The sequence below is a fragment of the Nitrosomonas aestuarii genome (assembly GCF_003046585.1).
GTDB classification, from domain to species: Bacteria; Pseudomonadota; Gammaproteobacteria; order Burkholderiales; family Nitrosomonadaceae; genus Nitrosomonas; species Nitrosomonas aestuarii.
In genome coordinates, this window is the sequence record NZ_QAAE01000021.1 from 1 (window position 1) to 50,256 (window position 50,256).

Consider the following 50,256-nt stretch of genomic DNA (forward strand, 5'->3'; position numbering starts at 1 on the left):
TTCTGCCTTCAACAATTTTAGCAATTATATCAACGGTGAGTTGAGCTTTAGAATCCATCACAATCATCCTCAACATGCCTCCAGTATTCAAAAAAAGAACACTAACAAACATGTAAAAAAGAGACCGACAGTTTCCCTTGGTAATTAGCGATTACGACAGAATCGCCTGGTAATTAAGATACGACAAAGTCGCTTGGTGTTAACAGTTTTGTTTTCGTAAGTTTTAAAAACGCTGCGCAAGAATAAAATCGTGACATTTTTCAGTTACATTTTTTTCAAATACCTAACACCGCCGATTTTTTTCATTATGAAAGCCAATGACAGTTGACCGGAAAGACGCAAACCGTTAAGATTCACACCTTCACCAAATCCCTGATAGCTCAGTTGGTAGAGCGACGGACTGTTAATCCGCAGGTCCCAGGTTCGAGCCCTGGTCAGGGAGCCAAAATATTCAAAGACTTATTCGACTCGCCCTCATCAACTGCCTGTTTAACGTGACAAATACGTGACAACGGAATGACCTTGCTGTCACGGGTCGATTCGATCCTGGATGCAGCAAACGCCAGATTCTCGGTTGCAAACTTGGCGTAACGATCCACCATATTGCGCGACTTCCAGCCCCCTAAATCCTTCAGTTCATCACAGCTGGTGCCAGCCTGCCGATGCCATGAAGCCCAGGTATGCCGCAAATCATGAAAGCGGAAATCGTCAATCCCTGCTTTTTTAACCGCGTTTCCCCAGGCCGTATTGGTTAAATCCCAAAGGATAGGTTTGCCACGATAGGTAAAACAGTATTGCGCATGTTTGCCGATTTGCGCTTCCAATACAGCGATTGCATCCTTATTCAGCGGAACACCTCGCGGTGTGCCATTCTTGGTTTTATTCAACCATGCTGTGCGCCGATTTAAATCGACGCGGTTCCACTCCAATCCGGTAATCTCACGCGCCCGGCAACCCGTTGCCAAAGCAAAGCGAATCAATGCCGCCAGGTGATCCGGTGCAGCATCAATCAAACGGCCTGCTTCTTCACGGGTCAGCCAGCGATCTCGTTCCACTTCACCCGGCATTAACCGGATTTTAGGAATGCTGTCGATCCATTGCCATTCATCGCGCGCCATTTTCAGCAAATTACGAATCAAGGCCAGATAACGATTCACGGTTGCCGGTGTATTCCCTGTCTTGAGCCGTTCCTGAACAATAAACCAGATCATGTCACCATTAATCTGATTCAATGTCAGTTTGCCCAGATAAGGATCAAGCATGCGGCAAATCCGTTGCACATCGCGATAGCTTTTCAGGCTTGCTTTAACTGTGAGATACCGTACCACGGCTTCCTGCCAGGTGCGTTGCGGCTTAATGCCGAAATGATGTTCCCGGAACGCTTCCAGCCTGATTTTGGCTAGCAGTGCTTCGGCATCCTGACGGCTTTCTGTCCCAGCGCTTTGGCGTATTCTTTTGCCGTTTGGGAGCGTTGTTGCAATCCACCAGAAACGGGAATCTTTTCTCCGGTAGACGCCTTCTTGTGTTTGGGCCATATGTGTTCCTCCTTAGCCCGCCCATGCTCGCGTTGCTTATAATCCTCTATCCAGGCATCTAAATCAACCCTGTCGTATACACAACGGCGGCCCAGTTTAATACAAGGAATATCCAGTTCAGTCAGCAGCGTGACCCCGATACCGAGATAGACAGCGGCTTCTTTCCTGGACAGGCAGCGAATTGCAGGCAGTGGCAGGCTAATTTTTTCCATTGTTAGCTGCCTTCTGACTGTTTCCGGTATTCTCGGGCAAGCTTATCCAGTCTGGCCTGCTCATCGGCTTCGGTTTTGTTCAGGATGGAATTGAACTGACGCGCTTTGATGGCAATTTTTTCCTGCACATAATCATCAAAAGTCAGCCCCAGATAAAAGCTTTTGCGTTCGTGATAGCCGTATAACGCATTCTTAAACGCCTCAACGCCTGCATCAAAATCCTGGACACCTTCACGCGCCATGAATGAAATCAGCGCACTGAATCCATTCCGGCACAGCCAGTCATCACCCGGTATGCGTGCGTTATTGAAACGCGACGATAAAGGCCCGCCGTCGGTATGCCAGTCAACCGATGACAGGTAGCCCCATAAGGGATGAATCGGCCAGCGTGAACGGGTTTGATCATCCGGGTTAGGCAGGGTCAAGCGCAGCCATTCCGTTGTGGCATAGCTCCACAGGCCGTTGAGGTTATCCAGCACTTCGGCAAGCTTACTCAGCCCTTTCTGTGTCAACACTTCCCGTTTTAACTGAAACTCAAGCCGCCAGACTTTATCTTGACCGTTCCAGCCTGTTTTTTTCCACAATTCATGCAGGTAAAACTTTTTCGACTGTTTGTTAATTTCCAGTGTTTTGTCATAAAGGCGGCAACTGATCACGCCACCCGCACCAATCGTCCAGCCGGAGAATTCACGTTCAACCGAATAAGCATTGATTGCAGATGCACGCGTTACCCAGGCATGGCGGTTCCAGCTTTCCATATTCTCGGAACTGACGTAATCAATAAACAGATCAATGCGGCTGACATTGGCTGATTCATGAACAGTGCCCAATTGATCCAGAACGCGGCGCAGGGCTTTTTCTGCTTCCAGTGGCCTTCTATAAGTCAAATACTCGCTGGATAGCTGTACATACGCAAATGGCAGCGAACGGCTGCGGGATAATTGAATATGAAAGGTATTATCTTGCAGGCGATAAAGAAAGAAGCCTTTGCCCTTATCCTTGACCTCAAAGATGTGGTCATCGACTAGATACTGCGCTTTTACCTGTTGATGTGGTTCAGGTGATTGCGCGATTTGCTTCAGTTCTTTTAATTCATCATCCACCTCAGCAGATAATTCACCTGGATAGGATAGATACAGACTATCAACCCCAAACCTTAACAGCTTGAAGTATTCTGTATTATTGCAGTTATTAGGTACTGTGTTACTAGGCGGCGTACCTTGTGGGGATGATTCAGACTGATGCAATGCATCCGTCAAATCCTGTTCCACTTCGCCATCACGCCGCACTGCCTCGCTTGCGCTCGTTGTGCGGTGTGGTGGCTCAGCGGATTGAATATTATCCTGCTTTCTAACGTCAAAAATCTGTGAATTTACTTCATGTGTAAATAATTTAGCGTCTTTCATCGGAACCTCCATAAGTTATTGATGATGGAGGCACTATCGGGCTTAAAAACTCAATTGCCCATTACCGCTGCATGCAGAAGGAATATACTTTTGCACAAAACCCCCACGGTAAAAGAGCACTTCAGGAATCAGGAGTTAATATACGTCTACATGCAGATGTTCGAATCAGGCAGATTTATTTTTCTTCGTGTGTTTGCGAAGCGCACCCAAAAAAGTCCGAGTGGCTGTATCACGGCTATTAAATTGAAGCTGTTCTTTCTCTACCAGGGAATCAAAGAAATGTCTTGCAGCAGCGGCTTTGCTGGAATGTTGAGCGCCTTTTTCTTGATAAAAAGTAATAAATTTATTGTTGATGGCATTTGTTGCGGCATGTTTTGCATTTGCGGCTTTGGTAGCATTGCTGGCTACTGAAACAATAATGGCTTGTTTTATTGGTTCAAAACTCGCTTTTTTTGTACCATCATAAACCAAAAGATATTCATAACGCTCAGTATGTTCTATTTCGTTATCATCCAAATCATAAGGATATCTGTCATTGTCGGGAAACCAGAATTCAGGCAACGGTTCATTATTTTCAATGCACCAGCGGGCCAACCCATTACGCGACAATAACATGCTGTTAAAAAGACGTTTCTCGAACACTTTCTTATCAATGGATTTTTGTAAACTCTCAAGAAAGCATTCTGTGGTGATCTGTTGAATAGGCCGGAGTAGCTTTAATAAGAAAGCTCTATGCTTTTCAGTATATACACTAAATTTCGCACTGTTAATGGATGCTTTGGTAAGTACAAGCAATGTGTCACGTACTTTTAACGGTATGTTGTGAGTTTCACACGATCTTGGATCATAATCATGCCAGTAATGAGCAATTTCCCATAAAGACAAAGTTTTTACATGTACGAGCATTAAAAAATATTTATCCTTAAGAATTCTGAATAAAAAAACAGCTGATATTTATTTTTCGCCACAACATGGGTATTCTTTAGTGAACAAATTAACAAGTAGATTTAAATCCATCGGATTTTTTTACATCGAACTGGCCATAGGCACGTTATAGGAATGTACAGTCCGATTTGCAAACATGATCAAGGTATTATATAAGCGAAGCGATTTAGCTTTTTTATACGCAGGAGTTAATCCATGAGCATTAACGACGAACTGGAACAAGACCCAAGCATTACCGAGATCAACCGCGCCATCGAGTTGTTTACCGATCGCATGCAGGAGCGGCGATTGTTTGCAAGCTACTTGAACGATCCGGCGTGCAAGTCCATCCTGTTTTTTCATGGCGACGGTGGCAATGGTAAATCCTGGCTTTTGCGTATGCTGCAAGAGCGTTATTGCCGGTATTTACCTGCGGATTCCTGGAATTTTGTCAAAACCCAGGCCAGCGATGAAGATTTTGCGTTTAATTTTGAAAACGCCGCTGAAGCAACAGCGGTGCCTTGCGCTTATCTCGACTTTGGAAAAGATAAAGATAAACGCAACGTACAGCCGCGTCTGGCGTTTGATGGTCTGGTCAAGCTGCGCGAGCAACTCGGGCGGCAAGGGTTTCGGTTTCCTCTGTTTGATTATGCGATGGCAGTGTATCAAATCCGCGGACGTGGCATGGCACCCGAAAGCTTGAAGCAATTATTACCGGAAGCAGAAACCGACTTCGTCGATATGCTTATAAACATTTTTACAGAAAACAGGGTTGCCGATCAGGCAAGATCGGTTTTCAATTTTCTGAATAAATATTTAGATAAAGACAAAAGCAAAAATTTCCTTACGCTTTACCTGAAAAAACGCAAAATTGATGAAACTGCCTGGCAGCAACTCGAGCGGCTTGATCCCAATTCGCAGTTATTTGAACAGTTGCCCGACTTGTTCGCTCGCGATTTGAATGCGGCGATGGCAGTGGACGATGCGCCACCGCGTGTGGCATTGTTATTCGACACGCATGAATCGTTCTGGGGCACCGATAAGCACCGTGAATCTGAAGAAAGTTACTTTAGCCGCGATGAATGGCTGCGCCGTTTGTTGCGTGCGCTTGATCTGGACGCCGGTATTGTCGCTGTTGTCGCCGGGCGTGAAGCACCGCGCTGGTCTGATGCGCCGATCCAAACTATTATTCCTGAAGCTTATCTGGATGTCTGGCTTATAGGCCACCTGTCTGCGGAAGACGCCGACGCCTATCTGATCAAAGCTAGCATCAAAGATTCGGTTCTGCGCAATGCGCTGATTGCCATGAGCGAAGTGGCATCCGGACAGATCCACCCCCTTTATATCGGTTTATGTGGCGACATCGCGCTGGCTGCGGCACGTCGTGGCGAGAAACTTAATCCCGCAGATTTAACCGACCCGGAAAAAACCGAAGACAAAACACGCAGCCTGGTAACGCGACTGCTGCGTTATTGCGATACCGATCTATCCTATGCGGTCAAGACACTGGCCGCAGCACGCGGTTTTGACCGCAATCTTTTCTTTGCACTCGGCAATGCAATGCATTATCAAGCGACCGTACCGTTTTTTCAGCAACTGGTGCAGTTTTCCTTTGTCTGGCCGATGCCTGACAGGGATGAAGGCTGGTATCGCGTTCATGATCTGCTGCGCAGAGCTTTGGGCGCACTCAATGAAACTGAAACCATGCAGGCGCACGCTGCTCTGGAAACATACTATCGTGACCAACACAACCAAGGAAACGAATTGGCTATCGTTCACGCGATTTATCATGCGAATCAGCAGGACTGGCAGCGCGGATTTGATGAGTGGAATACCTTGTTTGGATCGGCCATAGAAAAAAGCCAGCATGTCCTTTGCGAGAATCTGCAGGCGCTGCAAAGTGAAATGAAACTGGAAAGTAATTTTAGCCGGGGTACTGCTGCTTATCAAATCGGTAGCTATGCCATTAGTCTGTCGCGGCATAGTCAGGCAATGACTGCCTTGAGTGAAGCCATCCAGTATTACAACGCAGACCTGCAGGCAAAGCCGGATTATGTCTTCGCGCATAATAACCTGGGTAATACCCTAGCAAAACTGGCGGATTTGCAGGCGAATCTTTCACAGCACAACGAAGCGCTGGAAAACTACCAGCAATCGATAGAAAGCTATCGGCAGGCACTCGACCGGGCGCCGGATGATGTCTCCGCGCATAATAATCTGGGTAGTACTCTGCTAAGCCTGGCGAATTTGCAGGCGAATCTTTCACAGCACAACGAAGCGCTGGAAAACTACCAGCAATCGAGAGAAAGCTATCGGCAGGCACTCGACCGGGCGCCGGATTATGTCTTCGCGCATAATAATCTGGGACTTGCCCTGCAAAGCCTGGCGGATTTGCAGGCGAATCTTTCACAGCACAACGAAGCGCTGGAAAACTACCAGCAATCGAGAGAAAGCTATCGGCAGGCACTCAACCGGGCGCCGGATTATGTCTTCGCGCATAATAACCTGGGTAATACTCTGCTAAGCCTGGCGAATTTGCAGGCGAATCTTTCACAGCACAACGAAGCGCTGAAAAACTACCAACAATCGATAGAAAGCTATCGGCAGGCACTCAACCGGGCGCCGAATCATCCCGTTATCCTCAAGAATCATGAAGTAGCGGAGCAGAAACTATCCAATTTTCAGGGGAATAATCCTGATCAAAATTGAAATCAATCTCATGAATGATATTACCAAAGTAACTCTCGCAGAACAAAGATACAGATTTTGCAATGCAGCATAACCCTATGGAACAATGACGCTAAAGGCAAAAGGATGTTTGCCATCACTTCAAAAAAAGATACAACAGCTTCGCTCTTGTATGGGATATAGGACAGATTTGTTACGCCAGACTGTGGCGAGCAACCCAGCTGAGTCAGTTTGCTGTATTCCTTGAAGCTGAACCGACATAATCCAAAAGCAAAATTTGCTTTCAAACATTCTAACTAACAGCAAAAAACAAAACGTGACAAATCTGACGATCATTGGCGTATTTTGGCGAGCATTGGCGGTAATAAAATCAATAAAAACAGTGGTTAATTAGACCTGTTAATCCGCAGGTCCCAGGTTCGAGCCCTGGTCAGGGAGCCATTATTTTCTTGGACTTACTTTTGACGACACTGATCGCCGGACTTAAAGGTTTTGGGTCTGTGGGATGCTGAGCCACCATTTTGGCTGCAATCGAATAACTACAGCAGTTCAAATTCTACAGAAAAAGAGTCATTTTTATTCTTGTTCTGGAAAATGTTTTTTTGCCTTTTCAAATGCCTGGTGCATGGATTTTAGAGACAATCTAAGCCCATTTTGAATATCTTCCCAAGCGCTTTCTGTACTGTTTTCAAACTGGCCCCATTTTTCCTTCGCCTGTCTCAATCCCTGCTCGAGCTCATCAAGGTGTGGTTGAATTTTATACTGCGCTTCCTTTGCTCCCAGGTGCATTTGCAATTTGACTTCATCAACCATTGACTGCATGTTTTCCACTTCAGCTTGTAATTGCGCTTTCATTTTATTTTCGCTCAGTTCATTCTCCTCTTTTGTATATAGCGGAGTAAGACTGTACCAATGAAGCGCACTAAATTAAGCGATTACCACCGGTAGCGGATGCGCCCGGCTCAATGTATTCCGTGATTAAAGTGCAACCGTGGCCTTATACCAGTCGCACATTTACCGCAATTGACCGGGAATGGACAATTCTTTGTCTGCTTGCTTGACCTTGGAAACGCAAGCACATAATGCAATGCGCATAGATCTGATTCCTTGACTATTTCAATCTGAGTAATGAGTAATATTACATCAGTTATTGAAAGCGCGCATAACTCCACAGGCACCTCCTGCTCTTTGGCGTATGGTGCGTCGGCGGTCCCTCCTATGGATTTATGCGCCTAGTGGGTCAGGATATCAAGAACGCCGTTTAGCCTCCGCACCCGTACTGCGCACGGCTGCTCGGATAGGCGGCTTTTATGGATAGAGTCCAAGCGCTTGTATAAAAAACGCAAAACATCTATATTCGACAGTTAATTATTAATGGTATGTATTTGTAGCCCCCCGTGTTACTTGGACGGGGATAACACTCATATGAGTCACCGTCTTGTGATGGATAGAATCTATAAGTATGAATTCCCAGTTCCCATTTTTTGATAACACACCAGAATTAAAAGAGTTTATTGATTTATTACCTATAGCTATTTTTATAAAAGATGCCGATAGTAGAATATTGATGATGAACAACGCTTGCGAATTGCAATGGGGCTTGCGTTTTAAAGACCTTTATGAGACGGACGCCAGCCAGTTTTTTCCACCCGAACAAATGAAGTTTTTTCTCGCCAAAGACAAAGAAGTATTTGAGAGTGCTAGCCAAATTGATTTTGAAGAAATAATTTGGAATTCCTCACTTAAGGAAAATCGTATTGTTCACACATTCAAAAAACCTTTTTGCAGCAGTTCTGGAAAACCGCTGTATTTGGTTGGCATGTCCGTTGACATCACTGAACGCAAAAAGGCGGAACATCGCATCATGGAGATGGCTACTTACGATATGCTAACAGGTTTGCCCAATCGCACTTTACTCATGGACCGCATTAAACAGGCACTTGAACAGGGCCGTCGTAACCAGAAACATGTAGCTGTTTTGTTCATTGACTTGGATCACTTTAAAGTGATCAATGATTCCTTAGGGCACGATGTTGGTGATCTACTATTGCAAGAAGTAGCAGCAAGGTTTGTGACCGTAGTGCGTAGAGAAGACACAGTGGCACGCCATGGTGGGGATGAGTTTATAGTGCTGCTGTCCAATCTTTACAAAGCCATGGATGCGGAAGTGGTAGCTCAGAAAATACTGGATGTATTAAACCTTCCTTTTCAGATTGATGACGCGGAACTTCACGTCAGTGGCAGTATCGGTATTTCCCTGTTCCCGGATGATTGAAAGAATATTTGGATGTTACTGAAGAACAGTGATATTGCCATGTACCATGCTAAGAAGAAGGGCCGTAACAACTGCCAATTCTTTAAGTCAGAGATGAACAAGCGGGCAAATGAGCGACATTCCATGGAAGTCGATTTGCGTAATGCATTAAAGTGCAGCGAACTGCTGCTTCATTATCAACCGATTGTTAACATAGATGACACCAAGGTTTACAGTATGGAGGCATTGTTACGCTGGCGTCATCCTAAGAACGGATTGATTTGTCCGACAAAATTTATCCGACTTGCTGAAGAGACTGGAATGATCGTGTTGATCGGGGAATGGGTGATGCGACAATCGTGCCTGCAAATTAAGGCTTGGCGTGAACAAGGTTATGAGGTTCCGAAGCTAGCAATTAATCTCTCTGCTCTACAATTCCGGCAGAAAACCCTAGTGGCGGACATTACACGCATTTTGGATGAGACCGAGGTGGAAGGACACTGTTTGATTTTAGAAATCACAGAAAGTCAATTGATAGAAAATGTTGAGGAGGTGGTCAGAACACTGCAACAACTTCGTGCATTAGGAATTGAGATTTCAGTAGATGACTTTGGTACCGGTTATTCTAGCCTGAGTTATCTGAAACGCTACCAGATCAACACGCTGAAGATTGATCGCTCATTCGTGCGTGATATTAGTGATAATCCAGAAGATACCGCGATCATCGCTGCTATCCTCGCCATGGCAGACAACCTGAAGATAAATGTTGTCGCCGAAGGTGTGGAAACTGAGGAACAGCTGTTTTTTCTAGCATCTCATGGATGCTTTCGTTTCCAAGGATATTTTTTTAGCAAACCGCTACCGGCCCCTGAGATTGAAAGCAGAATCTGGAAAAGCATCAATCCGTAGGTATCTAGTTCTTGCCTTAATCATAAAGTGAGTTTAAGTAAATTGACTGGTACTTTTCAGCACCCAGATTTGTCCGTTTTGGCGAGCCATTATTTTCTTGGATTTACTGCTAATGCCACTGACCATCGGACTTATAGGTTTTGGGTCGGTGGTATAGCGAAGTGCGACCCCGTGATCGGATCTGCTCAGCTAATTCCATCAGGGACAGAGACATAGTCTCGCATAAAATGCGAATGTATGGCTGCAATCTTTACCTGCTCAAAATCATTGACTAAAAGTTTGGCATAACGTGGGCGTCCATGTATGTTACTCGAACGGTAAGTACGAATGCATATTGGCAGAAATTATTTCTAGTTGAAAAATATTTCTGTAACGATCCCGATCAGTGGTGGGTGAAGCCCATCCGGTGCATCGTTTGGTTAGGCGAAATACGATATTAACGAAACACGCTTAGTCCTGGTCCAATGAGATAGAGGAATCATTATCTACGAAAATGGGTGACTACGTGCAGCTGGGCCGCAGCTTCAACGGCCGCCAGATCTTCTTTAAGATCAAGCGCTTTGCGGGAACGCTCAAGAGCTAAATGTCCGTGATAGTTGGCAGCATCACGGATTTCGGCATTACCGGTCAATGCCAGCGAACGCAATGCTTTTTGCAGACGCACGGACACCTCGACCACTCCGGCTCCATCACGGGCAATCGCCGTGAAAGCATCATCGAACATATCGCCCACCGAGATCAGAGGCACTTCTATTCGGTCATACTCTGGTGTTTTTTCTTCTGTACCTTGCGTTGGCTCATTCCACAGAACAAATAGCCGTATCAGTTTACCGATAACGTTTATGGCCGTGCCGGGATCATTGACGGCTGGCGATAGGGCGCGACCCGCGATCTCCGATAGCACAACAAGCCCAAACCGGGGATCGTCTTCAAAAAGACGATGGTCTCCTATTTGGAATGATTCGACAATGCATGTATAGTCAATTTTGGACTGGTCACCCGATGGGGTGCTCACGTACGCCAGAATCCGATCGGGAGTGGCAAATGCACCGGGCAAAGCTTCCACAACCACCCGTGCATCCACTTCTTCCGCCCACGATTGAATGGCGGTCATGTCAATATGCTGCACGTAACCAATGCTCTGCGCGAATAAAGCTTGTCCAACTGCTTGAGATTTTTTTTTCGGTATTCCGTGTAGAGTTGGTGCATCCCGCCGACGCTTCAGAGCGTCTGCCGTAGCTTTCTCAACCTTTTCAATCGTCGATCCCAATCGTCCGAGCCGGGCAATACCGTCAACCCAACCCACAAAGGTAACGATTACCAAGCCAAATATAAACACCGTGAGGGCAAAAAGAATAAAAAGACCTGCCTCGTCAAAGTAGGCGTTTTTGACCGCCGTTAGTGCCACGATGCTAAAAATGAACGCGCCAACAAATGTCGAAAGGGCATTTTGGGATGCATCATCGGCGACGACCAAGGTGAAAGCCCGTGGAGTCGCTGTACTGCCTGCCGAGGCGTAAGCTGACACCATTGACGACACAGAAAAAGTAGCAATGACCAACATGCTGGCCGCCATGACGGACAGCAGTGTTTCAATCGAGTCTAGCGCAATCGCAGGCAAGAGCTGCGCCAGCTGGGTACCATCAGCGAGTTTCGCAACGAAAACCGCGCTGATTGACAGCAAGCAAACTACCAATGGCCTCACCCAGAGCCGTTCGCGAAGCCGGTTGATAATAAAGCGGATGCGGTCTATTGAAACAAAAGATGCCATACTAATTTACTCTCTAACAGGTAATTATACAGCTACCTTATATTTACCACACGTAAGAAAAAGAAGCAAAAAAATTGTGATGTTAGATCAAATGAAGACTATCATATCTACGAAACACTACAACTATGGAAAAGATATGACTCAATTCCAGTTACCAGATTTACCCATTTTGGCGAGCCATAGTTTTCTTAGACTTACAGCTATGCATACTGATCATCGGACTTTTGGATTTTGAATCGGTGTGATTGCAAAAGGCTAATTTTTTAATATTGCGACTATCAATACAAGGTCATTGGTAGATAATATTATTATGAAAAATCCAGCCATTCTCATGCATTTCTTCAGGATCACGATACGTCCAGTGGATGACTCCACCTTTATCATTCCATTCGTATTCACCAAAGAATTCAATTTGATCATTTACTGCTAACGTATCAATTCTTGGCGCCAAATCTATATTGTGAGCTATCAGTAGTGTTTGCTTTGACTTTAATTCAATGATGAATCTCTGATGACGGCTGCCACTAAGATCATCTGACAAAATAGAAATCACGACACCTGTCCCGGAAACCTGAATATTACTTTGCACATTGGCAAATAATTGAGCTAATAATTTATCTCCATCGGCTTCTAACTCAATGTAGTCGGCAATTACTCCCGCCCTCAACAACCCATTAAAATTATCACCATAGGCATAAAATTATTCGCTTCTAGTACCGATATAAGTATCAGTACTGGGATAGTAACGAACCAGATATGCATCCAGGATAGTAGTTGCTACTCCAGCAGGACTAAAAAACTCAGGATAAGATTCCTCAGCAAAATTAAATAACTTATTGCTATTGATTAGAAAATTCTCTGCAGCGGCTATTGATGGAATTAATGCCAGGAACAGCAAGGTAGTAAATTTCATAAGTTATAAATTATACGGGGAAAATATAAAAATACTCAGAAGACCATAACGGCAGACAGCTTGCGATAATAAATTTAATTTAGTAAAAGAACATGATAATCAAAGAGTAACTCCCCATTATTAACCGAAGTTAGAAGTAGAGGTTAATGAGCCAATAGAGCAAGCTGTTGTTTCGGTGTTATTCCTCCAATGGCCGTGTTAGGCCGTTCATGATTATAGGTCCACAACCATTTTGTTGCACAGCCCTGAACCTCGTTTATTGATTCAAAGCAGTGAAAGTTTAACCAGTCATAGCGTACAGTTCTGTTGTAGCGTTTTATGCAAGCATTTTGCTGGGGGCTGCCCTTTCACCCTCGATATCCTCTTGCTAAGAAATAATTGAAGAATCCATAACTAATTTGCCCACGCTTCAGAAAGCACTTCGACCTGTTTCAGTACCAACTCCACCGCTTCATCCGTTTTATCCGGCGGATTTTTATAGCGACGCAATAGAACTCGCACTATATTTCTTATTCGTGCACGCACGCTGTCACGGACTTTCCAGTCAACAGTCGTACTTTTTCGCAGTTTCTCAACCAGTTCATGGGCGATCTTTTTCAGTGTGTCGTCGCCAAAAAAAATTATGGCAGGATATGGGGTTCGAACCGCTATGTGTATCAGTCAACCTTTCCTCGCGGCAGTTTCGAAGCGAATCTCTGGTAAATACCGTAAGCTCCGCCCTTGCCGATTCCGGACTGGAACCGCGCTATCTTGAACTGGAACTGACAGAAAGTCTGCTGGCAGATAATACTGAACATGCTATTTCGCTTATGCACGCCCTGAAGGAACTTGGCATTGCCCTGTCCATTGATGACTTTGACACCGGCTACTCGTCACTCAGTTATCTTAAGCGCTTTCCGATTGATTGTCTTAAAATTGATCGTAGTTTCATTACTGACATTGCCAGCAATGCCAAGGATGCCGCAATTGTAGAGGCCATTTCAGCACTGGCTCACAATCTCGGAATTGGGCTCGTTGCGGAAGGTGTTGAGAATATCAATCAGGCTAAATTACTGGAAGGTTACGGATGCACCGAAATGCAGGGGTATTTTTACAGCGAACCAATCGATGCCAATCACCTGGTCAGCATATTAAATCAACTGGGCTCCTCGACATTGTCTACTAAGGTTGCAAAGCTCATACATTGAAAAATGACATAGTCTAATATGAGTCCATCAGCCTGTCATGATGCCTAAGGGAATAACTCCTAATATATTTGTCCAGAAATTGTAGACCACTTCTCTGTTTGGGTGACTGTAAAGAATGATATTGTCAACTAATCTTCTGGGTGTATATTGTTGCACCTTATCACGCCAATCCCATCTGGTAGGTAACAAGTACCCTGCTGCCAATTTACAATGATTCCGCCACATATCAAGTTAATGCACCATTTATTGTCTCTAGTTTCTTCAATAAGAAATAAAAATAGTTCTTAAAATGGTAGGGCTTGAATGATGATTGAAACTTTTTTATGCAAGCAAATCTTCATTTCTCGTTGAATCGGCCATTGTCGTGGTTCTGCAAGGCTGGTTGACAATCTATTAATCAGGGATAAAAAATGAACAGAAAAAGCAACAAGTTGGCAAAAACAAATTTGGTTCTTTGGATTTTCCTGGGTCTGGGTGTTTCACTCACCCATGCAACAACCCAGCTTGGCAGTTCATCTGAATTAACGATGCCCGTATCAGTCAGTTCAGACTCAACAAAATCGTTAAGTGTCACACTGGATGTTAAATCGGACACATACACCATGCCGGGCATCTCACCAACACCCGAAGGCGGGCCAATCAAGGACCCGGTAGTCAAAGCACGTGGCGTGGGCTTGATCAGCCACAATCCAGACGCAACAACACCTGTTGCCAACAATCTCCTGGCAGGGCCAACATTGCGTATTCGTCCAGGAGATGCGCTGAATGTTGTTTTTAGAAACAGCCTTGACTATAAACCCTCCGCCGGTGATAGTGGTCACAGCACTACTATTCCACACGGATTTGATGTGATTAATCTGCATACACATGGTTTGCATGTCTCACCGCAGAGTCCGGGTGATAATGTATTGACCAGTATTTTCCCTGACAAAACACCACAAAAACCATTACAGCAATGTAATCAAGAATATGGCGCAGGCAATTGTGTTACCGGAGAGTTTGCCTATTCTTACCAGATACCAGACACGCATCCTGCCGGAACCTTCTGGTATCACGCGCATAAGCATGGCGCGGTTTCCATGCACCTGGCTGATGCTATAGCAGGCGCGTTAATCATTGAAGACCCCGTTAACGGCCTTGAAAGCCTTCCTGCTGTGCAAGCAGCGCGTGAAAAGATTATTATGCTGCAACATATTTCTTATGGTGGAAGTTATTCCGATAGTCAAAACAGAGGATCGGGCACGCAAAGTGACCCCTATCTTGTGGACTGCATGAGTGTTTATCAGGATTCGGCAAATTGTGATTTTGATGACACAAAACCGGCAACACCCAAGGTAACCAACAAAACCTTGTCAGTGAATGGACAATTTCAACCAACCATTTCAATGTGGACGGAAGAAGCACAACTCTGGCGCGTCATTAACGGCAGCATCGGTAATGTTACAACGATGTGTTTAGTGCCTGTAGACGATGGTGCAACAGATACCGCTACTGGCCCTAAGGCATATGTTCTGGCAGCTGATGGCATTCCATTACAAAATCCAGGCGCCGGCAAGAATGATTCCCCAGTGCTATTGACGAATCCTGTTAGCCAACCGACCAATGGCATTGAGCTATTGAACAATGAATTGTCATTATTAGCGTCAGGGCAACGGTTGGATTTGATGGTTAAAGCCCCTGCCAGACCAGGTACATATGCGCTTTATAATTCCAATGATGACGCCATTGATAAACAGTGCCAGGCAGCAACTTATCAGGGTAAAGCGCCTATCTTGACCGTTTCGGTGAAAGAAACCGCCAGTGACATTGCTTACAACACATCAGTGCCAACGCAGCAAGCTTTGAATAAATTGCAAACTCCTGTAACGATTACTGCCGCTGAAAGCCCTAAGTTACCAACGCAAGGTGCTTTATTTGGCTTTACCAATAGCACCTTTGCACCAAAAATTGGCGGTGCATCGGCGATTAACGCGCGCGTTTTTAACCCGATGCGAAGCCAACGTAATCTGGAACTGGGACAAGTTGATTTATGGTCGGTTCAAAGTGCAGAGGGTGTACATATGTACCATATCCACATTAATTCCTTCCAGCTGGTTTCCCGTGGCGAGATGAATTATCCGTTCCCAGTATGGCGGGACACTTTGTTAATCAATGCTCCGGATAAATCCGGATCCGGTGAGATTGTACAGTTTTTACAAAAACCGTTAGACTTTACCGGTATCCTGGTTATGCATTGCCATAATGTTTTTCATGAAGACAATGGCATGATGGAAATGGTCACTATTCAGCCTTCGGCTGGTAAGAATCCATAATCGAAATAAAGGTATCCTCTGGATACCTTTTTTATGATGAAATAACACTTTGGTTTTGAACGGATTTAAAAAATGCCTCACTTGCGGGTTTTTACTGACGGTAGTGTTGATACTCAGTTAAAGGTGGGATATGGCGCTTATCTAGTGGTGTCTGATCTGAATACATCTATAGACTCGCTTAAAGATACTGTGAAAGTAAAGCGTTTTGAACAAACCAGTTCAACTAAATTGGAATTGCAAACTTTGTTGTGGTCACTGGAAGAGATGATTGCTTTGGCTAACGGGAGCGATGATATTACTTTGACGGTTTACACAGATTCTCAAAATATTATTGGTTTACCCGGAAGACGTACCCGTCTTGAGCAAAGCAATTATTTTTCCGGAAAAAACAGAAGGCTGCGTAATTATGAGCTATACCAAAAATTTTACCGATTTATCACCAGGATAAATTGTGAATTTGTTAAGGTAGCAGGCCATCAGGCATCTAGCAAGAAAGATAAGATCGACAGACTATTTGGTCTGGTAGACCAAACATCCAGGCGTGCATTAAGAGAAGATTCTTAGTGTACGGCGTGGGGGCAGTATTGTGAACGTAATGCACTATATAGAATACGACCCTGATCTGTTTTCGTTAGTAACGGCGTAAGCGTGTTGGATCACGAAAAGGCTGCCTGGATCAGTTGACCCGCATGAGCGCTTTCCATCAAACAAAAAGCCCAGCATTTTAGCGCTGGGCTTTTTATCAAATCAAGAGCCGATCAAGGAGCCTGGATATTCGACGCCTGCTTGCCCTTTTGACCTTGCGTTACATCAAAGGTAACCTTTTGGCCTTCTGTCAGTGTCTTGAAGCCGCTCATATTAATTTCGGAAAAATGGGCGAACAAATCCTCTCCGCCATCTTCAGGTGTAACAAACCCAAAACCTTTTGCATCGTTAAACCATTTAACTGTACCTGCTGCCATGTGATTACTTCCTTTTTAAAAATAACGGGGAATCCCCCGAGAAACTACTTGAATCGAAGATTGCACATGGATTACCAGTACTGCAAAAGCTTTGAAACAAATACCTTGAACTCTTATACTCTGATTGTGACTGAAAGTCCAGCGAATTCTAAAAAAAAGAATTGACTCAAGAAAAAATTACCGAAAAATGCCTTTGAAACGTGATTTACTACCCTGTTTCAGGCGGCTGATCGTGGCTGGTGACAATCCCGGCGCATCTGAACCTAACAGGTGTTTCAGTATTTCGGAAAAATATCCCGTTGAAATTCCTCTCAGATATAACCAGACAAAAACGCATCAATGTTCCGGATACGCTTCAAATAGGGTGGTATCAGACTGTTGTTGAACTTGATACCCGACTTGGAACGATTTCGAACCTTCGGAACTTTGACTGAAATGTCTCCAAGTCCTGTTTGAATCAAGCATACAGGAAAATAGCCATTTCCGACTACTGCCATCTTACCTTCGTCCGTTTTTAAAGTATCGTACTGCTCGATAAAAATGGGTACTTCCACTTCAATCGCTGCAGCAAGCATTTTCGTGCGCCTTCTCGAATACTTCCTGCAACGGATCATTTTGCTCTGGTTGTTCAGCTTAAAAACATTACTATCTGTCATGCGGAATTTTCCTTTTTATTGGCTGATCTGCCAAGAACTCTACCAACAGGTTACACCGATTTCTTCTCCCGCCATTTACCGTAAATGATCATAGCTCATTTATCTTTGTCCTGCTAATCTTTGCATATTGAATGAAATTTAATGAAAGAAGAAACGTCGTCTAACTTCAAGGTAAGGAATAACAATCATGGACTTAGAAACAGGTAAGTTAAATGCGCTTAAATTTCTCACTAAACAATATATTGAAAATGTCTGGATATCTACCAGCATACATTTGGTTGTACTCGGCTGGTTATTTTCTTCTGAACAAATACATCTGCTTATAAAAGAAGAGCTTTTTATACAAATTGGATTAACCTGTATATTGTTGCTACTTGAATGTTTTCGTTGGTTTATCAATAGTCCAATTTATCGTCGTATAAGATTTCTGGAAATGGAGGTATCAAAAAAAACAAGCACAGAGCTTGCAGATGCCTATACCATTAAATCCTATCGATTTATATGTAGTGAGCTCTTTATCTCTTTGCTAACAGTATTTGCAATTACCTTCATTTGGCTTTATCCATATTTATAAATTATAAGCAATAAAGTCGTATCACGTTTCATCTGAAGGGTATGAATCAAACTTAAAATAAGGCGCACAAACAGACTCTTCGCAGGACTCCAGCTATAAGCCTCCGGCTGTGCCGGATGTAATTTGACTGTTATATAGCCTTTTCTAGGCTTACACTGATACACCCTGATCATCGTACTGTTGGATTTTGCGGAGGAGTGATGATGACGCTAAGCCTATTATGCTGCAATTGGAATAACTGCGACATATTGCGCCATGTTTTTCTCTCAATACTGCAGCTTTAGCTGACGATTAACATCGTTTATCTTTCGTTACAACAATGACTAATCATTACCGTCTTTTTAGGTGATCAGGCTAGTTTGTTCATTTTGTGTTGATGAGATACGCGCCGCTATTCAATGAACTCAAATTTAACAACACACTTCAATAAACTCGTACATAATAGCAGCAGTAACAATCATAATGGAGTACGATCATGGCAAAAGGACAGCAACGAAAAAATAAGGAAGCAAAGAAACCTAAAAAAGAAACACCACCCAAAGCAACTGGCATATATTGATGCCGTTTGAAATTTGACCGGGTAACCCACTGCAGGTCTGAGCCTTTTGCTTTTGCTTTAGTCATCGGCAAGAGGCACCTTTCTCAGCTCCCTGCTTCCAAACTTCTAAATCCTTCGTGCACCCCGGCCCGCACCGGCCTGGATGTTGGAGTTCTTCGCGTGCACGTGCAAAATCCATAGTGTGTTTGATGGCCATTTCGGGACTGACCCATTGCACAGCATCGCAGGCAATAAGATGGCCAGCGCTGTAGTGACCGAGTTGGTCGAGTGTTTCGGCCTTATCGATTGGGGCTGTCGTGCTGCATCCGGCAACTACAGCTCCCAAAACTAATAGTTTGATCCTTTTGATTATACTCACCGCTAACTCCCAGATTAAATTATAAATTCTGCGTCTAGAAAAAAATACCTTGTTTACGAAATTGAAATATATTAAAAAACTGACATACCGGTTCGTGTCGCAAAGAGTTCCAGTGCTCTGATTCCCCGGATTGAATTTCCTCGTTCGTTGAGTTCAGGACTCCAGACAGCGATTGCGAGTTTCTTCGGAATGACTGCGACAATGCCGCCGCCAACGCCACTCTTTCCCGGCAAACCAACCAGATAAGCGAATGCCCCGGCTTCATCGTAGAAGCCACAAGTTAACATAATGGCATTAATTCTTTTGGCCTGAATTGCTGTTATAATCCGCTCGCCCGTTTTGGGGACGATGCCACCATTGGCCAGAAACAAGAAGGATTTTGCCAACCCAACGCAACTCATCTCTATTGAACATTGATGTGAATACGCATTGAGCACCTGTTCCACACCGTGGTTTATGTTCTGGTAGGCCTTCATAAAATTGGCCAGGGCAAGATTGGTGTAACCAGTCTGTATCTCGGACTGCGCTACTTCTTCATTGTAGTTGATATCCAAACAACGCAGCTTTTCTACAAAGGCAAGCATTTCTTCGTTGGGGTGATCCAGGTGATCAAGCAAAATATCGGTAATAACAAGCGCACCAGCATTGATAAAAGGATTTCGCGGAATTCCTTTCTCGTACTCCAGTTGAACAAGTGAGTTGAAAGGGTTTCCGGACGGCTCGACACCGACACGCTCCCAGACCTGATCGCCGACAATTCTTATTCCGAGCGCAAGGTTAAAAACTTTAGAAATGCTCTGGATCGAAAATCTTTCCGTTGCATCGCCTATTTTAAAACATTCGCCTTCCACAGTTTCGAGTGCGATTCCAAATTTTCGCCCATCAATTTTTGCCAGTTCCGGAATATAGTCCGCCACATGACCTTGTCCAAATAGCGGCTGAACTTCTGTATAAATTTCATCTAACAGCGCCTGATAATTCATTCGTCTCTCAATAAACGTATTTTCGCATTAGGAATAAAAATGTAACAAGTGATGACTCGAGAGTCTGACGTATAGGAAAAATAAAATCCAGTATCAACCTATCACCGAATGGCTTTCCATAATTCGATCCTGGAGTGCCTTTCAAAGCTGGTATAGAAGTAACCGTGTAATACCAATCTAACTTTAGATAGGCGAGAAATCATCCAATTCGTAGCCACACAGTCGACGGTCTATACTGCTGGTTGACCGCCGTTCATACAGGCGTGGGGCTTTCATCTATAAGCCGCAAACAACAGCGTTCATATGTGCTAGCAGCAGAACTTGAACAGCATATTGCATCAGGTCATGCGTCGAACCGCGTGCATGGGTCAACACCCAAAGCCGTGAAATCTCGACCTCTGTCAGTTTCCAGCTGAATAAACAAAGACCGAAAGACCGCTGCGGCCAATCATCATTCAAATGTTGAATAACAGTTCTGATTTTAATCGGATATTTAAAAAATATGATGCAGTTTGATCATCAATGGTTAAAGTGCCCGATAATTTATAAGGATTTCATTACTTTTGACCTTTGCAAATCAAATATCGGGTATCAGAAATTTTTCGTCAGATTTACTGCAATTCATCAGAAAAATCAACCGGACATGTAAATCCGCGAATTTCAGAACGATATGTATCCTCGCATGTTGCAACCTTACGCAGCATCGCAACCCTGTGCTGTTCCCAGCATTGCTGATTGGTCAAGCCGATTGTCGGGCAATTGTCATATGGATGTGCATCTTCGGCATTTAATGGGTACTTTCTTTCTTCCATTACATAGCCGGGCGCTTGCTCATAAAAAAACATCTCAAAATTATCGCCCGGTTGTTTGTTATAATTCCAAACAAAAAAGCGTGACAGACTGGTAGCCCTTGTCAGTGAAAACGTACGTTCCATCAGGGTGATTATGGCGGCAGGCGTTAATGACAGGTATTCATTTGCAGGTCCTGCGTTTTGAACAAATTCCACATCTTTCAATAGCGTATACTTAGCCGCCATGATTGGGGAATGCTCTCTTACATTGACATAATTATGTAAATAACTATTATCAAAAAAGGTAACTTTCGCCGGCAACTCACCTAACTTCGGATCCTCAGGCTGCAGGAATGCAGGCAAATCGACGCCCAGATTAAAGCCCTCGACTCTGGTATTTTTAAACACCGTATGCCCGGATTGATAGTTGGGGTTTGTCAGATCGATACCCTTGTTAATCGAACCGAAGAAATTTTGATTAGAAACTGATTGATTACTGATAATCGTAATGTTGCTATAAAAAGCAGAAACATTTCGTTGAGAATATAATCCGGTTTGTTTAATATTCCAAAGCAAAGAATCACTGATGTTCCCGACGACACCTGCAAAACCAACCCATATACCGACACTGCTGGCGTATACTTCATTGTTTCTTGACACTCTGATTTCTGGCGCAAATGTATCTTGATAACGCGTCCATTGAGTCAAGTCGTCAATGTCAGCGCCTCTGAAATTCGGAACAAGGGGTTGATTAGCCCAGAAACCTTTTGATCGCGCATTATACATCACGCCCGCAAAAGCGGCATTGGCGGCTACGTTGCCGGTTACATAATCATCGTTCCCTGTAAACCACAGTGCAGAACCTTCATAGCCAAAATCAGCGAATTTGAGAGGTCTGCCAGCCCCAGCCACGCCTCCATATGTTGGTTCGTAAATACTGGCTATGATAGTGCCTATTTTGACCACAAAATTATTGCTGAAAACGTTTTCTCTTTCATTTCCTTCTTCGGTGATGATGCCTGCGCCTTCAACATCATAGACCACGTTTCCATCCACCAGGCCAAAATGCGAATTATGCACGGCTATGCCCCACTTGGCGCCATTCTCAACCGAGTTACCAACAAGAATGAATTGATACCCATTGTTCGCCTCGTTTACCGGCCCCATAAGATGATGCATATGCACAGGGTAACGACCAATTTGGTTTATACCAACGTGGGTAACTGCGCCATCTTCAATCAATGTATTATCCAATGGCGCCGCCGTAGTTCTTCCCATGTCAACAAATGCCACGTATCTAACGTCTACATTCGCTCGTTCAGTAAACATTACGTGGCCTCTGACACCATTGGGGTTTTCTGAACGGACTACAATGTTTCTAGTCAAATTGCCAATATGCGGCATAGCAAATATGTTGCCGCCAGTATCACGGCCACCCAGGTGGTCATACAGGAGTGGTTGAAATAAAGTTACAGTATTGTCAGAAATGTCAGCAATAATGAGTTCTTCTAGTTGAAGATCAATGGGCGTTACTGGTTCAATCTGCCATTTTCTGATCAGAGGGGTTTGTCTGGTATCTGGAAGTACAAGCTTATCTCCTACCGACCAACCGGAAGGACTGGCCTCAAGCGTGAGTGTATTTTGTCCTGCCCTCGGTTCCTGCGCCAGCCTTACCCAGGCTGGCGTCATTCCTTTGCCGTGCATGTTGACTTCGCCAAAAGCGACGATACCGGTGCCAAATTGCTGGGGATCATAAATTCCCGTCACTGGATCAGGCGAGAAAACGGCAAGCGGACGATTTGCAATAATTATTTCGGCTTTTGCATGCGGTGCCACAGGGTTGGACAATGTGCCAATATCTAATTTACCCTGTCGATATACTAGGATGGTTCCTACTTTGATTCTGGTATTTACACCGGTATCAAACGTTAATGTTCCCCTGATTCCCAAAGCAGCCAGTGAAGCATCACTCATGCCGTTATAGTGAACAGCGTGTCCTCGCTCTACTTTAACAACGTCTTCAGCACCTGGTATACGGTTTTGCTGCCATGTGGCAGCATCGAACCAACTTCCGCTTTGTTTTGAAACTATTGTTGGCCTGGCCACAAAATTGGGCACCACATCCTTAGCTGTTGTAATCACTGCGGATCCAGCTTGTAAAACTACTGGCAGATGCAAGTGCTTATCATCTGAACCCAACTCACTTTCTTGACTTCCACACACAACACTAGCGAAAATGAAGCAAAAAGTTACCGCAATCAGTATTCTGGCGCTTTTAATCATATAAGTTGCTCCTTATAGATAATAATTAAGCGTAAATCCCTTGTTTGGTGTACAGGCAGGATCCAGTCAGTTGTCCATGAAGGCAGTGTTCAAAAAACCATATTCGTTGGTATTGAATGGCAACAATTCAGCATATTCAATCTTATTATGAAGTAAGATTTAAAATCCCAATAAGCACAAGGCTTCAAGCCCTATACCAAACATATCCATTTGTCAAATATTTCATTGATTTGCTTCTATTACAAACCTACTTAGCACCTAAGTCAATCAAAACTTCAATAAAAAACTTTTTAAAAATTGAGAATCAGTCATGGTAGCGTAAAGATTGGCTCACCCAAGGTTAACAGGTAACTATTACTTAAGAGAGTGGCGTGATAAAAAGACAATTAAGGTTTTATCGCCAACTGGAAGAGTCAGTTGATGCAACCTGACTCAAAAAAGTCTCTGGCAAAGCCAGACCAATTCATTCTGAATCAGATACTGCAGGCACCACAGCAAACCGTACATCACACTTAAGCAGCATGGTCTTTCCACGCACTGTCAGATCTGAAGTAAAACGAAACTGCTGGGCTGCGTCAACTGGATAAGCTTTTAACCGGTAATGTGTTCCCCATGGTTCTTCCTTTACAATCACAATGATAGGTTTATCAATGTAAAGAAATGGGCTTGTCAGCGCCACATCTTCCAACAATTGCTTTACTCGGATCCCGTCATGCTGGGGATGCAGATAAAAATCGGCCGCGCATTGAAGTCGTGCATCACCATTATTGGAATTAAAAATGGCCTGATTCCATAAGAGTGCATGTGGAATCAACACTCTGTCATCGTCTGGTGTAACCACTTCGACCGTTCGCATGCCCACGTGACACACTTCACCATAAATATCTCCAACCCTGATCCAGTCACCATTGCGATAGTTTCGCTCCCCAATCGCCACGATACCGGCGATAAGACTGCTGACATAGTCCTTGAGTGCAAAACCCAGCGCAACTGCAACGGTCCCGAGTAAAGCCACCATATTTTGAATGGAAGGTTCAATCAGCAGCGGCACAATCACCACAAACGTTATCAGAATAATGGCCAAACGGATAAAAGGCACCATGACTAGCAAATTCAGCCGTTTTTTACCCTGAAGCCGGTTGCCAACCCAGGATAATGTCCGCTGAACGGCGACAATCAGTATGATAGCCGTAACAATGATCACCAGAAGCTCCAAACCAACAGTGGCATCTATTGTTTTAAAAATCTGCACTACTTGAGTTTCATCAGTCATATGATTGGGTCTCTTCATTCATCAAATTAGAAGTCGTCAACCAGATAAGCGCGCCCGTGCAGCAAATTGCGTACAAACGAATATGCCAGCTCATGGATACTCCAACGATCATTCCGGTATTGTACAAACCCTATTCTTTGCAACCGCTGGAGCAGCATCATACACAAAGGATACGACAATGGCAGCAATTCTGACAGAACTGACCCAGGCAAGCCACCGTGAATCAACAATACATGTAAAAGGAGCGTACTGTCCTCTTCCATACCAACCGGTAGCACAGGTTCCGGAAGTACCGAGGCAACCCAGACACTTTCCTCACTCAGTTCGTTCTTTTGCTCAGTTTCTTCTTGATCGTTTGGTTTACGTGTATCTGTTTCAGCTTCGGAGCGCAAACACCTTCGCCAGTAGTGCAAAGCTATGCCAACATTACCGCGACAATGTGCGGCAAGCCGAGTGATCTCCGAATGCACCTGATCTGCGTCACTTGGCACGGTAAGTATATCTTCGCCATTTGCAGCACTGCGAAATCGAACTCGCTTGTCTGACCGCGAAGCCGTCATACCAGATAGAAGCTGAACCAACCGCAAACCATCGAAAGCCTGTAAGGTCAGGACATCTGCCTGAGATACCGGCCAGATACGCTGCAGAAACGACCATGCCCAGCTGTCGCAACCGATCATACCCCTGCCAAATCGTCCACTGTCTATACGCTCAAACAATAACCGCACAAACTTCAATCCATCAGGATGACGCAGAAAACAATGTTCCAGATTCGGCAGCACCCAGAGCTGACCGTTTTTCGGCCAGTCATCTAACCATGAAACTTTGCCGGCGAGGATTTGCTCACAGGAGGGGGAAGCTATCGTTATTGCCTGATGCCGTTCTCCCCATAACCGTACAGTTTGGGCATGATCGGTATAGGGCTGACCAATAATCCATTTGACAGACCTGCCTGAGTCATCAGTCGCCAACCAGTCAACCACAGACGCATTAAGCGCTTCTGATACGATGCGTAAATCCAGAAAAGGTACCAGATGTTCCAATCGAACGTGAGATAAACTGCGCAGATCAGACTCCTGTTTGACAAGCGTCTGCGATGATTCATCAACCCTTCTGAAGATCTGTTTGAAGGTCACCCATGCATTTGCCATCGCACTGTGTGCAGGCAAACCAGGAATCTCGTAATCCGGTGGAGAAACGAATGTCCACACTCCATTCTCTTCCGACCCGAGTGTATCAGTTGTTTTTCCAGATTTAGAAATCGCGTGGAACCTATTCAAGCACACCTTCCTCCGTCAAGCATCAGCCAGAATCCAACAGTAACAATAAACCATTCACCCTGTTCAGGCTACAAATATCTTATTTGGCTCTTATTGTCTGATCAGGTCTGGTAAAGAGTTTAGTGAGTGTCTCCTTGAATCGTGCTATGGTCGAAGGTGATATATGGAGAATCAAGCTATCCAATCAGCTGAAAATGCTCGAGACATGAACACAGATATTATCATTGCAAATTTTTATCGGGATGTTCAAGTCTACGAAACTTGAAGATGCAGTAACAGCTGCATGCAAAGAAACCAATGAATCAGGGCGTGTTTACGTACTGGCCTGTTCTATTCATGGTTAACGTGCTGTAATTTTATATAATCTATATTAGCTCTGGCAGTGGTACCATGATCTTCTGAACAACCTTATATCGCTACATTTTAGGATACTGTGCTGTTAAAGAAAACCCAGCAAACATTTCGCTCAGTTGACAATAATCTCAGGAATTTAGAAGATATACTGAAACTTTATAATTACTTGCTATGCATTAAAAAATTTCATCATGAACGACAAATCAAAAATGAAGGTTTATTACAACTCTGCTTGTCCTGTTTGCAAGGCCGGAATAGAAGGTCAAATGGATAAGGATAATACCTGTGAGATTCAATGGAATGATGTACATAAAGAAAATCAGCTTGCCTCTGAGGTCGGCTCTGATCTTGAGTATGTAAGAGAGCGTTTGCACGTTGTCGATGAAAACGGGCAGTTGCAGATTGGTTTTGATGCATTTCTCGCGATTTGGCGTAACTCACCGTCAGAAATCTGGAAATCAAAGATTTTTGGATTACCCATTATCAAACAATTGTGCCGTGTCAGTTACAATATATTTGCAGCTATTCTCTACAAATGGAATAGAGCAAAAAAACATTGGTAGCAAATGGAAAATTACTCACTCACCAGCTGGACGGGTGTCATTACCATGGGAAACTGGCGGACTAATTGTCATGTATATTAGCTCAAACTTAATCTGACAGATACACATTTTACCCGAGGGTGTTCAAACTTCTGTGTCACCTGCAAATTGCCTAACGGGCTTTCCCTGTTGAGCCACTTCAACCGGTAACCAATCAACACGGCTTTTGATTTCTGGAATTCTTCGATGCTTGTCAATCAGTATATGGGCCACGATGTTCTACCCGTATTAATAGCGATTGGAACCCATCCCTTTACAGGCAATGAATACATTGCCCGGTGCTTCGGCCAAATTGAATAAGTCAACTTAGTACTGGATAAATGGATTCCCAACATGCCCCAGTGAGAGTTAACTTTTGTGTTGGCTATGTCACAATGAACTATTGAAAATGATTTGTAAAATCATATTTTTTATTTGCAGTAAACTAGTTATATAACTTTTAGTTAACAAAAATCATTAATGATCAGAGTACTGGAAAATTCAACAACTAACTTATGCATCGCCTCTGTGTTGACTAAAATTCCGATACCCTGATCAAAATCGGCAACCCTCACTTTTTCCAATAATCTGTCACATTAGATCGAAACTACAATTAATCAGATTTATCATGGTTTAAGTTTGAAGTATTTTGTTGCATTCTCCAGCGTGGTTGTGTTGTCCCCTCTTTCGGCGCTGGCCACCCTTCGCGTTGTGCACCCCGGTCTCCATCGGTTGTTTCTGTTTGATCGTGCAATAACGTTACCTGAGTGTTATAAGGCATATCGATATGAGCGCCATCTAAAGCCCGTTTGATCGCTATAATGACAGATGCACGAACTTCAGCCATATCTGACCGATGAATATTTGTCCACCATTGAATTCGGATGGTAACCCAGCTCGCAGCCAGTTCCCAGGCCAGTACGCTCGGAGCGGGATCTTTTTCAATCTCTTCAATCTGTTCAATAGCCTTCCGTATTATCTCGCACGCTTCCTCAATATCGTCACCATAGCCAATACCAACTTCGTATTGACTACGACGCTTATCAAAGGCTGTTTTGACCAATACCGCATTGGTATAAATATCGCTGTTTGGAATAACAACTCGCTGCCCATCGAAAGTTTTAATCAAAGTGGCACGAGTTTCAATACGTTCAACAATACCTACAAAACCACTCGCTTCAATCTGATCGTTCACTTCGAATGGCTTGCGTAACAAAAGGAGCAGGCCTGCAAGCCAATTTTGCAAAATGTCCTTGAAAGCAAAGCCAATTGCAACGGAACTGACACCGAGCCCAGCTATCAAATCACCGGGGTTCAATGTGGGTACTACAATGGTTGCCGCAAGTAAAAAACCCAGCAAAATTACTATCCATTTTAATAAACTGCCTAGCATTTCACCAAGGTTATCTCTATCACGCCGCAATAATTGACGTTTGACAAGTCGTTTTACAAATACACCAACACCATAAAACACAAAAAACAGGATTATGCCTAAAATAATATTCGGCAATAACTCAATGCCGCTATCAATCCAGTTATCGATACGCTCAACGGATTCACCCAAGTCAGCATCAATTTGCTGGGCCACATCTGCCACATCACTTTGTTGCTCAGAATTTTCAGTCGAATTAGTTTGATCCGGCTTTTTTGCTTTTTCATTTTGATCTGTCATTTTATGCTCCAATTTTTAGAATGCCTTAACACATTTAAACGCATTCATTAAGATATGAAAGAAAATAAAAATAGCCAACACGGGCAACACGGGCCTAGTCTGTTAATTACAAAAAACAACAAGAGACAGTTCTAAAACTAATAATAGATTGAATCCCATTTCTGATCCCTTTTCTTTATTATAACCAGTTGCCAGTGTTTTTAATGTTGCAATCGTGCATGACTGAACAACTGACACTGGAACTTAAATTCATAAGCACAATCCTATGTTATATTCGTATGATTTATGTTTGAAAAAATGTAACAGTAAAATGGTTTAATACCACGAAAGGTTTTGGTTTATTACTCTGCAATCAAAAGTGGCGGAGGCCAGACAAACCGAACCAGGGCAAACGGGTCATTTTTGATGTATAATAGAGCCCTTTGTAGGGTTCAACTGCAACAAGTGTTGTCTCAGCGTAGCATCAACGTTTGAATTGATTGAAGCAGACTCGTTGCACGGGTATGTTTTTTTCACTTTCAAAAATATTCATAGATGTTGGCACAAGCCAGCAATTCCCCACATTAATATACATCTGAGAATAGTGGTCGTTTAGTATCAATATAGATGGCACATGCGTGACGCTACCATCTATTCGATGCAAAAGATTATTATTTTAGGAAGCTGCTGAATAAGTCTTCTAACAAGCGATAGCAGCCGAAAGCAAACTTAAAACGCTCATTTACTGCGTACAAAACCAGATTTTAGTTTGCTCTCACTTCACTACCTGACTTATTTAGAGCTTCGTTATTTTTAAAACATCGTCACTGGGACAGATGTTTTCACTCGCCATTTATCAGCATGGAGGTATTATTATGGCTAAAGAAGAGCTTATTGAAATGGAAGGAAAAGTAACCAATGTTTTACGTAACCAATGTTATCGTGTTGAACTGGAGAACGGCAAAGAAGTTCATGCTTATACATCAGGCAAAATGCGGCGTTTTCGGATACGGATAGTGCTGGGTGACAAGGTTATATTAGAAATGTCTCCTTACGACCTAAGCAAAGGCCGTATCAACTATCGTATAAAAAACTAGACAACAGTGTGAATGTAAATCGGCACGGTTTCTTATTTGCCGGACATCACGGTTACCGCTATCTTCAAACCAATTGCGCTATTTTGCAACGTGTACTGACGGAGTATGGTTTGTCGATTACTTCAATCACGCAAATCAGCTTCCACGTTGCGGGCGTTCAAAATTCTGTGTCAACGTGCAGTTTGCCTCACAGACTTTGCTTGTTGGGCCACATCAATCGGTAACCGTCCGGCACCGTGCGTGTCGATGGACCGACCGTTTTAGCCGCATTATAAAAATTCGTAATCAATTTATAAATCCAGTACCGCGTCCAGACGCCTTGCAAAATAATATTGTCAGCTGCGACAATGTCACATTTCAGTGCATGCGTTATGCACTGCTTTCTTAATAAAAGGCAACTTATTTCAGTTCGCAGCACAACGGGGATGGTCACACTGAAGCACCAATTTGCGCATATCCAGAATTGTGATGCGTCCGTCGCCGTCAATGTCCCTGGGATCCAGGTCACTATAGGCATCGGTATTCAGGGCATTTCGAAGAATGTCGAGATCTTTTATATCAATCACGCCATCACCATTGAACTCACCCGCTCTGGTACCTGCAAGCACATAAGTGATCGTTAATTGCGAATAATCCACAGTCGTGTCATCGACGACGATGATATTGAATTCACCATCACGAAGCAATCCGAGAAGATTATGGTGCGCATCAGCCCCACCAGGCCAACGGTCTCCGGCATTAAACTGGGTATGAATACGTACTGGCACTTTGGCAAGATTAATCCTGAGATTCAAAACTTCTTGCTGCGCAGGCTCACGACCCAACAGATCTTTAAAGGCTATCTGCGGCGAGTATTGTTTTCTTAAGCAAGATGATGCGCATTCATTGAGCGGATCCAGAACTGACTGGTCGTAAATAATACTGTCATTGTAGTTCTCAGCAGATCCTTTCACCCGAAGCGCAAGGGTCGCGGCGGTAACCAGCGCACCTGGCGGGAGCGCGAAGGAATGTGTAAACCCAACTGGTCGGTTAGTATCGAAACCGCCCGAACCAGCAGTATCCAAATCAGCCGCAGGATTCTGGCCCGGGTCAGTAGCGATATGATCCAGAACACTCATCACAAAAACTGACTTGTCCGGCGAGTCAACGGCATCTCCACCCTGGAAATTATCCCTGTCACCCACAACATCAATCTTTTGTTGAATATGGCTTATGATTCCAGAAAACCATGCTGGCGCCATTTTATGAAAAGTAGCCAGATCTTTTGGATGAACACCATCTTCATAATCAGAAAGACTCAACGTTGAACCGACGTCCACAAAACGCAGGTTTGCAAGTCCGTAATCTGTTATCCTTTGCTTAACGGCTTGATTAAATTTATCGATTTCTGCATTCAGATTACCCTGTCTGGTTGCCAACCATGCCGAAGGGTCAGGCTCATCATCTGGTAACTGACATGCCATAGTAAAGTTGATTACATTAATTGGTGGAATTGAAGAAACAAATAATTGCGTAGCGGGAGATTCTCTAAGGATATTTTCAATCAATCCGGTTTTTGCTTTAGTTACAGCATCAATCTTCAATAATACGTTAGCAAATGCCTCAAATCTTGTTCTGGGAGTTGCCTCGCAGTAGGTATAACTATTCAAAAAATCGTTTGTACCCGCCATCAAAAGAACGATATCAGGTGTATATGTCTTCCAGGGAGTAATGTCTGAGATTCTTAGCTTATCAATAGCTGTAATTGTTCGCCCCTCCTCGCTCTCATGCGCCAAATCATTACACGGATCAGCTGTGTTTTCATCTCCCGACCCAACATAATCGATCAATAATCCTCTATCTGCAAGTAAAGCACGAAGACCTCCTTGATCTCCCCGATAACCCGGTTTTACAGCAAACCGGAGCTCGTCATTATAGCCAAGCGTCATAGAATCACCGACAGGCATAATGGTCGCACGGTCGCAATCGGCCCGCACCAACGGCGCCCATACCAGACTGGCTAATAAACCCGCAATCAATGTAGCCTGTATTGACCAGGAGAAATTATAGACTTGCCTGTCATTCCTGAAAATATTATGTATCATGATATGCTCCAATTTGACTTCTATTGAAATAACAATACGCCACAAGCAATCAGGTCAAGTCTACTAATTAATGGCAGAAAAATAAGGAGGGAGTTAATCAATGATAATAGATTTGATCTCCCCTTAAAAAATATGACCCCTTTTACGACGCTCTCGCAGTCAACGGAAACCTAATTACTCAAGGTTCAAAACGCGTTGATTCACCCACGCATTCATCACTCAAATTCTGAACAGCATCACTCGATTAGACGACGTGACATAGCTACATAATTTAATGGATACAATCATAAAATATCTCACTTGTACCAGTATACTAGGCAACCAATAAATTATTGCCAATACACCTGCTCATTAATAGAGAAGAGATTACAGCGAGGAAATCGATGCTCATAATGGGCCACATGGAGCACCTCTCGGATTGCTGAAAAGGGTAATCAGCTTGCGAGCATCTGCAATATTCACCGCGCCATCCGAATTAAAATCCAAATCCAAGTTCGGGCCAGTTTTTGCCTGACCACGAATTACGGCCAATACAATATTCAAGTCATCTAGGTCAACACAGTTATTACCGGTTATATCACCAGGAATTGACCCAATGCTCCAGCTTAGTACAAGCCTAGGTCCCTTTACAGCACCCGGAACCATAAATTTCAAACCTTCATTTGCGCCAAGTCGTAAGCCACGAAATTCGCCGTCAGTTGTAGCATCACGCATCAGTAGGCCTGCATTAGGAACATTTCTATCCGACCAACCCTGAACAAGTGATGTGATATCCCACTGAAAAATCGACCCCAACGGATTTGCATTAAAATAAATATTATTTATGGTATTACTCGCTATTACCATTGGATCGAAATCCGGCTGACTTAGATTATTCGCCCCCTCTGGATCAGGGTTGTCATTGCCACCTGCCCACGCCACACCAGACGCAGTATCAGGATCTACCGCATTCATCAGTTTACCAATTGTTTCAGTACCTTCAAATCCGGTTCCTTCAACCCAAGGCGTTCTTGGCCCTGAGTCAAGAATGCGATGAATGTCCACTGTAAAAGAGGAAAATTGTGAGCCATCAAAACTATGCAACGTTGCTTCTAATAACGCGCTTGTAAACTGAACGCGAGGAATCAAGGAATTATCGAATCGTATCAGCGCTCTCATTGCATCTGCAGCGCCAAACGGCTTACTATCTCCGCCACGCCCTGTTCCAACCATAATGAATTCTTGCATTCCATAGTTATCATTGCGTCTGATATCTAAATCTGTTCGGATATATGTATCTGTTTGTGCGTCTAAAATAATACTTACAGGATTGGACTTAAGCTCAATATCCCATTCTGCAACATCACTTGCTAGAATACCGCCAGGCATACCGCTATCTGTTATTTCACGCACTGAAGCTTCTATTCTTATCGTATGGATACCAGGGCCAGTATTGAACTGATCGGCGATAAAGATAGGCGACCCCTGAGACAACTGAGATAATACTTTCTGCCCATCTATGAATAAAACAAGTTCAGCTATCTGATCCGATCCTAAGGAAAATCCAGCCTCGCCAACAATCAGAATTGGCATCACACTCTCAAATACTGATGCGGGACCAGGTTCAGGAGAAAGAGAAGTAAAAAAAATATTTGGTGGTTTAGGGCCACCTGGAACTTCAATGCCTGTTGTTAAATCAGTAGTAAACTCCCACTCGGTGCTATCCATATCTATCGTTTTACCGACAGCATTTACAAGTGTTGCTTCTATTTTTGCTGTGTGACTCCCCGTCTCGGTAATTGTAAATCTTTTACCAACAAATCCAGAGGAACTTAAGGTTTTTTCAAGAGGAGAAAAATCATCCACCGTTAACTTTACTCTAGCTATGCCACTCGAAAACGAAATGTTTGCGCCTATAAGGATATCAGTCTCATTTTCAATAAATGATGCCTCTTGAGGAGTTAAACTAGATATACTTATAGTCACTGGTTCAGGCTCAGGATCGACTGTCCTACACGGACATCCAGGAGGCACTGATCCGCAGGGTGGAAGAACGGGACCACCTGGGCAGGGTTTGACACCAGGTGGAATACTCACGCTATGTGCCTGAGAATAAGGAATTACTAAAAATCCCACCAACAGCAAACAATCGATTACAAATTTCTTGATATTCATTTTTGGTCTCCTAATGGTATTGCTGTGTGGAATAGTAATTGATCCATTTTTTCAACTGTCATAAGAATATTTACACGCTAATTACGGTAAGCATCAATCTCCCATCATTGACCACACGCAGCACCCCTGTCATGGGTGAACAACGTCACAAGTTTTCTCGCATCGGCAATATTTACGATGCCATCGGCATTAAGATCGTAAGTAAGATTATGCGGCAACGACTTTCTAATCTCGGTCAGGAGAATAGCCAGGTCAGACCGATCCACGCAAAGATCTTTGTTGAGGTCGCCCGGCAGTAAAATGGCTGCATCAAATAGCACACGTTCATAAAGCCGGTCAAAAGGACTGCCCCATCCGCCGTCAACAGCATGAATCGCGAATACATTCTGACCGTCTTGCAGATGACTGGAGAAATCAACGGTGTCAACTTTATCTGCAAATCCGTTATCTTTGTTTTCAAAAACAAGCTGACCGTTGACATAAAACTCATAGTCATCATCAGCAGATATTCGTGCAGTGCCTGCACCCGCTGACAAAACAGTCCCTGGCCGCAAATCAAGATTAAAGCTGAACCTGAAAAACGCCACATCAGATCCCTTTGTACCATCTGAAGTCGCGGCCGGATCATGCCACATAAATGAGGCATTGGTGCCCGGGACAAGATCCGTGGGATGAGCGGAGCTCGGATAAGGAGATCGAGCAAAAGGCCAGTTATCGTCAGAGAAAGCTACAGTCTCCCAGCCTGGAAAAACCACATCGTTTGACCGCCACACGCCACTGCTTTTGATGGATGCAGGCTTATTGAATAAAACAGCATCGCAGGCACCGACAATCGATTCTCCAATCTGTGGCGTCTCAGAAGCACTATCCATCGTTCTTGCATATTCATGCGCTTCTCTCATGGTCACTCTTCCATCGCCATTCATATCAGCGTTTACCGGGTTGTTATCCGGGTCTTTACCGTAAACAGCCGAAGTCCAGTGAAATACATACTCATCGTAATTTCCTTCGGTGTCTGCGGCGTAGGATACTTCATCAAAATTCGCTGCGGTCATTACGCAAGCCGAAGTACCCGTTTCCATAGTTGCCGCCAGAATATCATCCATCATACCGCCGCTATAACATTGCTCCATGGTATAGATCGATTGTTTGGCGCGTATGTTTTTAATGAGATCGGCCAGTTCATCGTCTCTAATGGATTCTCCCCAAAGATAGAGTTTTGCATCCTGACCAGACTCCTGCCCACCATGATTGGTGGAATAGAAGAAGAATTTTCCGGTTCCATCCATATTACCCGCGACTTGATTCAAGACATTGGCAAGATTTGCTTTTGTCGCAGCAAAATCGATATCATCACGACCATCATCGTCCAAATCCGCAGTCGGAAGATGCGTTCCATTTGCAAACAACACGATAATTTCTTCATCATCAAAATTGTATTTATCTTTAAGTGCTCGATATATAAAAGCAATATCATTCCAATACCGTGAATAATTATTAAAAGCATTAAATCCGCCACTCACCAAGACTGCATAATTCTTTTTAACCGGAATCGTAATAATAGGATTGGTTGCCGGCACATCCTCTACTGAAATCGCGTTCTGATCAATAATCACGAGCTGCGCCTGAGCAACTGCATTGATTGGTATCAAACTTGACAGTTCCTGGGGAGGAGCCGTTAGAGAATTCGTCCTGATTGCTCCGGTTACGATATCGACGAATATATACTGCGCCGGATGCTCCCATCCGGCAGCAGGTTGCTCGTCGATAAAGAAGAACCATGAATCCGTAGTCACATCAACGCGCGCGCCACTAAAATCGGCAATAATTTCGTCACCCGCCTGTTTTGACTCGGGAGCGGCAAACATGGCCCTTTCGCCTAACTCACCACTAAATATCTCATTAATAACCTTATCAGCAGCGTCATTTAAGCTGATTCCTTCGCTCCTGCTTGTGTTGGAAGAAAATACAAGCACAATAAAACAAACGAGACAGGCCACCGTGATAGCAATTGATTTCTGTTCGAACATTCTCATAATGGAGTCTCCTGGAATTAGATATTTGTATCATTCATCTTTAGGGATACAGCAGAATCATATCGCCCAGCACAGTCGGCGGGGTTCGTCCTTGTTCGATTGTGTAATCTTTTGTTTCAACATCTATGAATACGTAACGACAGGCATGCTCCCAGTTGGCATTGGGCAAATCATCGACAAATATAAACCATGCCTTCTCAAATTGACCTGGCACGCTATACGTATCCTGCCAACTCGTTACAAGTGAATTTGCATGCAACGGCTGGTTTAATATGTACACAATTTTCCCATCCAGTGCTTCCATCAGTACATGTTCTTTAAGTAACTGAAGAAGCGACTGGGGAGGGTAGTCTGTTTGCACAGCTGCACTCATTGCAAAAGAATATCTCATTGCCAGAAATATCATACAAAATGTTAAATACATGCATCTCATGATTCACATACCTCAAGCAGCAATGGCAATCCCACGATAGCTTTATCAATCCTTCTTAAGAGACGTCGCAACTGAACATTCACTAATAGGCTGATACGGGAAATAATCCGCGTGAACGCCGTGCAGTTAGCCATCCGAACAATCCAATGCCAACCAGCGCAATGGTTGCCGGTATCGGCACTACATTAGTAAGTTTTGGCGGGTGCGCAAACGGCGAAAGCACATTACCGAAGGCGTCACTGAGGATGATGTTTTCAGTTCTGAGCATTGAGTTTATTATTCCGGCTCCCCCTGCTGTTGGTGCAAAAAGACCCACAGTTGCCAACGTAAAACTATCCCCTTGCAGATCTTCTAATAAAGGATTTAAAGGATCGGGGTTCAGCGGATCACAAAACACACAGGTAGCCGCATCAGCTTCCAATAAAGAGAGCACCCCGACATGAAAAATACCTGGCGTGATTACTGGCTGAGCAAGACTGATAGCCTGACCCAATGATTCATCACCCAAGAACGTTCCTAATCCTGCCGGTGGGGCTGCAACAAACTGAAAAACATTCGGATCATACAAAAAATCCAGTTCCCAAGCGCCAAGCAAAGCATTTACGCCACCCGACTGAAGCCCTGATATTTTGATATCAATAAATACATTCCCCGGCGCATGTAACTTAGACTGCTGGTCAAGTGTGATAGAAATGGTTGCAAAAGCCTGAGTGGTCGCTGAGATTACAAAGCAAAACAAAAAAATTCGCAGTATTTTTTTCATTTTTTTCTCCCCTTTAATACGAATTTATAGATTAATCGGCGCAACATAGCTGGTTATCGCTTCTTGCCTCGTACGTTTTTCTTTACGTTACCCGATTAGTTAACAGGGTATCGTAACCCTTAGGATACGAATATACGTATAAATACCTACATGAGAGTAGGGAATAAAAGATTTGAACAACTGATTTTTTCTTGACTCGAATAAAATTCGAGTCAATCCAACGCATTAAGTGGGGTTATGCGTCAACAATACATGGATTGATATAAGCGGTATCATTGTTTGGCGCTCGATAAATAAATGAATCGCCTGCTTCAGAAACGTATTTCAAAGGCCTGCCAATGTCACCACACTTGGCTTCACAAACTGAACTTCAACTATATAAACACCTGAAGAGCATGATTTTAAGAACCATTCCATCCACAGCCCCAACGAATTTTGCACGTCAGTTAACTAATTATGCGATATGATGGTTGTCATGCACGCAACAGTTGCATCAAACCCAAATCAAAACAACAAACATCAAAGAAACATCAGGATAAGAATTGCTAAACACACTCGCTGCAGTCGGCACAGGCGGCGCTTTAGGAGCTATTTCGCGTTACAGCGTCAGTCTGGCTGCAACACATTGGATGGGACATGGTTTTCCATGGGGAACGTTGACCGTCAATATCACCGGGTCATTTTTGATGGGCATGTTAATCGCCGTATTCGCACATATCTGGCACCCACCCGAAACCTGGCGACTGTTTTTTGTAACCGGCTTTCTCGGTGGATTTACCACATTTTCTACATTTTCGTTGGATATCGTCACGCTGTACGAGCGTGGAGAAATGTTATCTGCGGGTTTTTATGGAATGGCTTCCGTTGTTCTGTCGATTAGCGCGTTATTTGCAGGTATGGCGTTGGTACGGTATGTAACATCATAGTAGTCGGCACACTTGCCGTAAATCATCAGGCTTTTACTACCCGTTTACACCCAATTCAACCGACAAAACCAGGGCCTGGTATCGGGTTGGATATGGCATTCCCTGTAACGCCGACAACTGAATGCCGGCGTGCAATCAGGCATTCAGTTGTGCTAACAGACCTGGAAATGGCCTGTATAATCAGGCAGTCATCCCATTATGACGCAACAAGGCGTCCATTTGCGGTTCGCGCCCGCGAAACGCGACAAATGAGTCCAGCGCCGGACGGCTGCCGCCCATGGCGAGGATTTCCTGTTTGAAACGCGAACCGGTATCAGCATCCATCACGCCTGCGGTACTGCTTGAGGCATTTTCTTCAAACAGGCCATAAGCGTCTGCCGATAAAACCTCCGCCCATTTGTAGCTGTAATAGCCAGCCGCGTAGCCGCCGCCAAAAATATGCGCAAAGCTGTTGGGAAAGCGATTATAGTCGGGCGGCATGATAACAGCGACCTCATCACGCACTTCGTCGAGCAGCTGCAGCACTGTTTTGTCGCCATGCGGATCAAAGTCATAGTGCAGGTGCATATCAAACAAAGCAAATTCAATCTGACGCACCATCTGCATGCCGCTCTGGAAATTCTTGGCAGCAAGCATTTTATCGAACAGCGTTCTGGGCAGGGATTCCTTGGCTTCGACATGCTCAGTCATTTCTGTAAGCACATCCCATTCCCAACAAAAATTTTCCATAAACTGACTGGGGAGTTCCACCGCATCCCATTCTACGCCATTGATACCGGAGACATTGAGATCATCAATCTGGGTCAGCAGGTGGTGCAGCCCATGACCGAATTCGTGAAACAACACGATCACCTCATTATGGGTAAATAAAGCAGGCCTCGGTTTGCCTTTGATTTCCACCGGCGCTGAGAAATTACACGTCAGATAAGCAACGGGTATTTGTACAACGCTGCCGCCTTGCTCACAGCCAATGCGCCGACGCGAAATAGCGCCATCCATCCATGCGCCGCCGCGTTTGGTCGAACGTGCATACAAATCAACATAAAACCGCCCGATCAATGCACCACTGGCATCAAAAATATCGAATAGCTTAACATCCGGATGCCAGTATTGAATTTGATGTTCGAGTTCAATGGAGTCAGCTGGAACAATGGAGATATGATAAAGCTTTTCAACCAGTTTAAACATGCCCGGCAAAACTTTATTCTCAGGAAAATACTGTTTAACTTCCTGGTCCGAAAAGGCATAACGCGCCTGCCTCAGTTTTTCACTGGCATAAGGAATATCCCAGGCTTCGAGTTTCGGCAGATTCAGCTGTTCGGTGGCAAATTGCTGTAATTCCTGCAAATCCTTTTGTGCGTAAGGTTTGGCTTTAGCGGCCAGTTCCCTGAGAAAATCAAGTACTTGTTGTGGCGATGATGCCATTTTGGTAGCCAATGAAATTTCTGCATAATTTTTATAACCCAGCAATTTTGCCTCTTCTTCACGCAGTTCGAGTATTTTATTGATCAGGGGCATATTATCCCAGTTTTTTTGGCCGCTCTTATCATCTGCCGCATTGTACTCACTCGCACGGGTATAGAACGCATGGTACATTTTTTCGCGCAAAGTGCGATTATCGGCATACTGTTGCACGGGCAAATAAGACGGCATATGCAGTGTAAATTTCCAGCCATGCTTGCCATCTTTCTCGGCCAGTTGCTGAGCAGTATGTAAGACATCTTCCGGAATGCCCGAGACTTCTTCGGCATTCTCAATCAATAATGAAAAGGCATTGGTTGCATCCAGTAAATTATCATTAAATTTTGATGCGTGTTCTGACAAAGCTTCCTGAATCTTGAGAAAACGCTGTTTTTTTTCCGGCGGCAGTTCAGCTCCCCCCAGGCGAAAATCCCTGAGTTCATTATCAACAATTTTCTTTCGCGCCGAACTAAGCGTTTCATACTCGGTACTTGCGCGCAATTGTTTAAATTTCTCGAACAATTTTTGATCCTGCGAGAGTTCGGCATAAAACTGGGTTATCAGTGGCAGGTTTTGATTATAGATTTCGCGCAATTCCGGCGTATTCATGACAGCATTCAAATGTGATACCTGCCCCCATGCCCGTGACATGCGTTCGTTAGCATCCACCATAGGCTGCACAAATGATTGCCAGGTCGGCGTTTGCGGATCATGACGAATGTTATCGATAGTTGCCTTGTTTTCATTAAGCAATGTTTCAATTGCAGGCGTAATATGTGCAGCATTTATCTCTGAAAAACGCGGCAGCCCTGAAAAGTCTAGTAATGGATTTGATGGTGTATTCATAAGTTGGAAATTAAGTTTCGTTAACGTTAAGATTCGTAGACGATTTTACCATTGATTAATGTATATCTTACTTTCCCGGGTACTTCCATACCCAGAAAAGGCGTATTCTTTCCCTGACTCAACAGCGCGGGTGAAGTTACCTTCCAATAAATATCAGGGTCGAAAATGCAAATATCCGCAGCTGCTCCTGGTGACAAGTGCCCTGCATCAATGCCCAAAACTTTTGCCGGTTTAGAAGTGATTCCGGCCAACACTTTAACAAGCGGCTGTTTCATTTCCATGCCATATTTTAAAGTGAGTGACAGCAACAATTCCACCCCTGTAGCACCGATCTCCGCCTGACCAAAAGGCAGTAGTTTAGCGTCTTCATCAACAGGCGCATGATCGGAACAAATCGCATCAATTGTACCGTCCAGCAAGCCGCTGCGTAATGCATCACGATCACTGATACTTCTCAATGGCGGCATGATGTGGCAATTGGAATCAAAAAACCCAATGTCCATATCCGACATATGAATATGGTTCATTGACACATCGCATGTCATCGACAAACCCTGCTGTCTGGCCGTACGCACCATTGCCAGTCCTTTAGCACTGGATATCCGGCACAAATGTATATGCACATCAACTTCATTCGCCAATAAAATAATATTGGATATAGCGATGGTTTCCGCACAGACCGGTATCGCCGGCAGCCCCAGCCGGGTCGCCACTTCACCATCATGCGCCACGCCATCATATGCCAGATTCTTATCCTGAGGACTGAGCCAGACACTGAAACCATATGTCGATGCATATTGCATCGCCTGCATTAAAATTCTTAAATTGCCAAGAAGCCCATTGGGCTGTCCGAAAACAATGCACCCGGCGTCACGCAGCTCAGCCATCTCAGTTAAATGCTCCCCATGCAAGCCTTGTGTCAGCGCACCTATTGGATACACATTTGCCTGATTCAGGTTTCGGGCACGATGCTTCACCATCTCCACCAAACCAGGTTCATCAAGCGGCGGATCGGTATCCGGTGGACAGGCAAAGCTGGTAACGCCGCCCGCTACGGCAGCATTCATCTCAGATTCAAGTGTAGCCATATATTCCAGACCTGGTTCACGCAGTCGTACCGACAAATCAACCAAACCCGGGCAAACCACTAAGTTGCTGGCATCCAGCACATGGTCGATTCGAAAAACATCCGGTTTATCGCCGATGGCAAGAATTTTACCGCCGGCAATATAAATATCCTGGATCACATCCAGCTCATTTTTCGGATCAATCAAACGCCCATTTTTAATATAAATATTCATACGCTTTGCGCCATCTGCGCCGCTGCTAAACCTGATGACCCGCGAGTATAGACATCACCGCCATACGCACTGCGATTCCAAATGTCACTTGCGGCAAAATAACCGATTGATGACCGTCGGCCACCGATGAATCAATTTCCACGCCACGATTCATGGGCCCCGGATGCATAACAATGGCATCCGGCCTGGCCAGCAATAATTTCTCCGGCGTCAGTCCATAGTACTTGAAGTATTCTTCTGAACTCGGCAGATGCGCGCCTTGCATGCGCTCTTTTTGCAAACGTAACATCACCAACACATCAACATCCTTCAGCCCTTCATTCATATCATGAAAAACATGCACCCCTAAACGCTCCACCTTACTCGGCAACAAGGTTTTTGGTGCAATAACGCGTACTTCGGGCACCCCCAGCGTAGTCAGCGCATGAATCTGGGAACGTGCGACTCTTGAGTGCATGATATCGCCAATAATGGCAACCCGTAAGTTATGAAATTGCTGCTTATAACGACGAATAGTGAACATATCCAACAAAGCCTGCGTCGGATGCGCATGGCGACCATCCCCGGCATTAATGACATGAATGCCCGGACGTACATGTTTTGCAATCAGATGTGCGGCGCCACTTTGCGCATGCCGAACTATCAGCATATCTGCATTCATTGCCGAAAGATTATCAACTGTATCCAGTAGAGTTTCGCCCTTGGATTGAGCGGAAACGGCAATATTCAGATTGAAAACATCCGCAGACAAGCGTTTTGCAGCAATCTCAAAAGTTGTTCGGGTGCGCGTACTCGGTTCAAAAAAGAGATTGAATATAGACTTACCCCGGAGCAGCGGTACTATTTTAACGTCACGTTCGGTGACGCCCACGAATGACTCCGCGGTATCCAGTATCTGCAGTAAAATCGCCGCAGGCAGACCTTCCATTGTCAACAAATGCTGTAAAACACGATTTTTATCCAATTGCGGATTTCTATTGATCATGCCGACAAGCCTTCCTCATCGTTTTCGGCACCCTTCTTATTCTTCAGGCTCAGCTTAAATTTCCCGTCATCATCCCGATTGAAGGCCAGTATTTTTTCTTTGGGTAACTGCAACTGCGCGCCGATATATTGCGCACAAATCGGTAACTCTCTGTCGCCTCGGTCCACCAGGGTAGCCAAACTGATCGAAGCCGGTCTGCCGTAATCAAACAATTCATTAATAGCTGCCCGAATAGTGCGCCCGGTCTGCAATACATCGTCAACCAGCAGAATATGTGCGCCATCCACAGTAAAAGGAATTTCAGAGGGCTTCACCTGTGCATGCAAGCCAATCTTATCGAAATCATCACGATAAAAGGACACACTGAGGATACCCAGTGGCTCCATGTGCTGAGATGTTGACAGTACTTGATACAGGCGCTCAGCCAGCCACACCCCACCGGTATGAATACCCACCACAGCAAATTGCTTATCGCTCTCTGCTTGAATTTTGTTAACCAGCTGTTCGAATAAGATTTCTGCGTCAGGCAGTGAAATATTACACATTTTGTTCATCAAAAAAAGACTGGAGTATATGTTGTGCCGCGATCTGATCCAAGAATTGTTTCTGTTTTTTTCCCGCTACACCCGCTTGCCGTAATGCTGCACTGGCCGTTTGGGACGTATAGCGCTCATCCACAAGGCATACTTTGATATTAAATCGCCCGGTCAGACGCCGTGCAAAACGTTGGCTCAACCGCGTCATTTCATGTTCAGAACCATCCGCATGATAAGGCAATCCGACAATCAGCAGCACCGGATTCCAGTTCGCTATCAGTTCCTGAATAATTGAAAAACGCTGATCGGTTTTCTCGCTATGAATTGTTGTCAGCGGATGCGCCAGATTCATTACGGTATCGCCCACCGCAACGCCAATGCGTTTTTTACCAAAGTCAAAAGCCAGCACAGTGCCCTGGATTGAGAAACCTGTCGATTGATTCTCTGTTGACATATTAGCTTGTTGGCAGGCTAGCGACTGATTCTCCATCCTGCTGCATTCTTGCGTAGCTCAACTGTCTGTCAAGCATGTCCGATATCGTTGGACAAACGCGTGAAATCAACGCCAAGCAATTCCATTGCAGCCTGCAGCCTTGCTTCCGATGGCAAATCGAAAATAACTTCCAAAGAAGCAGGTACAGACAACCACGCATTCTGCGCCATTTCATGCTCAATCTGTCCGGCCGCCCACCCTGCGTAGCCTAAGGCAACCAGAATCTGATCCGGTCCTTCTGCATTGGCAATCGCCTTGAGTATATCGAGTGAAGTAGTGAGTCCCAATTTCTGATTTATCGTCAACGTGGATTGCCAATTGCCTATTGGCTGATGTAACACAAAACCACAATCGAGCTGAACCGGACCGCCAAAAAGAACTGCTGATTCATTGCCTAATGATTCTTTTGATGCGATACCAAGCTGCTTAAACAAGCCGGCCAGCGATAAGTCCATAGGCCGGTTGATCACCAGCCCTAATGCACCCTGTTCATTATGCTCGCATATATAGGTAACCGTTTTGGAAAAAAATGAATTCTCCATTGCTGGCATAGCGATCAAAAAATGATGCGTTAAATTGATATTTTCCATGGCGAATTCAGCTTCCCGTTGTTATATGAAACGCAACCTGTATCGCATGTTTACATGCAATACATGTCTATGTAATCAAATCCAATAAGCTGTTTGAGTCATTACCTTGGAGCTTAGTTTCATGGCAAACTTGACTGGCAGCGGTAATTCAGCCCCGCCATGCGATAATGCCATCGTTGCATGAGAGGCTTCATCAATATGCATCTGTGAAACAATGGCTCTGCTTTTTCCATCATTTTGCGGCAAACGCAGCAAGTGACCGGATAGATGGTCACCCACCTGTTTCTCGGTCTCAGCCAGAAAACCCAAATTCCATTTGTCACCCATTACGCCGGCGAGCATGCCAATTACAAAAGAACCACCATACCATACTGGATTCAATAAGCTTTTACGCCCCCCCAACTCCTCTATACGTCGTTCAGTCCATGCCAGATGTTCGGTTTCCTCGCGGGCTGCCTGTATGAGTGTTTGTTGCACCATTTCATTGCGTGCAGTCAAACTCTGTCCCTGGTATAGCGCCTGTGCGCAGACTTCACCTACGTGATTGATACGCATGAGCGCCGCTGATAAATCCTTTTCGGGCACGGTCAAATCGGTTTCCGGCAGATCGCTGCCTGGCACAGGCCTGACCGTATGCGCCGGTGTTAACAGCGTACGTAAGGCACCATCAAAACCGATGATTATTTTATCAATATTAATCATAGTCTTCTTATATGAATAGTAAAAAAATGAACCATACTCGCAATTTTATTTCAATGTTCATGGCATACCCATTTGCCGCGCCAGCAATGTAACCGGATGCAAGACTTCTATATCAGAATCGATTTCACGTAATTTACCAGCGATATGCATTGAACAGCCCACATTTGAGGTTAGCAACAATTGTGCACCACTTTGGATAATTGCGTTAATTTTATTATCTAGCAACCTGCCTGCTAACTCCGGTTGTTGAATAAAATATATACCTGCAGCGCCACAACATTGATCATTATCCGCCAAAAAAACCACCTGTGCATCCGGAATATATTGTATCAGCTGATAAGGATAATCCTGATCACCCAATACATTTCGTAAACTGCAGGGATCCTGCACGGCTATTTTTTTTGCTAGCGGCCGAATGGATATTTGGTCCCAGCCTTCAGCACCGACCAGAAATTTACTGATATCCATCACACTTGGCTGCTTTATCTGATCTTCCTTCAGTTTCTTTTTGGCCTCACATCTATCGAATTCGCTCAATTGCACACAACAACCGGAAGCTGTACATCCAACGCGATTCAAACCCAGCTCACCAAAAGCCTGTTGATTGCTTTTCATCATCCGCACAGCTGTTTGAGCATCGCCGGCGTGTTGATGCAACGCGCCGCAACAGGTTTGCTTTTCTGGTATATACACGCTGTAACCAAGCCGATTTAACACAAAAATACTGGCATTCAATGTTGCCGTGTCCGTTAACCGCGCAACACACCCCAGAAACAAGCCGATCCTTCCTTTTTCTTCTCCAACTGCCGGATAAAAACTTCGCCAGGTATGTGAAAAAAACATTTTTCTATGACTGCCCGCATAGGGAAATACGACCGGCGGCAATTGCATCACCATTTTATCCATTCCGGATTGCTTCCAGAAACTGAATTTTTGCAGCCATGGCAATGAATTCAGCCATCGCAACAATCGCAACATGCCGCTTTTCTGAAACAAATAAAGCAACCAGCGCAATCGGTCCAGTCGCGCCGGTTGAACAACCAACGCTTCCAGCAATTGCGAAAGAAACCGTTGTCGCTGTGTTAATTTTTCAGCCCCTGTTTCATCCCGGCATGACTCAGATTCACGGATCATTTTGCGTGTCTCATCAATCAGTAATCCATACGCCACATTATTCGGGCACACAGATTCACAGGCACGACAAGTCAGACAGCGGTCCATGTGCTCAATGAATTTCTCATTCGAAGGAATACGGCCATTAACAACGCCACTCATCAAGGCAATACGCCCGCGCGGAGAATCCGCTTCGGATTTCAATAAACGATAGGTCGGACAGTGCGGCAAACACAACCCGCACGAAACGCAGCGATTGGTTTCTTCAATAAGAAATTTTTTTGAATACCCGGATGATGAACGATCAGATCCCACAATTTAAGTTTTCCATTGTATTTTCATAATTGTAAGACAACTTTACTGAAAAAAGATTTAAACGACAATTTTTGTCATGTAACAATCAACGCAGGCAAATCGTTCCCAACCATTAAACAGCAAACTGAGCAACATTGCAAAACCAGCAAAAAGTGCAATAGCATCATTCAACGTTTACCGGACTTACAATTCCGGCGCTTACCAAAAAGAGCCGCAATAAACCGAAACACTTATGGAACGAAGCGTACGCGAAAAAGGATCCTGTATATCGATCATGACTTTCCCGCGCTCCGGGACACCTTCAAACTGGTAAACTTAGCCGGAGATTCACAAAAACCCATCTTTTTTAACGATTAAATATGAATGAATACGCCGATCATTTCAATGCTTTGCTGATTTCAAGCGTCATAGTCATATTCTGCGTAGTTTTACATTATGAAGCGTTGCGATTTTTAAGTCGCACCATCGGCATTCATGTTCATAAACGCATAGGCGTACTCGTCGTCATGCTGGGTTTACTGGCCGCGCACGTCCTTGAAATTATCGTTTTCGCTTCAGGCTATATGTTAATGCAGCAAGTTTTTGGATTAGGGCATATTACCAACATAGATGAAGGCAATTTCCTAGATTATATTTACTACTCATCGGTTGTGTATACAACAGTTGGGTTCGGTGATTTATTACCTGTCGGCGCCGTGCGTATGTTGAGTGCCGCTGAAGGTCTGGTTGGACTGGCCATGATTACCTGGTCGGCCTCCTTTACCTTTCTTGCCATGAAACATTTCTGGCCGCACCCAATGGAAGAAGCAAAAAAGCCATCAAAGGATTAATTCCCTGAATTCTCGCCACATAAAATCACTGGATCACACTTAATTACCCATCGATACCTGGCGTGAAAGGGTTCGACAAAACATAAACATGCTAAAACAGAATCAACGTATAAACACGACATAGAACGGTTGGCGCAAAATGAACAAGTGCCAACAAAATACCTCGACTGCAAAAACTGCAAAGCTCCAGATAAACCTTGCATCCTTATTATGAGCTGCTATCAATCATGCTAACTGACGAACTGCAATCTATTATAGATCGCCACAAACCGTGGCTGGTAATTACGGGGGCCGGGATCAGCTTAAACTCCGGAATTCCGACTTATCGCGATGACAAAGGGAACTGGCTGCGCAGCGACCCCATTAAGCATCACGAATTTATCCAATATGAAAACAAGCGGAAACGCTACTGGGCTCGAAGCGCAGTTGGCTGGCCTCCGGTTGAACGGGCGCAACCCAATGATGTGCATTATGCGCTCGCAGAACTGGAGAAGCGCGGCTACATCACTGGCCTTATTACACAAAATGTTGATCGATTACATCAAAAAGCAGGGCAACAAAATGTGATTGACCTGCACGGGCGACTTGATCGGGTACGCTGTTTAAACTGCGGACAATATGAAGAGCGTTGGCAGCTTCAAGTTCGTTTACTGGAGCGCAATCCATTTTTAACGCCACTCACCGCAGAATTGGCACCCGATGGAGATGCCCATGTGGAAGATAAAACTATTGAGAAAATTACACCGGTTAACTGTATGTCATGCGACGGCATCTTAATGCCCGATGTCGTTTTTTTTGGGGGTACGGTTCCCAAAAAAACCAATCTCGCCACTGCACAATTATATGAACAAAGCAACGGGGTGTTAGTCGTTGGTTCGTCGTTAATGGTGTACTCCGGCTTTCGTTTCTGCAAACTGGCGAAACAGGATGGTAAACCGTTAATGATTATTAATCGCGGCAAAACCCGTGCTGATGATTTTGCCGACTATAAAATTAAACGGGACTGCCAATCGGTTTTATCAGCTTTAATCGACTATCAGTACCCATCATTTCAAAGTTGATGGAGAGTACTAACGAGGCAGTTTATATTCTGTGCCAGATAAGCATTACGGCTAACGCACTTTGCTAGCTGGCCACGTCAAATAACTGTTGAGCAACTTTTTTACATTTTTTTTGCTAGTGGTACTCATTTCAGGGCTGCGTGCCGCTTCTACTCACGCATATCACTGATCTAGAACCAGTCTGATTGCATCTAATTTAAACTCCTTCGTTACTGCTTTCTGGTTACTATTTTATTTCATATGATTGATGACATCGGGTTGGACGCTAATTCTACTTCAGCCTATACAGAATACATTCTGTCTCAAATTGTCAAAATACGAAAATTTAAGGCAAACATAGTTTTCATATCTTTGAAATAGCGTTATTTTGTAATTCGCTGATTTGCTGAGTACGTAGCCCCTGCTTTTTTAAATTAAACGACGAATCCAATACATGTCATCAAGAATTACCTTTGCTATTTTGATGGACAGACACGTGAATTAGACACATATTCACTCTGGATTGTTGATTGTTTAGGCGATAAAATAAAACTGTCTATTGCGCTTCATATAAAGTATTTTTGATCTAAAAAAACTAACATTTTTGGACTTACTGAAATAACAAGTAACTAAATGAGGACTATTGCACTCATTCAGCAGTTGAATTCCAAAGTTCGACAAGCCCAAAAAGTAGTAGTTAAACAAAATGCTCTCTACTTCCAGCGTTAACTTTACGAATTAAATCCCGCTCAAATCTGCAAGGGTAGTAGGTGCCGTTGACGTGCCTACCAATGCAACAACAGTATCGCGTGTATCAATATATATATTACTATTACCACCTGTTTGGTGCTGAACAACATAGGTTACATCGGTACCGGCAACAGATGTTCCTAATAATTTAAAAGCAATTGTATCGCCTGTTTGCTTCCAGAAATTTGTATTAACAGCTCTTTGCGCTGTAATAGCCGTAGCAATATCAGTCGCTAAACTACCAGACGTGGCTCCTGTTGAGTTAACATTGTTTGCTGTACTAAAGTCACTACCAGTCGTTGCTGCCAATGACGTCGGTATAATTTCCAGGTCAAGTATGTCTGTACCCGCTGTATAGTCGGAAATTTTATCCAAAGACGTATTCAGTGAATCCGCGGCTCCTATTATAAACGTGTCAGTACCACCTCCACCACTCATGATGTCTGCACCGACGCCACCTGTAATTGTATCGACTCCTCCACCGCCAACAATTGTGTCAGCTCCACTTCCACCGGTTATAGTATGACCCGAATCAGATAATGTTATGCTATTTGTGAAATTAGCTAAAATATAGCTTTCAACCGAAGGAATTACAGTAATTGATGCGGCATCTGTAAATGTAAGTGTGTTTGAACCTGTTGCTGTAGTTTTGGGAGCAATTGTGTCATGTTGAGAATCAGTTATCGATGCATCTCCAGTTGCTGTAATTGCTGTAGCCGCTGCAATTGCAGCATTATTGGTTGCCATGGTTATATTAGTGAAAGTATCAGTCACAGCATATGAATTAACACCACTGTTTCCTGCGTCATCAATGGTTTTAGCTTGTGTTGCTGTCACATTATCGGTAATGGTGATATTGACTGCTTCATTCAGGCCGGCACCAGCGGCTATATTCGCGGCTACATCGCTGATGCTGTAAGTGACACTGGTTGCAAAGCCTGCAATGGTGTTTGCCTGGGCAATGGTTGCTGCGGTGCTGGCGGTGACCGCACCTGCTGCATTTGCAATCACTGCATTGGATGAACCTGCTATGGCTACCGCGGTATCGGTTATGGTCGCTACTGACTTGCTGCCGGAGTTGGTGGCGTTTTCTATGGTCGTGGCCTGCGCGATGGTGACATCATCGGTAATAGTAATATTGACCGCTTCATTCAGGCCGGCGCCAGCGGCTATATTCGCGGCGACATCGCTGATGCTGTAGGTGACACTGGTTATAAAACCTGCAATGGTGTTTGCCTGGGCAATGGTTGCTGCGGTGCTGGCGGTGACCGCACCTGCTGCGTTTGCCAGCACTGCATTGGATGAACCTGCTATGGCTGCCGCGGTATCGGTTATGGTCGCCACTGACTTGCTGCCGGAGTTGGTGGCGTTTTCTATGGTCGTGG

The 50,256-nt window shown here is 44.3% G+C and carries 44 protein-coding genes, 1 tRNA gene and 1 pseudogene; 13 read left to right on the forward strand and 33 right to left on the reverse strand.

Annotated elements, in window-relative coordinates; genetic code table 11:
• Positions 1 to 369: 369 nt before the first annotated feature.
• Positions 370 to 445, forward strand: a tRNA-Asn gene (locus C8R11_RS13590).
• Here the strand turns inward: C8R11_RS13590 and C8R11_RS13595 are convergent.
• The 4 genes from C8R11_RS13595 to C8R11_RS15930 form a co-directional block, all read right to left on the reverse strand.
• Entirely contained in the window at positions 435 to 1,481 is a 1,047-nt protein-coding gene (locus C8R11_RS13595; RefSeq protein WP_244907695.1) for a tyrosine-type recombinase/integrase, read from the reverse strand. The two genes, C8R11_RS13590 and C8R11_RS13595, sit on opposite strands and share 11 nt — an antisense overlap.
• The gene (locus tag C8R11_RS16800) at positions 1,400 to 1,747 is read right to left on the reverse strand and encodes a helix-turn-helix domain-containing protein (protein WP_244907690.1); all 348 of its coding nucleotides are present in this window, start codon (positions 1,745 to 1,747) and stop codon (positions 1,400 to 1,402) included. The genes C8R11_RS13595 and C8R11_RS16800 overlap by 82 nt, the downstream gene beginning before the upstream one ends.
• Before the next feature lie 2 nt (positions 1,748 to 1,749).
• Positions 1,750 to 3,153 carry a replication initiation factor gene (locus C8R11_RS13600; RefSeq protein ID WP_244907691.1) on the reverse strand — a complete coding sequence of 468 codons (1,404 nt, stop codon included), beginning with the start codon at positions 3,151 to 3,153 and terminating at the stop codon, positions 1,750 to 1,752.
• A 165-nt stretch (positions 3,154 to 3,318) separates the two neighbouring features.
• The gene (locus tag C8R11_RS15930; RefSeq protein ID WP_146159115.1) at positions 3,319 to 3,714 is read right to left on the reverse strand and encodes a hypothetical protein; all 396 of its coding nucleotides are present in this window, start codon (positions 3,712 to 3,714) and stop codon (positions 3,319 to 3,321) included.
• A 579-nt stretch (positions 3,715 to 4,293) separates the two neighbouring features.
• On the opposite strand from C8R11_RS15930, the gene C8R11_RS13610 reads away from it, so the two are divergent.
• Complete coding sequence (locus tag C8R11_RS13610) at positions 4,294 to 6,786, forward strand: tetratricopeptide repeat protein (protein ID WP_107796175.1); 2,493 nt, start codon at positions 4,294 to 4,296, stop codon at positions 6,784 to 6,786.
• A gap of 555 nt (positions 6,787 to 7,341) precedes the next feature.
• Here C8R11_RS13610 and C8R11_RS13615 read toward each other — a convergent pair.
• On the reverse strand, positions 7,342 to 7,620 hold the full coding sequence (locus tag C8R11_RS13615) for a sll1863 family stress response protein (RefSeq protein WP_244907692.1): 279 nt from the start codon (positions 7,618 to 7,620) through the stop codon (positions 7,342 to 7,344).
• 607 nt (positions 7,621 to 8,227) lie between these two features.
• Between C8R11_RS13615 and C8R11_RS16805 the strand changes: the two genes are divergently transcribed.
• Both C8R11_RS16805 and C8R11_RS16810 read left to right on the forward strand, forming a co-directional pair.
• Entirely contained in the window at positions 8,228 to 9,040 is an 813-nt protein-coding gene (locus C8R11_RS16805; protein WP_107796177.1) for a sensor domain-containing protein, read from the forward strand.
• A 12-nt stretch (positions 9,041 to 9,052) separates the two neighbouring features.
• On the forward strand, positions 9,053 to 9,928 hold the full coding sequence (locus C8R11_RS16810; RefSeq protein ID WP_107796178.1) for a putative bifunctional diguanylate cyclase/phosphodiesterase: 876 nt from the start codon (positions 9,053 to 9,055) through the stop codon (positions 9,926 to 9,928).
• 481 nt (positions 9,929 to 10,409) lie between these two features.
• Here C8R11_RS16810 and C8R11_RS13630 read toward each other — a convergent pair whose 3' ends face one another.
• The 5 genes and pseudogenes from C8R11_RS13630 to C8R11_RS13650 form a co-directional block, all read right to left on the reverse strand.
• On the reverse strand, positions 10,410 to 11,609 hold the full coding sequence (locus C8R11_RS13630; RefSeq protein WP_244907696.1) for a DUF2254 domain-containing protein: 1,200 nt from the start codon (positions 11,607 to 11,609) through the stop codon (positions 10,410 to 10,412).
• A 379-nt stretch (positions 11,610 to 11,988) separates the two neighbouring features.
• Positions 11,989 to 12,369, reverse strand: a complete 381-nt coding sequence (locus C8R11_RS16815) for a DUF3465 domain-containing protein (RefSeq protein ID WP_107796180.1) — start codon at positions 12,367 to 12,369, stop codon at positions 11,989 to 11,991.
• Between the two features lie 30 nt (positions 12,370 to 12,399).
• Positions 12,400 to 12,612: a hypothetical protein gene (locus tag C8R11_RS16820; RefSeq protein WP_107796181.1), complete on the reverse strand. Its 213-nt coding sequence runs from the start codon at positions 12,610 to 12,612 to the stop codon at positions 12,400 to 12,402.
• 143 nt (positions 12,613 to 12,755) lie between these two features.
• Positions 12,756 to 12,956: pseudogene (locus tag C8R11_RS13645) on the reverse strand (integrase core domain-containing protein); the annotation flags it as partial.
• Positions 12,957 to 13,005: 49 nt separating this feature from the next.
• Entirely contained in the window at positions 13,006 to 13,272 is a 267-nt protein-coding gene (locus C8R11_RS13650; protein ID WP_107796183.1) for a type I restriction enzyme endonuclease domain-containing protein, read from the reverse strand.
• Here C8R11_RS13650 and C8R11_RS13655 point away from each other — a divergent pair.
• The 3 genes from C8R11_RS13655 to C8R11_RS13665 all read left to right on the forward strand — a co-directional run bounded on the left by C8R11_RS13655 (position 13,212) and on the right by C8R11_RS13665 (position 16,675).
• Positions 13,212 to 13,799: an EAL domain-containing protein gene (locus C8R11_RS13655; protein ID WP_146159116.1), complete on the forward strand. Its 588-nt coding sequence runs from the start codon at positions 13,212 to 13,214 to the stop codon at positions 13,797 to 13,799. The two genes, C8R11_RS13650 and C8R11_RS13655, sit on opposite strands and share 61 nt — an antisense overlap.
• Before the next feature lie 410 nt (positions 13,800 to 14,209).
• Positions 14,210 to 16,111, forward strand: coding sequence for a multicopper oxidase family protein (locus C8R11_RS13660; RefSeq protein WP_107796185.1), 1,902 nt, complete (start codon positions 14,210 to 14,212; stop codon positions 16,109 to 16,111).
• A 72-nt stretch (positions 16,112 to 16,183) separates the two neighbouring features.
• Positions 16,184 to 16,675: a ribonuclease HI gene (locus C8R11_RS13665; RefSeq protein ID WP_107796186.1), complete on the forward strand. Its 492-nt coding sequence runs from the start codon at positions 16,184 to 16,186 to the stop codon at positions 16,673 to 16,675.
• A gap of 194 nt (positions 16,676 to 16,869) precedes the next feature.
• Here the strand turns inward: C8R11_RS13665 and C8R11_RS13670 are convergent, their stop codons facing one another.
• Both C8R11_RS13670 and C8R11_RS13675 read right to left on the reverse strand, forming a co-directional pair.
• A complete protein-coding gene (locus C8R11_RS13670; protein WP_090703333.1) occupies positions 16,870 to 17,073 on the reverse strand; it encodes a cold-shock protein in 204 nt (67 codons plus the stop codon).
• A 311-nt stretch (positions 17,074 to 17,384) separates the two neighbouring features.
• A complete protein-coding gene (locus C8R11_RS13675) occupies positions 17,385 to 17,729 on the reverse strand; it encodes a hypothetical protein (protein WP_244907693.1) in 345 nt (114 codons plus the stop codon).
• 187 nt (positions 17,730 to 17,916) lie between these two features.
• Between C8R11_RS13675 and C8R11_RS13680 the strand changes: the two genes are divergently transcribed.
• Positions 17,917 to 18,303 (forward strand): hypothetical protein, encoded by a 387-nt coding sequence (locus tag C8R11_RS13680; protein WP_107796187.1) that lies wholly within the window; start codon positions 17,917 to 17,919, stop codon positions 18,301 to 18,303.
• A gap of 620 nt (positions 18,304 to 18,923) precedes the next feature.
• On the opposite strand, the gene C8R11_RS13685 is transcribed toward C8R11_RS13680, so the two are convergent.
• From C8R11_RS13685 to C8R11_RS13710, 5 genes are all read right to left on the reverse strand, one after another.
• Positions 18,924 to 19,220, reverse strand: a complete 297-nt coding sequence (locus C8R11_RS13685) for a hypothetical protein (protein ID WP_107796188.1) — start codon at positions 19,218 to 19,220, stop codon at positions 18,924 to 18,926.
• 71 nt (positions 19,221 to 19,291) lie between these two features.
• Positions 19,292 to 20,203: a glutaminase gene (locus tag C8R11_RS13690; protein WP_107796189.1), complete on the reverse strand. Its 912-nt coding sequence runs from the start codon at positions 20,201 to 20,203 to the stop codon at positions 19,292 to 19,294.
• A 611-nt stretch (positions 20,204 to 20,814) separates the two neighbouring features.
• Complete coding sequence (locus C8R11_RS13700) at positions 20,815 to 23,277, reverse strand: G8 domain-containing protein (protein ID WP_107796191.1); 2,463 nt, start codon at positions 23,275 to 23,277, stop codon at positions 20,815 to 20,817.
• A gap of 463 nt (positions 23,278 to 23,740) precedes the next feature.
• A complete protein-coding gene (locus C8R11_RS13705; protein ID WP_219908613.1) occupies positions 23,741 to 24,568 on the reverse strand; it encodes a mechanosensitive ion channel family protein in 828 nt (275 codons plus the stop codon).
• An 8-nt stretch (positions 24,569 to 24,576) separates the two neighbouring features.
• On the reverse strand, positions 24,577 to 25,830 hold the full coding sequence (locus C8R11_RS13710) for a hypothetical protein (RefSeq protein WP_146159117.1): 1,254 nt from the start codon (positions 25,828 to 25,830) through the stop codon (positions 24,577 to 24,579).
• Between the two features lie 545 nt (positions 25,831 to 26,375).
• Here C8R11_RS13710 and C8R11_RS13715 point away from each other — a divergent pair.
• Entirely contained in the window at positions 26,376 to 26,747 is a 372-nt protein-coding gene (locus tag C8R11_RS13715; RefSeq protein WP_107796194.1) for a thiol-disulfide oxidoreductase DCC family protein, read from the forward strand.
• Between the two features lie 123 nt (positions 26,748 to 26,870).
• Here the strand turns inward: C8R11_RS13715 and C8R11_RS17025 are convergent, their stop codons facing one another.
• Both C8R11_RS17025 and C8R11_RS13720 read right to left on the reverse strand, forming a co-directional pair.
• The gene (locus C8R11_RS17025) at positions 26,871 to 26,999 is read right to left on the reverse strand and encodes a hypothetical protein (protein WP_280523908.1); all 129 of its coding nucleotides are present in this window, start codon (positions 26,997 to 26,999) and stop codon (positions 26,871 to 26,873) included.
• Positions 27,000 to 27,378: 379 nt separating this feature from the next.
• Positions 27,379 to 28,437, reverse strand: a complete 1,059-nt coding sequence (locus tag C8R11_RS13720; protein ID WP_107796195.1) for a mechanosensitive ion channel family protein — start codon at positions 28,435 to 28,437, stop codon at positions 27,379 to 27,381.
• An 854-nt stretch (positions 28,438 to 29,291) separates the two neighbouring features.
• Here C8R11_RS13720 and infA point away from each other — a divergent pair.
• Entirely contained in the window at positions 29,292 to 29,513 is a 222-nt protein-coding gene (infA, locus tag C8R11_RS13725) for a translation initiation factor IF-1 (protein ID WP_107796196.1), read from the forward strand.
• Between the two features lie 404 nt (positions 29,514 to 29,917).
• Here the strand turns inward: infA and C8R11_RS13735 are convergent, their stop codons facing one another.
• The 5 genes from C8R11_RS13735 to C8R11_RS13755 all read right to left on the reverse strand — a co-directional run bounded on the left by C8R11_RS13735 (position 29,918) and on the right by C8R11_RS13755 (position 36,983).
• Complete coding sequence (locus C8R11_RS13735) at positions 29,918 to 31,597, reverse strand: SGNH/GDSL hydrolase family protein (protein WP_107796198.1); 1,680 nt, start codon at positions 31,595 to 31,597, stop codon at positions 29,918 to 29,920.
• A gap of 387 nt (positions 31,598 to 31,984) precedes the next feature.
• Entirely contained in the window at positions 31,985 to 33,751 is a 1,767-nt protein-coding gene (locus tag C8R11_RS13740) for a hypothetical protein (protein ID WP_107796199.1), read from the reverse strand.
• 104 nt (positions 33,752 to 33,855) lie between these two features.
• The gene (locus C8R11_RS13745; RefSeq protein ID WP_107796200.1) at positions 33,856 to 35,787 is read right to left on the reverse strand and encodes a C13 family peptidase; all 1,932 of its coding nucleotides are present in this window, start codon (positions 35,785 to 35,787) and stop codon (positions 33,856 to 33,858) included.
• 40 nt (positions 35,788 to 35,827) lie between these two features.
• The gene (locus C8R11_RS13750; protein ID WP_146159118.1) at positions 35,828 to 36,148 is read right to left on the reverse strand and encodes a hypothetical protein; all 321 of its coding nucleotides are present in this window, start codon (positions 36,146 to 36,148) and stop codon (positions 35,828 to 35,830) included.
• A 154-nt stretch (positions 36,149 to 36,302) separates the two neighbouring features.
• The gene (locus C8R11_RS13755) at positions 36,303 to 36,983 is read right to left on the reverse strand and encodes a hypothetical protein (protein WP_107796202.1); all 681 of its coding nucleotides are present in this window, start codon (positions 36,981 to 36,983) and stop codon (positions 36,303 to 36,305) included.
• A 542-nt stretch (positions 36,984 to 37,525) separates the two neighbouring features.
• On the opposite strand from C8R11_RS13755, the gene crcB reads away from it, so the two are divergent.
• Complete coding sequence (gene crcB / locus C8R11_RS13760; RefSeq protein ID WP_107796203.1) at positions 37,526 to 37,909, forward strand: fluoride efflux transporter CrcB; 384 nt, start codon at positions 37,526 to 37,528, stop codon at positions 37,907 to 37,909.
• Positions 37,910 to 38,089: 180 nt separating this feature from the next.
• Here the strand turns inward: crcB and C8R11_RS13765 are convergent, their stop codons facing one another.
• The 8 genes from C8R11_RS13765 to C8R11_RS13800 all read right to left on the reverse strand — a co-directional run bounded on the left by C8R11_RS13765 (position 38,090) and on the right by C8R11_RS13800 (position 46,251).
• On the reverse strand, positions 38,090 to 40,216 hold the full coding sequence (locus tag C8R11_RS13765; protein ID WP_107796204.1) for a M3 family metallopeptidase: 2,127 nt from the start codon (positions 40,214 to 40,216) through the stop codon (positions 38,090 to 38,092).
• Positions 40,217 to 40,242: 26 nt separating this feature from the next.
• On the reverse strand, positions 40,243 to 41,517 hold the full coding sequence (locus tag C8R11_RS13770; protein WP_090697713.1) for a dihydroorotase: 1,275 nt from the start codon (positions 41,515 to 41,517) through the stop codon (positions 40,243 to 40,245).
• Positions 41,518 to 41,542: 25 nt separating this feature from the next.
• Positions 41,543 to 42,502 carry an aspartate carbamoyltransferase catalytic subunit gene (locus tag C8R11_RS13775; protein ID WP_090697711.1) on the reverse strand — a complete coding sequence of 320 codons (960 nt, stop codon included), beginning with the start codon at positions 42,500 to 42,502 and terminating at the stop codon, positions 41,543 to 41,545.
• Positions 42,499 to 43,038 carry a bifunctional pyr operon transcriptional regulator/uracil phosphoribosyltransferase PyrR gene (gene pyrR / locus C8R11_RS13780; RefSeq protein WP_244907698.1) on the reverse strand — a complete coding sequence of 180 codons (540 nt, stop codon included), beginning with the start codon at positions 43,036 to 43,038 and terminating at the stop codon, positions 42,499 to 42,501. Before pyrR ends, C8R11_RS13775 begins: the two co-directional genes overlap by 4 nt.
• A 1-nt stretch (position 43,039) precedes the next feature.
• Complete coding sequence (gene ruvX, locus C8R11_RS13785; protein ID WP_107796206.1) at positions 43,040 to 43,492, reverse strand: Holliday junction resolvase RuvX; 453 nt, start codon at positions 43,490 to 43,492, stop codon at positions 43,040 to 43,042.
• Positions 43,493 to 43,560: 68 nt separating this feature from the next.
• A complete protein-coding gene (locus tag C8R11_RS13790; RefSeq protein ID WP_090697704.1) occupies positions 43,561 to 44,121 on the reverse strand; it encodes a YqgE/AlgH family protein in 561 nt (186 codons plus the stop codon).
• A gap of 75 nt (positions 44,122 to 44,196) precedes the next feature.
• The gene (gene coq7, locus C8R11_RS13795; RefSeq protein ID WP_090697703.1) at positions 44,197 to 44,823 is read right to left on the reverse strand and encodes a 2-polyprenyl-3-methyl-6-methoxy-1,4-benzoquinone monooxygenase; all 627 of its coding nucleotides are present in this window, start codon (positions 44,821 to 44,823) and stop codon (positions 44,197 to 44,199) included.
• Positions 44,824 to 44,880: 57 nt separating this feature from the next.
• Complete coding sequence (locus C8R11_RS13800; RefSeq protein ID WP_244907694.1) at positions 44,881 to 46,251, reverse strand: (Fe-S)-binding protein; 1,371 nt, start codon at positions 46,249 to 46,251, stop codon at positions 44,881 to 44,883.
• Between the two features lie 359 nt (positions 46,252 to 46,610).
• On the opposite strand from C8R11_RS13800, the gene C8R11_RS13805 reads away from it, so the two are divergent.
• Both C8R11_RS13805 and C8R11_RS13810 read left to right on the forward strand, forming a co-directional pair.
• Positions 46,611 to 47,081: a potassium channel family protein gene (locus tag C8R11_RS13805; RefSeq protein ID WP_107796208.1), complete on the forward strand. Its 471-nt coding sequence runs from the start codon at positions 46,611 to 46,613 to the stop codon at positions 47,079 to 47,081.
• Between the two features lie 227 nt (positions 47,082 to 47,308).
• Complete coding sequence (locus C8R11_RS13810) at positions 47,309 to 48,142, forward strand: NAD-dependent protein deacetylase (protein WP_107796209.1); 834 nt, start codon at positions 47,309 to 47,311, stop codon at positions 48,140 to 48,142.
• 717 nt (positions 48,143 to 48,859) lie between these two features.
• Here C8R11_RS13810 and C8R11_RS16270 read toward each other — a convergent pair.
• On the reverse strand, positions 48,860 to 50,256 hold a 1,397-nt coding region (locus C8R11_RS16270), incomplete at its 5' end, for a beta strand repeat-containing protein (RefSeq protein WP_425320589.1).

What these genes read in the sequence shown, in the direction of transcription:
- coq7 (WP_090697703.1), bottom strand. Translation starts at nt 44,823, where the DNA reads ATGATTAATATTGATAAAATAATCATCGGTTTTGATGGTGCCTTACGT.
- C8R11_RS13700 (WP_107796191.1), bottom strand. Translation starts at nt 23,277, where the DNA reads ATGATTAAAAGCGCCAGAATACTGATTGCGGTAACTTTTTGCTTCATT.
- C8R11_RS13720 (WP_107796195.1), bottom strand. Translation starts at nt 28,437, where the DNA reads ATGACAGATCAAAATGAAAAAGCAAAAAAGCCGGATCAAACTAATTCG.
- C8R11_RS13805 (WP_107796208.1), top strand. Translation starts at nt 46,611, where the DNA reads ATGAATGAATACGCCGATCATTTCAATGCTTTGCTGATTTCAAGCGTC.
- C8R11_RS13660 (WP_107796185.1), top strand. Translation starts at nt 14,210, where the DNA reads ATGAACAGAAAAAGCAACAAGTTGGCAAAAACAAATTTGGTTCTTTGG.
- C8R11_RS13765 (WP_107796204.1), bottom strand. Translation starts at nt 40,216, where the DNA reads ATGAATACACCATCAAATCCATTACTAGACTTTTCAGGGCTGCCGCGT.
- C8R11_RS13740 (WP_107796199.1), bottom strand. Translation starts at nt 33,751, where the DNA reads ATGAATATCAAGAAATTTGTAATCGATTGTTTGCTGTTGGTGGGATTT.
- C8R11_RS13790 (WP_090697704.1), bottom strand. Translation starts at nt 44,121, where the DNA reads ATGGAAAATATCAATTTAACGCATCATTTTTTGATCGCTATGCCAGCA.
- C8R11_RS13810 (WP_107796209.1), top strand. Translation starts at nt 47,309, where the DNA reads ATGCTAACTGACGAACTGCAATCTATTATAGATCGCCACAAACCGTGG.
- C8R11_RS13680 (WP_107796187.1), top strand. Translation starts at nt 17,917, where the DNA reads ATGGACTTAGAAACAGGTAAGTTAAATGCGCTTAAATTTCTCACTAAA.
- C8R11_RS13755 (WP_107796202.1), bottom strand. Translation starts at nt 36,983, where the DNA reads ATGAAAAAAATACTGCGAATTTTTTTGTTTTGCTTTGTAATCTCAGCG.
- C8R11_RS13670 (WP_090703333.1), bottom strand. Translation starts at nt 17,073, where the DNA reads ATGGCAGCAGGTACAGTTAAATGGTTTAACGATGCAAAAGGTTTTGGG.
- C8R11_RS13745 (WP_107796200.1), bottom strand. Translation starts at nt 35,787, where the DNA reads ATGAGAATGTTCGAACAGAAATCAATTGCTATCACGGTGGCCTGTCTC.
- C8R11_RS13675 (WP_244907693.1), bottom strand. Translation starts at nt 17,729, where the DNA reads ATGACAGATAGTAATGTTTTTAAGCTGAACAACCAGAGCAAAATGATC.
- C8R11_RS13610 (WP_107796175.1), top strand. Translation starts at nt 4,294, where the DNA reads ATGAGCATTAACGACGAACTGGAACAAGACCCAAGCATTACCGAGATC.
- C8R11_RS13735 (WP_107796198.1), bottom strand. Translation starts at nt 31,597, where the DNA reads ATGATACATAATATTTTCAGGAATGACAGGCAAGTCTATAATTTCTCC.
- infA (WP_107796196.1), top strand. Translation starts at nt 29,292, where the DNA reads ATGGCTAAAGAAGAGCTTATTGAAATGGAAGGAAAAGTAACCAATGTT.
- C8R11_RS13690 (WP_107796189.1), bottom strand. Translation starts at nt 20,203, where the DNA reads ATGAATTATCAGGCGCTGTTAGATGAAATTTATACAGAAGTTCAGCCG.
- C8R11_RS13770 (WP_090697713.1), bottom strand. Translation starts at nt 41,517, where the DNA reads ATGAATATTTATATTAAAAATGGGCGTTTGATTGATCCGAAAAATGAG.
- C8R11_RS16800 (WP_244907690.1), bottom strand. Translation starts at nt 1,747, where the DNA reads ATGGAAAAAATTAGCCTGCCACTGCCTGCAATTCGCTGCCTGTCCAGG.
- ruvX (WP_107796206.1), bottom strand. Translation starts at nt 43,492, where the DNA reads ATGTCAACAGAGAATCAATCGACAGGTTTCTCAATCCAGGGCACTGTG.
- C8R11_RS13665 (WP_107796186.1), top strand. Translation starts at nt 16,184, where the DNA reads ATGCCTCACTTGCGGGTTTTTACTGACGGTAGTGTTGATACTCAGTTA.
- C8R11_RS13615 (WP_244907692.1), bottom strand. Translation starts at nt 7,620, where the DNA reads ATGAAAGCGCAATTACAAGCTGAAGTGGAAAACATGCAGTCAATGGTT.
- C8R11_RS16810 (WP_107796178.1), top strand. Translation starts at nt 9,053, where the DNA reads ATGTTACTGAAGAACAGTGATATTGCCATGTACCATGCTAAGAAGAAG.
- C8R11_RS13775 (WP_090697711.1), bottom strand. Translation starts at nt 42,502, where the DNA reads ATGATCAATAGAAATCCGCAATTGGATAAAAATCGTGTTTTACAGCAT.
- C8R11_RS13600 (WP_244907691.1), bottom strand. Translation starts at nt 3,153, where the DNA reads ATGAAAGACGCTAAATTATTTACACATGAAGTAAATTCACAGATTTTT.
- C8R11_RS13705 (WP_219908613.1), bottom strand. Translation starts at nt 24,568, where the DNA reads ATGAAGAGACCCAATCATATGACTGATGAAACTCAAGTAGTGCAGATT.
- C8R11_RS16805 (WP_107796177.1), top strand. Translation starts at nt 8,228, where the DNA reads ATGAATTCCCAGTTCCCATTTTTTGATAACACACCAGAATTAAAAGAG.
- C8R11_RS13715 (WP_107796194.1), top strand. Translation starts at nt 26,376, where the DNA reads ATGAACGACAAATCAAAAATGAAGGTTTATTACAACTCTGCTTGTCCT.
- C8R11_RS16820 (WP_107796181.1), bottom strand. Translation starts at nt 12,612, where the DNA reads ATGAAATTTACTACCTTGCTGTTCCTGGCATTAATTCCATCAATAGCC.